Here is a 57,279-nt window from a genome sequence, read left to right as displayed (position 1 = left end):
TTCGTGCCCGGTCGCGCCGGTGAACAGCGCCAAGCACGCGTCCCCCTCGGCTTCCCCGATCCGCAGCGCCTCGCGATACAAGCGCGGCTTGATCCCGCGCGCGACGTCCGCGAAGATCGGCGGCATGTCGATCCCGGAACCGCCCGTCGCCCCTGCCCCCGAATGGCTGGCCCATCGGTACGATCCGGGGATCGACGCGTTTCAGTTCGTCTCCGCGCCCCGCGATGTACGGCAACGCGTCCCGTTCCTGACCGACGAACATCTCGGATCCTCAGGCGCGCCCGTCGTGATCCCGCGCGGTCGGTGCGATCGATCGGCGGCGACGGGGCGGATCAATTTCATCTTCCATTCCGCCTATTGCTGCTCGACCCTGCTCGCGAACGCGTACGACCGTCCGGGTCGGGCATTCAGCCTGAAGGAACCGATGCTGCTCAACGACCTGGTCGGCTGGCGGCATCGCGGGGGTGATCCGCGGCAGATCCTCGCGGTGCTCGGCGACGGTCTCGCGATGCTCGCCCGACCGTTCGCGGCGGGCGAAGTATGCGTGATCAAGCCGTCCAACATCGTCAACGGCCTCACCACCGCGATGCTGGCCGCGCGGCCCGAGGCGGGGGCCGTGTTGCTATACGCGCCGCTCGAACCCTATCTCGGGTCGATCGCGAGCAAGCGGCTGTGGGGGCGGTTGTGGGTGCGCGAGTTGCTCGCGAGCTTCCTCAAGGAAGGGCTGGTCGACATGGGACTCGACGCGGAGGCCATCTTCCGCCTGTCGGATCTCCAGGTTGCCGCGGTCGGATGGCTTGCGCAGCATGCGCTGTTCGCGAAGCTTGCACAGCGGTGGCCGGGGCGGGTGCGCACCCTCGACAGCGAAGTCCTGCTCGCGCGTCCCCACCCCGCGCTCGCGGCGATCGACGCGCTGTTCGGGCTGACCGCAACCGACGATGAGCGCGACGGGATCGTCCAGTCGGTGTTCCGGCAGCATGCCAAGTTCGGCGGTGCGTTCGATGCCGAGGCGCGCAAGGCGGACCAGCAGTCCGCGTCGGCGCTCCATGCCGAGGAAATCGCGATGGTGCTTGGCTGGGCCGCCAAGGTCGCGGAGGGTGCAGGGATCGCGCTGACGCTGCCGGGCGCGCTGCTCCCGCCATCGGCCTGACGCAAAAAAAGAGGCGACCCGAAGGCCGCCTCTCGAAGATACGAACCGGGCGGACGCGCCGCCCGGGATCGGTCAGAACCGGAACCGCACCGCCGCGCTGAACGCACGACCCAGCGGATCGTAGGTCGACGGGAAGGTGTTGCCGCTGTTGGCGGCGGTCGTCCCCGCCTGACCGCCGACGACGGGCGGCTGGGCGTTGAGCAGGTTCTGCACGCCGATCGTCAGCTGATATTGTTTGGCGACATCGAACTGCAGCGTCAGGTCCAGATAATTATACGCCGGGATGCGGTTGAAGTTACGCGTCTGGCCCGCGAGCGCCGAGCTCACGCCTGCGCCGTTGCGGATGACGCCCGAGTAGAGCGCGGGCAGGCCCGGCTCGTACCGCACCTTGTTGATGTGCCGCCACAACAGCGACGCGGTCGCGCCATACGCACCCAGTGTGGTGCGCTGCTGCCACGAGAACTTCGGCATGATCTGCCCAAGGCTCGGGCCGCAGTTCGCGCTGTAATAGCCGACGCAATCGCGGTTGGGCGAGCTTGGGGACGCCTGGAATCGCAGGTGATCGGTCCAGTTGCCGACGAAGTTGAGGTCGAGGGCGAGATCCCCGAACTTGCGGTTGTAGTTGACGGTCAGGTCGATCCCGTCCGTCGCATAGCGCCCGTTGTTGGTCAGCGGCGTCGGCAAACCAAAGGTCGTCGAGGTCGGGCCGCTGAGACGCCCGTTCGCCGGGTTGCGCCGGATGATGGTGCACGCGGACGATGCCGCCGACGCTGCGGTAATGTTGGCGAAACATGCGTCCATCACGTCGCTCGGCAGCGCCGAGGTGATCGCGTCGTTGATCTTGATGTCGTAATAATCGACCGACACCGTCAGGTTGGGAATGATCCCGCGCGGAACGATGACGAGCCCGGCCGTGAACGTATCCGCCTTCTCGGGCCGGATGTTGGGATTGCCGCCGCCGGTTTGGTTCGCCTGCCCTGCCGATGGGTTCTGGATCGAACCGATCGAGGCAGCGGGCGCGCCCTGGGCGATACACACCGCCCGCAAATTGGCGTTGCTCGTGACCGCCGCGCCGGCGCACGGATCGGTGCCGAGCGAGGTCAGCCCGGTGACGGTCGGCGCGAACAGCTCGCCGATGTTGGGCGCGCGGACGGCACGCTGATAGGTACCGCGCAGGCGGATACCGTCGACCGGCTCCCACGTCGCGCCACCCTTGTAGGTGGTGGTGTCAAAGCTCGGGTTGCTCGGCGCATCGATGTTATACGACGAGTAGCGCACGCCGGCCTCGAGCGTCAGCTGCTTGAAGAACGCCTTGTCCGCGACGAGCGGGACGAGCAATTCGCCGAACGCTTCCTTGACGTCGTAGCCGCCCGAGAAGGGAAGGATAGCGCCGCCAGCCCCGCCCAGCGCGGACGGATCCTGCGCAAAGGCGTCAGGGATGCGGTCATACTTGTACTTGCGATATTCGGCACCGATCGCATAGCTGATCGCCTTGTCCGACGTCGGCAGGAAGGTGCCCACGTCGCCCGTCAGCAGCGCGCGCGCCTGGTACAGTTCGGTGTTGATGCGGACCGTGCTCTGCGCCTGCAGGAAGGCCACCTGCGCCGGCGAGATGCTGCCCGCCTGGCCGAACAGATTGACGGGTACGCAACCACCGGTCGTCACGGTGCAGGTCGTCGTGTTGGTCGCGTTGAGCGCCTGCTGCACGCGCTGCGTGATGACATAGCCCGACTGCGTCAGCGACTGTTCGGCGCGGCCGTACGATCCCGAGATGTCGAGCTGGGTCGATTTCGCGATGTCGACCTTTAGGCCCGCGCGGACGTCATAGACCGTGTTTTCCCAGTTGCTGATGCGCGGCCCGAGTTCGACGAGGCGACGATAGACGCCGGGGAGCGGCAATGCTGCGTTGGTGTTGCAGGTTGCTCCAAGCGCGATCCCGTTCGCGGTGCAGATCTGGTCGCGGATCGTCGTGTTGAGATACGGGTTGTTCGCCGGGATCGTCAGTTCGTTCCCGAACACGCCCGACGGTGCGATGATCTGCTCGATCGTGTTCTGCGTGAACATGCCGCGGGCATAGAATTCGACCCCGTCCGCGACGTCGTAATGCGTCGCCGCATAGACGCTCTTGCGGATCATCGGCGTCTGGAAAATATTGTACGGGTTGAAGTTGAACCCTTGATATTGCGGCACCAGCGATGCGCCCGACTGCGAGACCTGCAGATCGGACGTCGGGAAGGAGATCGTCGTCGGCACCGACGTGAAGGACGAACCCGAGGCCACGCCACCGCTCGCGTTGTTGGTGCTGGTGATGCCGAACAGTGAGAAGGGCTGGGTCTGATAGACCGGGTCGATCTTGGTATAACCGAAGCTCAGCACCGCGTTGCCGCGATCGTCGGCGAAGTTCGAACCGACCGTGATGTCACCGCGGAACGAATAGCCGTCGCCGGACTGCAGGATCTTGTTCTGGAAGTTGACTTCGAGGCCGGTGAAATCGCGCTTGGTGATGAAGTTGACGACACCCGACACCGCGTCCGCGCCATAGGTCGTGGACGCGCCGCCGGTCAGCACCTCGGCGCGTGCGACGAGTGCGAGTGGGATGTTGTTGAGATCGGTCGCTCCATTGGCGAGCGCCGGAACGACGCGCGCGCCGTCGAGCAGCACCAGGTTGCGCTGCACGCCGAGACCGCGAAGGTCGACCGTGTTGGTGCCGTTCGCACCGTTGTTGACCTGGCTGCCGATGCCCGGCGAAACGCCGGGAAGCGCACGGAGGAGTTCCTCGACCGTGTTCGGTGCGCGCTTCGTGATTTCGGCATCGCTGATGACCGAGACGGGCGATGCGGACGTCAGGTTGGGATTGCGGATCAGCGTGCCGGTGACGATGATATCCGAACTCGTCGGTTCGACGGCGGCTGCGTCAGTCACGCCGGGTTCGATCGGGGCCGTTTGTGCCGTTGCAGCAGGAGCAAAGCTCGCAATCGCAATAACCGACAAGGCCGATCCGATTCCGAGCTTACGCGCAAACCTATTGTTCTTCATGAAAGTTTCCCCTTTATTACCGTCACATACGAAATGTGCGGAAATGTACGTCATTCAAAAGAATGACGTCCGATCAGCATCTTTTGTGTGCTTGGGGAAAAGATGCAGTTACATCGGGCTACTGTAAAGTGGCCGCCGTGGACCTTTTTGTGTTTTTGCTGCGATGTAGCAATTTTGCAACAACGTTACGGGAAGGCAATCATTCGTTCGAAGTACGGCCGATCAGGTCCCGTCGGAACGCCGCGTGAAACTGGCATCACCCCAACGCAAACGAGGCGGAAATTGCTTTCCGCCTCGCTCTGGTAGGTCATGATCCCCGGGTGAACCCGGCCGGATCGTTCAGAACTTGAACGATGCCCCGGCGCGGAACGTCCGCCCGATGACGCCGGCATAATGCCAGGTCGGCAGGTAGTTGATCCCCGAGTAGGATGCCGGTGCGATCGGTGCCTTCTCGTTGGTGAAGTTGCCCACGTTGACGCTGAACGTGAACTTGTCGTTGACCTGCACCGCCAGGTTGAGATCCGCGTAGATGAAGCGACGGATGTAGCAGAAGTTGTTCCCCTCACCGGTCGGCGAGGAATACAGGTTGTTCGCGCACGACAGGTCGATGTTACCATTATCGTCCGGTGCGATTTCGTCGGCAGCGACCGACTTGATCCGCGAGACGTAATAGGTCGTCGCCGACAGCGAGACCGGGCCCATTTCCAGCGTGTTCTGCCAGTTGCCGCGGATCCGCGGGGTGCCTGCACCCGACGACAGCTCATATGGCCCAAGCGTCCCGACGAACTTTTGGATCACGCCGTCGCCGTTGTCCTGATTGTATTTCAGGATCGCGGTGACATCGAGCCGGCTCGAGAAGCGCGCCCCGCCGCCGAGCGGGATGGAAGCCTGCGCACCGAAGTCGAGACCCTCGGTCGCGATGTTGGCCGCGTTGACGTACGGCACGTTGATCACGAGCACGCGTGGCAGCGCGTTCGGGAACAGCGGGTCGACCGCGTCGACCGCCGAGACGGTGTAGCCGGCCGGAAGCGGCAGGCCAGCGAAGTAGTTGTTCCGCGCGGTCGACGCCTGCGGGCCGGTCACGATCACGTCGCTCTTCTTGACGTTGTAATAATCGACCGTGAAGCTGACCTGCGGGATCGGCTGGATCACCGTACCTGCGGTGAAGCTGCGCGACTTCTCGGGCTTCAGATTGGGGTTGCCGGTGCTGCCGCCGCCAACGCTGTACGAGTTGTTGTACGGGTTGCCGCCGCCGGTGCACGACGAAAGCGTGCCGGTGCCGCCATGCGCCAGGACGAAGTTGCACGGCGGGTTGAAGGACACGAAGCCGGCGAAGCTGCTGCGCGGGTTGCTCTCGGCGAAGGTCGGGGCGCGGAAGCCCTGCGAATAGGTCCCGCGGATCGCGATCTGCTTGATCGGGGTGAACTTGGCGCCGATCTTGGGCGAGAAGCGTCCGAACCCTTCGGAATAGTGATCGTAGCGGCCCGAAGCGTTGATTTCGAGCGTATCGAGCACCGGTGCCTGGATTTCGACGTAGCCGGCCGAAACGGTATGTTGGCCGAACGCCGCCGAAGTGTTGCCGTAATTCTCGAGGTTCGGGTTGAGGCTGTTGTTGTTGGCAACCTCACGACGGACCTGCCCGCCGACCGCGACCTGCAACGGACCACCCGGCAGTTCGAACAGCGACTTGCTGACCGACGCGTCGAGCGACACCATCGAGGTGTAGGACGGTACGCTGAGCGTCGGCGAGATCAACTGGCGGACCGCGGCGCTGTTCAACTCGGGGTTGACGAAGTTGTACGCCCCCGTGTTCACCGCCTGGCGCAAGCCCGCGATGTTGATCGTGCCGTTCGACACAATGTTGAAATTGTCGCGCGCGCCGACTGCATCGACTCGCCAATCGAACCCGCCGCCGAAGCTGCCGTGCAGGCCTGCGGCCCCGCGGATGACTTCGTTGGTGCGGTTGGTCGATGCTGGGATGTCGCCGAACAGATAGTAGATGCGCGCTGCGCCGTTGGCGGGATCGCCAGCGAAGGCAGCGGCATAAGGGTTGTTCGGGTTGAGGCGACGATCTGCCGCGATCGAGCAGTTGGTGCCCGCTGCGCAGACATAGACCGGGAGCACGATACCGGGTGCGCTCGATGCCTGGGTCGGCGCGGCGCCATAAGGCTGGCGCTGACGGATGGCGGGTGCCGCGGTGCGGATCAGCACCTGGCTGTGCGAGTAGCTGCCGGTGATATAGCCTTCGACATTGTCGCTGACGCGCAGGCTCAACCGGCCCGTGAACGAGTAACGGGTCTGCTGCGGCTGGATCTGCGAATATTCGTAGGTGTTGTTATGCTTGCAGCCGACGCCGCCGGCTGCACCGGCGACCGTGTAGGTGCCACCCGCGCAATTGGTCAGGTTCAGCGTGGTGTACTGGCCCGTTGCGACAGTGCCGCCGGTGAACGGATCGTTGAGGTTGGTCTGGTTCGTGCGACGAACGACGGCGTTGACTGTCGCAGTCGTCAGCGCGCTATCCGCGGTGTTGAGATCGCTTCCGCCGATCGAGCTCAGATCGGTGGTGTTGAACGGAAAGCCGCGGTCCTGCACCGAAATTGCGCTGTCGCGCTGATATTCGCCGTTGACGTAGAAGTTGAAGCCCTGGCGTTCGTAATCGCCGATACCGGCAGTCAGATTGGCACGATAGCGCGATCCGTCGCCCTTCTCGGAAACGCCGCCCTCTGCAGTCCCGCTGACGCCGACGACGTTCTTCTTCATGATGATGTTGACGACGCCGCCGATCGCATCCGCGCCGTACGTCGACGAAGCGCCGTCCTTGAGGACTTCGACGCGGTCGACCGCGCTGAACGGGATCGAGTTAAGATCGACATAGGCGTTATGGCCGTCATCGTTGAGCGGGAAGTTGGTCGAGCGCAGACCGTCGATCAGCACCAGCGTCGACGAAACGCCGAGGCCACGCAGCGAAACCGCCGCGCCGCCAGCGGAGAAGCCACCCTGGAAGCCGGTCGAGATCGAGCCGGCGCCATCGGCCGAGACCGAGCGGATCGCGTCGTTGATGTTGGTGATGCCGGCGCGTGCCAGCGATTCACTGGTGATGACGGTGACGGGCGAAGGCGTTTCGGTATTGGTGCGACGGAACAGCGACCCGGTGACGACGATGTCCTGGTCGGGTGCGGCGGTTTCCGGGCTGGTCGGCAACGGTGCCTGCACCGATGCAGGTGCGGTCTGCTCGGACGGCGTCGTCGCCGGGGCGGTTTGCGCCCAGACAGGCGCGGCCGCAAATGCCATGGCGAGCGCCACCGGCGCCGCGCTCTGACGCAGACGAGACAGAGTCATGCTGTTCGTTGGATTCATGTTCGATATTCCCCCTGATGCACCCCCCTGGCGCACCGTTAAGATCCGGCCTTTCGGCCTGACCTGATGAAGCGAGACTGTATCCTGCCCCTTATGATGTAAACGGGCACATCCAAATAACTGTATACTGTTACAATCGTGCAACAGACCAATCACATACCCATTGGTCGCGTATTATTATTGCGCAGGCATCGGCCCAGCAACCAGCAACGGATCGATCTTGGCATCCCGCCAGCGCAGGCTCCAGTGCAGATGCGGCCCCGTCGCACGCCCGGTCGCACCCGACAGCGCGATCGGCTGGCCACGCCGGACATGGTCGCCGACATGCACTTGGATTGCCGACAGATGCAGGAACGCGCTGTTCAGCCCCATGCCGTGATCGATCATCAGCAGATTCCCCTCGAGCGTGAAGGGATGGTCCGCCGCGAGGATCACCACCCCGTCGGCGGGGGCGACGATCACCGACCCGGTCGGCTTGGCGACGTCGAGCCCGGAGTGATAGGACCCCGCCTCGCCGTTGCGGTAGATCCGCTGCGATCCGAATAGCGTCGAGATCCGCCCGGTCGTCGGCCAGAGAAACGCCTGCCGCCACCCCTGCGCATCGGTCTGGATTCGCCGCGCGGCGACGATCTGCGCGAGTTCGGCGGGACGGACTGCGTCGAACTCGGGTTGCGGCAGCGGGATCTTGGGGAGCGTCGACAGCCGCGAGATATCCCAGGCGCGCGGCGCGATACTGAGCGTATCGCGGATCACCACGCCATCGTCGCGCGTCGCCGCCAGCGTCGCGCTCGGCCCGGCATCGCGGTCGAACGCGATGACGAACCGACCGTCCGCCGCCACGGGGACGGCAACGCCATTGAACAGCAACTGCCGCGTGTGATCGGGTGCGGTGCCCAGCAGCAACCCGCCCTGCATCCGGCTCCCCGCATAGTCGAAGCCGGTGCGTTCCGGCGCGCGAGCTGGCTGCGGGAGCGCCGGGCGTACCGTCGTGGGAGCGCCCACCGGAGGAGTGCGGTCGCCCTGCGGTGCCGAGGGCACGACCGCGCAGCCGCCGAGCAGGACGACAAGAAGCCCCGTCGCAACGCCCCGAACCGGGCCAGCGCCCGGGGTCGGCTTATGCGGCAGCGTCGCCGCCCATCGCCTGCGTCGCGAGCGCGGCGGTCGCATAGGCTTCCTGCCGTGCGACGCTCCAGTAGCGCAGGTCATCGAGCGCGATCCGCGACCCCGACACCGCGCAGACGACGTGATCCCCCGGATTCAGCACGCGAAAGCCGTTCGCCATGAAGTGGAGGCGTGCCGCGCGATCGCTGTTGGACATAAGCATCGACTGGGGGCTTTCGGGCAAGAGCGGTTACAACAGGGTCGGCTGGTCGCCGGGTTTGCCAGCATAGGCCTTGCCGCCGCCGCGCTCAACCTTGGCGTCGACCTCGCCGTCGCGGAAGTGGAGCGTCACGGCCCCGGCGGTGCGCGCCGCCGCCGCAGAACCGACAACCTCCCCGCCTGCAGCGGCCCTGGTCGAGACGAACGCATAGCCACGGTCGAGGATGCTGTTGGGCCCCAGCGACTGGACCAGCCGCCACGCCCCCGCGGTGCGATCGCGCGCGCGTTCCAGCTGGCGTTCGAGCGTCGACAGCCGCAGCGCCCCCGCCGAACGATCGAGCTGCCCGCGCGCCACCGTCACGCGGCGTTCAAGCCCGCGATCGAGCCGTGCGCCGACGTCGTCCGCGCGCTGGCGTTGCGGCCCTAGCAACGCGTCGCGCTTGGGCAGGACGCGGACCAAGGCCGTGAGTTGCTCGCGTCCGCGGTCGTGGTAACGCCGCGCGCATTTGCCGGTGCGCTGGCCATAGCCCGCGATCGTCAGGCGCAGGTCTTCCAGCACCGGCACTGCGATCTCGGCGGCGGCGGTCGGCGTCGGTGCGCGCCGGTCGGCCGCGAAATCGGCGAGCGTGGTGTCGGTCTCATGCCCGATCGCGGAGATCGTCGGGATGGTGCACGCCGCGAGCGCACGGACGACGACTTCCTCGTTGAACGCCCACAGATCCTCGATCGACCCGCCGCCGCGCGCGACGATGACGAGGTCGGGGCGCGTCTCGGGCGGCATCGCGTCGAACCCGCGGATCGCCTTTGCGACTTCCTCCGCCGCGCCAGCGCCCTGCACCTTGACCGGCCACACCAGCACATGCGTCGGGCAGCGATCCTCGAGCCGGTGGAGGATATCGCGGATCACCGCACCCGTGGGCGAGGTCACGACGCCAATCGTCCGCGGCATGAACGGCAGCAATTGCTTGCGGTCGGCGGAGAACAACCCTTCGGCGGCGAGCTTCGCCTTCAGCTTCTCGAGCAGCGCCATCAACGCGCCCTCACCCGCCAGTTCCATCCGGTCGATGATGATCTGATATTTGGACCGGCCCGGATAGGTCGTGATCCGGCCCGAGACGATCACCTCCGCGCCGTCCTGCGGCTGGAACCCGAGGGCGGCGACCTGGCCCTTCCAGATCACCCCATCGAGCACCGCGCTGTCGTCCTTGAGGCTGAGATAGGCATGGCCCGACGCCACGCGCTTATAGCCCGAGATTTCGCCGCGCAGCCGCACGCTGCCGAACTCGCTTTCGACCGTACGCTTCAGCTTGCCCGCGAATTCGCCGACGCTCATCACCGAATTGCCCGGTGCTCCCGCCGATGCGGGGCCGTTGTCGGCAGGACCGTCCCCGGCTAGGAGGCGGGCCGCGGCGTCAAAAAGAGGGTCCGACATGAATATCCTACTGATCGGATCGGGTGGGCGCGAACACGCGCTGGCGTGGAAGCTCGCGCAGTCGCCGCTGTGCGATACGCTGTTTGCCGCGCCGGGCAACCCGGGGATTGCGGAACATGCGACGCTCGTGGCGCTCGACGTGCGCGATCATGCGGCGACCGTTGCCTTTTGCACGACCAACGCGATCGAACTGATTGTGATCGGGCCGGAAGCGCCGCTGGTCGACGGGCTCGGCGATTCGCTGCGCAGCGCTGGGTTCGCGGTGTTCGGACCGGACAAGGCGGCGGCCCAGCTCGAGGGATCGAAGGCGTTCACCAAGGCGCTGTGCGACCAGGCGCAGATCCCGACCGCGCGCTACGCGCATGTAACGTCGCTCGACGCCGGGCTCGGCGCGCTCGCGCGCTTCGGCGTGCCGGTGGTGGTCAAGGCGGACGGCCTCGCCGCGGGCAAGGGCGTGACGGTCGCGACCACACACGACGAGGCCGAAGCCGCGCTGCGCGACCTGTTCACGGACGCCGGCGGCGAGGCGGTGATCGAGGAATTCCTAGAGGGCGAGGAAGCCAGCCTGTTCGTGCTGACCGACGGCAAAGCGATCCTGCCGTTCGGTTCGGCGCAGGACCACAAGCGCGTCGGCGAAGGCGACACCGGCCCCAACACCGGTGGGATGGGTGCGTACAGCCCGGCCCGCGTGCTGACCCCCGAACTGGAGCGCCGCGCGCTCGACGAGATCGTCCGCCCGACCGTGGCGGCGATGGCGGCGGCGGGGACGCCGTTCTCGGGCGTGCTCTATGCCGGGCTGATGCTGACCGCAGACGGCCCCAAGCTGATCGAATATAATGCGCGCTTCGGTGATCCCGAATGCCAGGTGCTGATGGCGCGGCTCGAATCGGACCTGGTGCCGATCCTGCTCGCGGTCGCGGGCGGCACGCTGGCCGATCATGGCGCGGCGCAGTGGCGCGATGCGGTCGCGCTGACGGTGGTGCTCGCGGCGAACGGCTATCCGGGCACACCCGAGGCGGGCGGCGCGATCGACGGGATCTCCGACGCTGAGGCGACCGGCGCGATCGTGTTCCAGGCGGGCACGCGCGCGACCGATAGCGGGATCGTCGCAGCGGGCGGACGCGTGCTTGCGGTGACTGGCCTCGGCGACACGATCGGCACCGCGCGCGATGCGGCGTATCGCGGCGTCGATGCAATCGCCTTCCCCACCGGCTTCTGCCGACGCGACATCGGCTGGCGCGAAATCGCGCGCGCGGGCGACTGAGCAGGCGTTTTCGCGCGACGGCGGCGGATAGCGTGCGCTAGGACAACCCGACTTATGTAGGAGTATCCGATGGCCGCCTCGCCCGAAAACCCCAACCAGGCGATCGACTTCATGATGCCGATCACGACAGTCCACGTCGCGTTGATGGTCGTGCTGGCCGTGCTGGCCGTGGCGACGATCGTGTGGGGCAGCACGCTCGCGCGACGCCGCAGGAACGCCGCGAAACAGGTCGAACGCAATTTCGAGATCGCCGAGGCAAACGGCGCGACCCAGGAGCCGAGCGTCTCCCCGGACGGTACCCAGGTCGCGACCCCGTCGGAGGACGTGCCCGAACGGCCCGCGCCCGCGCCCGCGCCCGCACCGGCGCCCGCCGAGCGCACGGCGGCACCTGCCCCCGCGCCGACACCACCCCACACGATGTCCCCGGTAGCAGCCCGGATCCCTGTCCCGAGTCCCGCGCCCATGCCTGCGCCGGCCCCGGCTAGCGATGCGGCACCGACCCCTGCGCCGGTGCCCCAGCCGACCACCGCTGCTCCGGCCGCAAGCGGGCTCACGCAGATCAAGGGTCTCGGCCCCAAGCTCGCCACGACGCTCGCCGATTTCGGGATCACGCAGGTCGACCAGATCGCCGCGCTCAGTCCGGCCGATGCCGAAGCGCTCGACGCCAAGCTCGGGGTGTTTCGCGGGCGGATGGCACGCGACCGGTGGATCGAACAGGCCAGGCTGCTCAGCGCAGGCGACCGCGCAGGGTATGAGGCGCAGTTCGGAAAACTGGGCGGGTAGACGCGCCGCCTGGAACCGATGAAGCCGACGCACTCCTGACATGCCCTTCCCCGGCGAAGGCCGGGGCCCAAGCGCGACGTCCAGCGTCATCGAGCACACCGCGCCGTTACCATCGTTCCGCGACTGGGCCCCGGCCTCCGCCGGGGAAGCGGAAGGGCGCGTGGCGTATCGCGCTTTACCCGACTTCGCTGACCAGCAGCTTGTCGATCCGGCGGCCGTCGAGATCGACCACCTCGAACTTCCAGCCCTGCTCGACGAAGCTCTCGCCCTCGCCCGGCAAATGGCGGAATACCGAAAGCGCCAGCCCCGCGACCGTCGCATAATCGCGATCCTCGGGCAGATCGATCCCCAGCCGCTCCGCCAGCGCATCCGCCGCCATCTGTCCGGCGACCAGCAACGACCCGTCGTCGCGCGTGACGACCGAAGGGGCTTCCTCGGGGTCCGAATCGGACGCGAACTCGCCCGCGATCGCAGCGAGCAGGTCGGCAGGGGTCACGATCCCCTCGAAATGCCCGTATTCGTCGTGAATCAGCGCCATCGGCACTTCGGCCTGACGCAGCGCGTCGAGCGCATCCATCGCGTCGATCTGGTCGAGCACGACGGGCGCCTGCCGCATCAGCGCACGGACGTCGAGCGGCTGGCCCTTGAACAAGGCGACCGCGATGTCGCGCGCCTGGACGACGCCGATCACCGTATCGACCGACCCTTCGGTCACCGGCAGGCGGCTGTGCGATGCGGTCATCAGCGCGGCGCGGATGCCCATCTCGTCGAGCGTCGCGTCGATCCATTCGATGTCGGTGCGCGGCGTCATCACTTCGCGCACCGGGCGGTCCGCGAGGCGGACGACGCCCGAGATGATCGAGCGTTCATGTTCCTCGATCACCCCCGATTTGGAGGCCTCGGCGACGATCAGGTGGAGTTCCTCGGCGGTGACATGCTCTTCGGTCTCGCGCTTCATCCGCATCAGGCGAAACAACAGGCCCGAGGATGAATCGAGCAGCCACACCACCGGCGCGGTCGCCCAGGCGAGCCCCAGCAGCGGCCCCGCCATCACCGCGGCGATCGGCTCGGGGGCGCGGAGCGCGATCTGTTTGGGGACAAGTTCGCCGATCACCAGCGAGGCATAGGTCGTGATTCCAATGACGAGCGCGAAGCCGATCGTCTGCGTCAGCTCGGTGCCGAGCCCCAGGAACTGGAGCCGCGCGCCGACCGGGCCGCCGAGGCTCGCGCCCGAATAGGCACCCGACAGGATGCCGATCAGCGTAATCCCGATCTGCGTGGTCGAAAGGAACTTGCCGGGGTCCGCCGCCAGCGTCAGCGCAACGCGCGCGCCACGCTTTCCGCTGCGCGCCATCGCATCGAGCCGCGCCTTGCGCGCGGAAACGATGGCAAGTTCGGACATGGCGAAAACGCCGTTGAGCAGGATGAGCGCGAAGATGATCGCGACGTCGATCCAAGGAAAGGGGGGAAGTGGGTGCATGGCGCAAGACGTCCTTCGCGCGATTCGCCGGATTTCACAACAGTTCTGCTGCACCGCGCCGCGTTTCGCGACCCGTTGGCGCCGCGATCAGCGCCGGTTTGCGAAGAAACCGCGCAGCATTGCGGCAGATTCGGTTTCGCCGATGCCTGGGAAGATTTCGGGCCGGTGGTGGATCGTCGCCTGCGTGAAGATCCGCGGACCATGTTCGATCGCGCCGCCCTTGGGGTCGCTCGCGCCATAGTAGAGCCGGGCGATTCGGGCGTGCGCAATAGCGCCCGCACACATCGCGCACGGCTCGAGCGTCACCCACAGGTCGCACTCGTCGAGCCGGTCGTTCCCGATTGCGTGCGCCGCGGCACGAATCGCGAGGATCTCGGCATGGGCGGTCGGATCGTGCAGCGTGCGCGGCGCATTGGCGGCGGTGGCAATCACTTCGCCGCGCCGCATTACAACCGCGCCGACCGGTACCTCCCCCGCCGTCGCAGCGGACGCCGCGGCGTCGAGCGCGGCGCGCATCGCGGGAGGCAGCAGGAGCGCGGCGATCGACATCAGCGCGTCATGCCCGATGCGCTCGCCGCGATCCAGCGCGGACGGCGCTTACTGCCCAGCGCGGACAGCGCTTACTGCGTAGTGACGGTGTTGCCGTTCGCGTCGACCGGCTTGTTGACGCGCAGCGTGGGGACCGCGATCGTCTTGGTGGTCGTGCCGACCGTCGGTACTTCGACCGACTTGTTCGCGGTGCCGAATTCGACCGTCGCCATCTTCGCCTCGACCTCGGGCGCCTTGCCGCCGGCGACGCTGACCGATGGAAGCTGGCCGGCGAACCCGTCGATCTTCAACATGCCGAGCGACACCAATGCGACGACGACCAGCGCCGCAATCCCGACCAAAGCCAATAAAAAGCGCATCCCACTCTCCCCTGATACCGTCTGATCGAATCGTTACCGAAACCAAACGCCGTGTGTTTGCGGAAGGTTGCATCCGCACCGGCGCGTCCCGGCAATGCCACGTGCGGACAACGGATGTTACAGCAAAAAGGCTGAATCGGTTGACGCGCCCCGGCGTGTTCGGTAAGCGCGCCCCCTTCTAGGGGTTCGCCACGGGCCCCACCGGACATTCAGGAATTTACGATGTCGCGTATTTGCGAACTGACCGGCAAGGGCCGGATGGTGGGTAACAACGTTTCCCACGCCAACAACAAGACCAAGCGCACGTTCCTGCCGAACCTGCAGAACGTCACGCTCATGTCGGACGCGCTGGGCACCAGCGTGAAGCTTCGTGTCTCGGCACACGGCCTGCGTTCGGTCGAGCACGTCGGTGGTCTCGACAACTGGCTGGTTAAGACGACCAACGACAAGCTGTCGCTGCGCTGCCGTCGCCTCAAGCGCGACGTCTCCAAGAAGCTTGTCGCTGCACAGGCTCCTGCGGCGTAAGCCTCAGTTCCGGTCGCCTTGTGCGACCGGATCCAGTCTGAACTTCAGCAGCAGGCTGCGCTGCACCGGCAACTGGTTATCGTCCGAGACGAGCCAGATGACGGTGGCGCGGCCTTCTTGCGTTGCGGTCACACCCTCGAAATTGTCGTGGATCAGCGGTGCCTCCAGCGTCGCGATCTCGCGTCCGCGGACCTGTGCGCCCGGTTTGACCTCGGCGGGGTCGACGATCGTCAGCACGTTCGAGAAGCGGAACCATGCAAAGCGTCGGTTGAGAATCAGCCAGCGCCCGTCGGGCAGCAACGTCATGTCGCTCGGGCTGCTGTTCACAGGCGGGATATAGTCGAAGCGGAAGCCGCGCCGCGGGTCGACCGTCGGGTCGCCCGCGAAGACGATCCCTGCCCGCCCCTTGTGCCCGCGCCACGGCTTGACCTCGCCGATCGTCACCATCCCGCCCCGGGGAAGCAGCATCATCGCTTCCGGCCCCATGTTGACGGGCCACCCCTGCATCGCAGGCGGCGCGACGTGCGCCTCGGCACGGGCAAAGCTCGGATCGTAGCGCCAGAACGCATTGTAATTCTCGAACCCGACCCAGATCGCGCCGGTATTGGGGTCGACGCTCATCGATTCACTGTCGCGGTCGCGCTTTTCCCATCCGGTACTGGGGCCGTCGGGGAGTTCGGCGAAGCTCTGGTCGTGGACCTGCCACTGCGAATCGAGCCTGAAGCGGACGATGTCGCCGCTGTCGCTGAGCAGCGTGAAGCGATCCCCCACCAGCGTCAGCGCCGAAAATCCCCCGAATTGCGGATCGCGGCTCTTGAGCCGGACCCCGCCCAAATAGACGAGATCACCGACTCGCCGCCGTTGCGGGTCCCGCGGGTCGAGCGCCACGGGTTCGACCGTGAAGCTCGGATCAGGTCCGAGCAGCGGGATACGCGCTGGTCCGCTCCATTCGGGGACGAACAGCAGGAAGAGCAAGGTACAGATCATCAATCGCACCGATAGCCCCTGCGGGAGGGTCCCGCACGACGCAACCGGCTTTCGCGCATGAACGGTTGCTAACAACCGCATTCAGGCTCGTATCAGCGCGACTCGGTCATAACCGCAGCATCGGAACACACCACGCCGACAAGGGAGACGACGATGTTCAAGAAGCTCATGCTCGCCACGACGACGATCGCAATCGCCGTCTCCGGCCTTGCAGCCACCCCCGCCAGCGCGCAGCGTTATTATGATCGCGGTGGCGATGGCTACGCCTATGACCGCGCGTACAGCGACGGGTATAATCGCGACGATGGCTACCGCGGTGGCTACCGCGACGACCGGCGCGGCTATCGCGATGACCGGCGCGGCTATTACGACAATGGCTACAATGACCGGCGTTATTACAACACGTCGCGCAACCGCTGCCGTAGCGGCGACAGTGGCACGATCATCGGCGCGATCGCGGGTGGCTTGCTCGGCAACGTCGTTGCCGGACGCGGCGACCGGACGCTGGGCACGGTGCTCGGTGCGGGCGGCGGTGCACTGGCAGGACGCGCGATCGATCGCGACGGACGTCCAGGCTATTGCCGCTGATCCGCTGACGGTTTCACCAGTTTCCCCCGTGTAGCGTATCGGGGGATACGGGGCCGGCTCTGCCCTAGAGGGGCCGGCCCCGGACTTCTTTGATTTCCCTACTTGCTGCCCCCTCGTGCTGCGGCCGCCTGCTGTCTCCACTTCCTGCGCTTCCCCGGCGAAGGCCGGGGCCCAGTAGCGGGCCGGTCATAAGTGGGCGTTGCGCCCCGATACCATCGACCTTCGCTACTGGGCCCCGGCCTTCGCCGGGGAAGTGCGAAAGGAGTAGCGGCGCTATCGCCGATCCCCCCGCACCTTCGTTGCGCCGGAGCGTGAGCACCTCGACCCCGGTGGCGGTCACCGCGACGGAATGTTCGCATTGCGCGGACAGTTACCGGTCGCGGCAACCGTGCGCTTCCCCGGCGAAGGCCGGGGCCCAGTAGCGGGCCGGTCATCAGCAGGCGTTGCGCCCGGATAACATCGACCTTCGCTACTGGGCCCCGGCCTTCGCCGGGGAAGCGCAGACAGAAGGGAAGGCGCTAGCGCCGAACCCCCGCACCCTCGTCCCGCCGCAGCGTCAGCACCTCGACCCCGGTAGCCGTCACCGCAACGGTATGTTCGCTTTGCGCGGACAATTTGCCGTCGTCGGTCACGACAGTTCACCCGTCCTCCTCGGTCGAGACCTTGCGCGTCCCCTGGTTGAGCATCGGCTCGATCGTGAAGGTCATCCCCTCGCGCAACACCATGCCAGTGCCCGCGCGCCCGAAATGGAGGACGGTCGGCTCCTCGTGCATTTCGCGCCCGATCCCGTGGCCCGCATAATCGCGCACCACCGCATAGCCGTGCTTCTTGGCATGCCGCTCGATCGCAAAGCCGATATCGCCGAGCCGTGCGCCGGGGCGGACCGCGCCGATCCCCTTCCACATCGCCTCCTGCGTCACGCGCACCAGCCTCCGCGCGGCGGGGGATGCGGTTCCGACGATGTAGGTCTTGCTCGAATCCGCAATGAAGCCGTTCTTCTCGAGCGTAATGTCGAGATTGACGATGTCGCCGTCCGCGATGATGTCCTCAGCGCTCGGCACGCCGTGGCAGACGACATGGTTGATCGAGCTGTTGAGCACGTACTGGAAGCCATATTGCCCCTTGCTCGCGGGGCGCGCGGCGAGGTCGACGGTGATGAACCGCTCGACCAGATCGTTGACCTGCAACGTCGACAGGCCCGCGAGGTCCTGCGTGTCGAGCATTTCGAACACCGCCGCGAGCAATGTGCCCGACTGGCGCATCAGGGCGATTTCGTCCGAAGTCTTCACCATCTCAGGCGGACGCGTCGGCGGGGAAATGCACCTTGGCCGATGCAAGCTGCGCGGCGACGATGTCGTTGAACGAGAGCGTCGGATGCGCTTCCGCAAGCATCCCGATCTTCATCCAGAACTCGGCCTGCGCGTTGATCGAGCGGCACATCACCGTGCTCGCGCGGCGCGCCTCCTCGTGGAGCACGTCGTCGATCTTCACGATACCCATATGTGCGCTCCAGCCGCCCTGACCATATGGTTCGTATATGTTTCGTATAGCGACGCGTCAACGCGGACCGTTCCACGGGCCGCCGCGAACCATCACGCCATTCGCTCGTGCCGCGCCAGTTCGACCCGGACACGCAGTTCGACATCGCGTGCAATTTCGGCGGCTTGCGGATCATCCGGCGGCACGAACTGCTCCACCCAGTCGCTGAGTTCGGCGAGCACCGCGGGCGTAACCGGCCCGGTCGCGGATACCGCGTGCAACCGCTCGAGCAGGCCCAGCCCGCGGTCGACCTCCGCCACCGCGCGACGCCGCCGCTCGCGCGGGGGTTCGGTCGCGGCGAGCGCGACGAGCATCTGGACCGACGTCGCCGCCTGCAACGGGCGCGGCGGCGGGGGCAGCTCGGTCGCGGGCGCGGCGACGTCGCTCGCGCGAAACGCCCCGGTCGCGCGCGGCAGCGCCGCGAGCAACGCCTGTACCGGCAGGGATACGCCTTCGACTCGCAAAACCTCGCCTCCGCGGCGAACCGACGTCGCCTTCCCTTTCTATAAGAGAAGCGAACGGCCTTCGGTGGCCGGGGGGAAGGGAAATATGCGCATCGTCGCAAAGCTTCATGCAATCCTGTCGCCAGCGCTGTGCGCTGTGGTCGCACTGGCGATGGCGACCCCGGCGTGGGGCAGCGGCCGGATCAAGGACGTGGTCGACGTCGAGAACGTCCGCCCCAACCAGCTGGTCGGCTACGGCATCGTCGTCGGGCTCGCGGGCACCGGCGACCGTACCCGCAACGCGCCCTTCACCGAGGAATCGCTCCAGGCGATGCTCGAGCGGATGGGGGTCAACGTCCGCGGCTCCCCGCTCAAGACGCAGAACGTCGCCGCGGTCTCGATCACCGCGACGATGCCCCCGTTCGCGCGCGCTGGCTCGCGGATCGACGTCACCGTCTCCGCGATCGGCGATGCGACCAGCCTGCAGGGCGGCACGCTGATCGTCTCCTCGCTGCGCGCGCTCGACGGCGAGATCTATGCGGTCGCGCAGGGGCCGCTCGCGGTCTCCGGCTTCAAGGCGCAGGGGGCCGGCGCAAGCGTCAGCCGCGGCGTCGCCACCTCCGCGCGGATCGCGGACGGCGCGATCATCGAGCGCGAAGTGCCCTATGCGCTGCGCTCCGCGACGACGCTCAAGCTCGCGCTCAAGAACCCCGACTTCACCACCGCCAACACGATCGCGGCGGCGGTCAACGGCCGGTTCGCGGGCACCGCCACGGTGCTCGACCCCGCCACGGTCGAGCTCCATTCGGGCAGCGGCTTCGGCGGATCGATGGTCGACCTAATCGGCGCGATCGAGAATCTGCCGGTCAAGGTCGATCAGCCTGCGCGCGTCGTCATCAACGAGGCCTCGGGCACGGTGGTGATGGGCGCGGACGTGCGGATCAGCCCGGTCGCGATCGCGCAAGGCGGCCTGACGATCAGCGTCACCGAAAGCCCGGTCGTGTCGCAGCCAGCGCCCTTGTCGAACGGCCAGACGACGACCGTCCCGCGCACCGCGATCACCGTCAACGACGGCAACAACGCCTCGCTCGGGCTGGTCGGCGGCGAGCCGACGCTCGCCGCATTGGTCAGCGGGCTCAACACGCTCGGCGTCAGCCCGCGCGACCTGATCACGATCCTCCAGGCGGTAAAGAGCGCAGGCGCGCTCCAGGCCGATATCCAGGTGCAATGATGGACCCGATCCCTCCCGCCCGAGCTACGCCCCTCCCGACGATCACCCCGAAGGACCGCGCCACCGCGCAGTCGTTCGAGGCGGTGTTCCTTGGTCAGATGACGCAGCTGATGATGGAAAGCGTCGACACCGGGACCTTCTCCGGCGGCCACGGCGAGGAAGTGTTCCGCGGCGTGCTCGCGGAAAAGCTCGGTACCGCGATGGCGGCGCGCGGCGGACTCGGCCTCGCGCCCGCGGTGCTCGACCAGATCCTCCGGCTCAAGCAAGGAACCCCCGATGCGCAATGACCTGCTCGACCTCGTCCAGTCACTGCTGTCGCTGATCGAGGAGGAAAGCGCGCTGCTCGGCCAGCCCGGCGGCCATCGTCGGATCGGCGAACTGGCGACCGCCAAGGGTCGCGTCGTGGCGCAGCTCGAGACACGGCTGGCGCAATATGCGCGCGAGATGCCCGGATGGCAGGATCGGCTCGATCCCGCCGACCGCGCGGCGCTGGCGACGGCATCCGAAGCGTTGATGGAAGCGGCCCGCGCCAATGCCGCGGTGCTTGCGCGACAGATTTCGCTGTCGGACGAACTCCTCGCGGCGATCGCGCAGGAAGCACAACGCAAGACCGGCGCGACCGCCACCGCTTATGGCGCTGGTGGCCTGTTGTGGAGCACCGAACAAGCAGCACCGATCGCGATCAACGCGAGTTTGTAAGAAGCCCCACCCCGTTCGCCCTGAACGACGTCGAAGGGCCCGCGGTGTGCCGGGGGCTTCGACTGCGCTCAGCCCGAACGGGTGGAGCCTTCATCCGCCATGCTTGCCCAGCGCGGTCTGGAGCAGCGCCTGCTGCTTGCGGTAGATGTTGGTGACCGCGGCGAAATCGGCCTGGATCTGGCCCATCTTGAGCAATTGATCTTCTAGCGTCACGGTGTTGCCGTCGGGCTTGGTCTCGAACGTGTCGGGGTCCGTGACGACGCCGGGATTGACCCCAGTGCGAGCGCCCAAAGCGACCATCCCCGCGGTCGCAGCCACGCGCGGCGCGGTGATCCGCGTGGTGCCGGCGGATCCGAGCACATCGGCGAAATCGGGCGCGGTCACGTCCTGTGCCTTGAACCCCGGGGTCTCGCTATTGGCGATGTTCTGCGCCACGACGCGCTGGCGTTGGCTGAGGAAATGCATCTGCCGTGCGGCACCTGCCATCAGGTCTGTCATGTCCTGCGTTTCCATCCCCGTCGATTGCTGGGCCGCGTGCCCGAATGGCCGTGCCGCGCCTCTATAATAGACGGGTCGCGCGCCTCCCGGCCGCGTTAACGATGTCGCTGGAGCAGCCCCGCCATGCTGATGGCCCCCGTCGCCGAACCCGTCGAACTCAAGCGTTTCTCGCAACGCGAGCGCGCCGCCGCGCTGATGCTCGCGCTCGGGCAGGATTATGGCGCACCGATCTGGGAGCAACTGTCGGTCGAGGAAATGAAGGAATTATCTGCCGCCATGTCGCAGCTGGGCCGCGTGCCGGCGGCGGTGGTCGAGCATCTGCTGCTGCAATTCACCACCGAAATCTCAAGCCTTGCCTCGTGCCACGGCTCGTTCGAGACGACCGAGCGGCTGCTCGCGGGGATGATGCCGCCGGAAAAGGTCCGCGACATCATGGAGGACATCCGCGGCCCCTCCGGCAGGACGATGTGGGACAAACTGTCGAACGTCAGCGAAGGCGTGCTCGCAAGCTATCTCAAGAACGAATATCCGCAAACGATCGCGGTGATCCTGTCCAAGCTCAAGTCGGACCATGCCGCGCGCGTGCTCGCCGCACTGCCGCGCGATCTGGCGGTCGACGTGGTCCAGCGGATGCTGCGGATGGACACGGTGCAGAAGGAAGTGCTGGCGCAGGTCGAGGCGACGCTCAAGAACGAGTTCATGGCCAATTTCGCGCGGTCGCAACGGCGCGACCCGCATGAGGCGATGGCCGAGCTGTTCAACGCGATGGATCGCTCGACCGAGGAAGCGATGCTCGAGGCGCTCGACGCCAAGGCGCCCGAATCGGCGGAGCGGATCCGCGCGCTGATGTTCACCTTCGAGGACCTCGCCAATCTGCTCCCCGCCGCGATCGCGGTGATCGTCCGCCAGGCCGACAAGCGGCAGATGGCGCTCGCGCTCAAGGGTGCGCCGGAGGTGATCAAGCAGCTGTTCTTCTCGACCATGACCGAACGCTCGGCCAAGCTACTGCGCGAGGACATGGCCGGCATGGGCCCGATCCGCGCGCGCGACTGCGAAGAGGCGCAGAACGCGCTCGTCCGGCTCGCCAAATCGCTCGCCGAACAGGGGGAGATCGTGCTGGTCGACCCCAAGAGCGACGATACGATGATCCTGTGAGCGAGAGGTAGAATCGATGGACCTGTCGTTCCAGGCGCGCCCGTTCGCGTTCGACCGCATCTTCACCGCGCCCCCCGCGCCACGGCCAGGTTGCGCCCCCGAACGCGATGCGACGTCGCTCGCGATCGAGGTCGAGCTGCTACAAGGCGAGCTGGCGCGGCAGGCGGAGGCGCATCGGGCGGAACTCGTGCGCGCGCGCGCCGACGGGTTCGAGGCGGGGCTGGTCCATGCGCGCGCGGACCGCGAAACCGCGTTGCTCGCGGCGATCGATGCGCTCCACGACGGGGTCGAGGCGATCACCGAAACGGTCGATGAGACCCGCGCGCAGCTGGTGCAGGACGCCGCCGCGCTTGCGCGTTCCGCGGCCACGCATCTGGCCGCGCATACGCTCGCGCTCGATCCGGCCGCGCCGATCGACGCCGCCATCGGACGCGCGCTCGCGCAAGTGGCACGCGGGACCGAACTCGTCGTTCGGGTTCATCCCGATTTGCTTCCGGCAATCGAGCACCGCATCGCGAGCCGCCAGGCGCAGGATCGCCGAAAGCTGCGGCTGCATGTCGAAGCCGATCCGATGCTTGCGATCGGCGACGCGCGGATCGACTGGGACGAGGGCGGATCCTGCCTCGATCATGCAGCGCGCGAAGCCGTGGTCAGCAACGAATTCGCAACTTTATTGGCGCATTCATCGAGCTGTTCATAAGGGTTTGCAGGTCCATGAAAGGTGTCATCTTCAACCTCCTGGAGGATGCCGTCGCGATCGAGCACGGGCCGGACACATGGACCGACCTGATCGACGCGGCAGGAATCGACGGCGCGTTCACTTCACTTGGCAGCTACCCTGACGAGACACTGCTCGCCCTGGTCGACACGGCAGCCGTGGCGACCAATGCGACGCCCGCCGACGTGCTGCGCTGGTTCGGCACCGCCGCGATCCCGCTGCTGGCCGAGCGCTACGGCGTGTTCTTCGAGGGGCATCCCGGCGCGCGCAGCTTTATCCTCAGCGTCAACGAGATCATTCACCCCGAAGTCCGCAAACTCTATTCGGGCGCGGGCTGCCCGCATTTCCAGTTCAGCACCGCGCCAGAGGGTGATCTGATCATCGGCTATCAGTCCCCAAGGCGGCTGTGCGCGCTGGCGGAGGGCTTTATCCAGGGGGCTGCAACCTATTATGGGGAACGGGTGACGATCTCGCATCTTGCCTGCATGCTCGACGACAGCCCCCTGTGCCGCATCCGGGTGCGGTGGGACGGATGATACACGCCCTGGTGGCGGAACCACCATCGGTCGAGACGCGCCTCGCGCGCGCCGAACGCGCCGCACACCGCGAGCGCACCGCTCGGCTCGAAGCCGAACGGATCGCGGAGCATGGCCTGCGCACGCTGTACGACAGCAAGCAGCGGCTGCAATTGCTCCAGCACATCACCGGCGTCGCAAACCGTGCACGCACGATCCCCGAGGCGTTGGCGGCGGCGCTGGAGGCGATCTGCGAGCGGATGAACTGGACGATCGGCAACGTCCTGATGGTGTCGGAAGACCGCAGCTACGTCGAGGGCTGCGACATCTGGCGGGCGACCGACGCAAGCGGCGTCATGGCCTTCATCGAGGCGTCCCGCCGGGCGCGCTTCACGACCGGCGAGGGGCTGCCGGGTCGCGTCCTTGCAAAAGGCCGGTCGGAATGGATCGCCGATCTCGGTAACTCATCGATGTTCGTCCGCGCGGCGGAAGCGCTGCACTGCGACCTGGGGACAGGATGTGCGTTCCCCGTGCTGGCGGGGGATGAGGTCGTCGCCATCCTCGAATTCTACATGCGGCAAACGGTTACCGAGGATCCCGAGATCGTCGAGATCCTCGAACAGGCGGGCGTGCAACTGGGCCGTGTGTTTGAACGCGACCGTGCGCAACGCGCGCTGATCCACGATGCGCTCCACGATCCGCTGACCGGCCTGCCGAACCGTGCGCTGTTCAACGACCGGTTGCAGGAAAGCTTTGAGCGCCTCGCCCCCGCGCGCCGTCATGCGCTTGCGGTGCTGGTGCTCGATCTCGACGGGTTCAAGCTCGTCAACGATACGCTCGGTCATCATGCCGGAGACCGCGTCCTGATCCGCGTCGCGCGGGCGTTGCGCGACGCGCTGGCGCGGCTGGAAACGGCAGGGGGGTGTGGCCTTGGTGGCGTGCGCTTCTCCTCGGCGCGCATGGGGGGCGATGAATTCACGATCCTCGTCGAGGACCTCGCCGGCGAGGATCTCGCCACGCGCGGCGTGATCGACATGATCGCCACTGCGCTTCACCGCGCGCTCGACGAAAACCTCGGCTCGACCAGCGAATCCGCGCACGTCGGCGCGTCGATCGGCTATGCGATCGGCTCCGCCGCACACGTCAACGTCGACCAGTTGCTGCGGGACGCGGATCTCGCGATGTACGAGGCGAAGGCGGGCGGGCGTGGCCGGACCGTCGGATTCACCGACGCGCTCGGCGAAACGCTGCGGGATCGGGCGCGGCTGACCAACGAATTGCGCGACGCGATCCAACGCGAAGAGTTCGAACTCGATTACCAGCCGATCGTGACGCTCGATGCAACCGAGGCCGTTCGCGGGTTCGAAGCCTTGATTCGCTGGAACCATCCGCTTCGGGGTCGACTGCTACCAGCCGACTTCATCGACGTTGCGGAGAGCAGCGGACTGATCCTGTTCCTTGGCGATTGGGTGCTGCGCGAAGCATGCGCCACCGCCGCCAGCTGGCCAGCGACCGGTGGGCAAGCCCCGTTCATCAGCATCAACATCGCCGCCCGCCAGTTCGCGCAACCGGGGTTTGCGGCGCGAGTCCGCCAGATCGTCCTGGAAACGGGGGTCGAACCGACGCGGATCCGGCTGGAACTGACCGAAAGCACCGCGATCGTCGATATCGAGCATACGTGCGCGGTGATCCAGGAGATCCGCAAATGGGGCGTACAAACCAGCCTCGATGATTTCGGCACGGGCTTCTCGTCGCTGTCGTCGCTGCACCGGCTGCCGTTCGACGTGCTCAAGATCGATCGCAGCTTCGTCATGGCGATGGACGGCCAGGGCAAGGGGGACGGCATCGTCCGCGCGATCGTCGCGCTGGCGCGGACGATCGGGATGACGATCGTCGCGGAAGGGATCGAGACCCCGGCACAGGCGCAGTTGCTGATCGAACTGGGATGCGAGCTCGGCCAGGGTTATCATTTCGGCCGCCCCGCCCTCGCCAGCCACGCCGCGGCGCTGCTCGAACGCTGATCGCCCAGCCGGGCCCGACCCGGCAAGTTTTTCCCCCCGGCAAGACCTGCCGCCCTGCATCCTGCCTATAATTTGCCAAAGCGGGGCCACTGCCTCGTAAAGCAACGGGGTCGGGGTTGGAGCAGGTCCGCAATCTGATGGCCCAATTGGGGCCCAAACGCCTGATCATCATGGGCGTGGTCGCCGCGGCACTGCTCGCGGTGCTGGGCGCGGTCGCCCTGCGGGGCGAGGATCGCACGATGGCGTTCCTGTACACCGACCTCGACCCGTCCGCCGCCGCCGCGATCGGCGAGAAGCTGCGCGCGCAAAACATTCCGTTCCAATTGTCCGCCGACGGCAGCGCGGTGATGGCACCACAGGACAAGGTCGCGGCACTCCGCATGACGCTCGCCGGGGACCGGCTGGGCGGCAAGATCGGCTATGACGTGCTGGATGCCGAACAGCCGTTCGGCGTGTCCGCGTCGCGCGCCAAGATGGACGAGACCCGCGCGATCGAGGGCGAACTCGCGCGATCGATCCAGAGCATCGACGCAGTGACGCATGCGCGAGTCCATCTCGTCATGCCCGAGCGCCAGATGTTCGCCGCCGAGGCGCGGCGCGCGTCCGCTGCGGTCACGGTCAAGACGCGCGGTCGCCTGCCCGGCGAGACGATCCAGTCGATCCGCTATCTGGTCGCGTCCGCGGTTCCCGAACTGTCCCCCGAAGCGGTGTCGATCGTCGATCAGACCGGCGCGCTGCTCGCGCGGGCGGGCGAGGCGAACGCGGGGAGCGGCGCGGATGCCGACACTCGCCAAGCGCAGGTCGAGGCGAAACTGCGCGACCAGATCATCGCCTTGCTCGAGCCGATCGTCGGCCAGGGCAAGGTGCGCGCCGAAGTGTCGGCGCAGATCGAGCGCGACCAGACGCGCGAAGATTCGACCGTGTTCGATCCCGACAAGCAAGTCATCGCGCATCAGGTGACGGTCGACAGCGACAACCAGGATCGCGAGCTGCAGGGCACCGGCGCGGCGAGCGTCGCGACGCAGCTGCCCGAAGCGCAGGGGCAACCTCCGGCGACTGGCGGCAGCGACACGCGCCAGACCGCGCGCAAGGAAACATCCGAGGACACGACCTATTCGAACAGCGCGACGCACAGCGTGGTCGTCCGCGCGCCCGGCAAGGTCAACCGACTGTCGGTGGCGGTGATGGTCGACGGCGGGGCGAAGGGACTGCCCGCGCCGCAGATCCAGCGGCTGACCCGGCTGGTCGAAAATACGGTCGGGCTGGACGCGCAACGTGGCGACAGCGTGGTCATCGAAAGCATGGCGTTCGCCGCGGACGATGCGCTGGCCGACGGCAAGAGCGCATGGTGGTCGGTGGTGACGTCGGATCAGGTGATCGGGCTGATCAAGCTGCTGGTGATCGCCGGGGTCGGGCTGATCGCGCTACGCATGATCCGCGCCCGCCGCGAGCCGGTTCCGGCGGAGGACCCCGAAGCCGCGCAAGCCGCGCTCGCGGACCAGCAAGCCGAGATGCTCGCGATCGCCGAACAGGCGGCGGGGGGCGATCCCGAGGCGCTGCGCCAGCTCGAAGCCTTGCAGGCGTCGCAAAGCGACCAGCCGTTGCTCGACCATGAAATTACCGTCGCGCAAGTCGATGGCCGCGTGAAGGCGTCGGTTCTCAAGAAGATCGGGGACAGCGTGGCGGCAAGCCCGCCCGAAGCCGCAGCGGTGCTCAGGCAGTGGATGAACGCATGATGGGGATGAACGCATGATGGAGCAGAGCATGTCCGACCAGCCCTTTCCCGAAGGCGATCCGGTGTCGCACGATCTCGCGATGCTGGGCGGCGGCGGGGACGATGCGATGGCGTCGGTCTTCCAGGAGCTCGACGATCTCCCCGCGAGCCCGCATCACGCCGGACCGACCGGGCTGGAGGCGGTGCACGAAGTTCCGGTCAAGGTTCAGGCGGTGCTGGGCCGCGCGCAGATGCCCGTCGGGGATCTGCTCGGCCTGTCGACGGGCATGGTGTTCGAACTCGACCGGCGTGTCGGCGAACCGGTCGACGTGTTCGTCAACGACCGGCTGGTCGCGCGCGGCGAGGTCGTGCTGGTCGATCATGCGCTGGGCGTGACGCTGACCGAAATCGTCCGGGCGGGGCGCTGAGCGGGTGGCGGGATCGATCGTCCGGATGCTGCTCGTCGGCCCCGCCGATGGCGCGTTTCACGTCGCCGCCGGAATGGCGCGCGACGCAGGCGCCGAAGTCGCGACCGCGACCACGGTCGAGGCGGCGCTTGCGTGCCTGCGCGAACAGGGCGCCGCGCTGGTGATGATCGACATCGCGACCGACGTCTGCGGGTTCCTTGCGGATCTTGCCGCTGAGCGGTTTGCGGTTCCCGTCATCGCGTGCGGGATCGATGCGTCGGCGGCGCGCGCGGTTGCGGCGATCCGCGCGGGCGCGCGGGATTATGTGCCCCTGCCCCCCGATCGCGAGCTGATCGCCGCGGCGATCCGCGAGATCGCCGCGCTTCCGGTCGGCCCGCTGATCGGCGAGCATCCCGCCTTCCGGCGCGCGCTCGACTTTGCCCGCGCGATGGGCGCGAGCCACGCCCCGATTTTGCTGACCGGCGAGCGCGGCACCGGCAAGGAACGTGTTGCACAGGCGATTCATCAGGCCGGGCGCGGCGGCGGGACGTTCGTGACGATCGAATGCGCCGGGGTCGCCCCCGACATTCTCGAATACGAACTGTTCGGCCATGACGGCACCGCCTTCCCCACCGCCCGCGCACAACGGCGTGGCGCGATGACGACCGCGCGCGGCGGCACGGTGTTCCTGCGCGATATCGAGGTTTTGCCCGCCGCCTTGCAGGCACGCCTGCTGAGCGCGATCGACGAGCCTGGTGCCCCGCGCATGATCGCAAGCGCGCGCCGCGCGCTGGACACGCTGGTCGATGCCGGGCGGTTCCGCGCGGACCTGCTCGCGCGCTTTGCGCTGGCGACGATCGTGCTGCCGCCGCTGCGCGCGCGCGGCGGCGATATCGTGTTGCTCGCGCGCAGTTTTGCGTCGAGCTTCGCGGCATCGGAAGGCCATGCCGATCCGCTGCTGGCGGACCAGACCTGTCGCTTGCTCGGCGGCTATGACTGGCCGGGCAATGTCGCCGAACTCCAGGACGTGATGCATCGCGCTGTATTGCTGAGCACCGGACCCGAGATTCTGCCTAACGCCCTGGTCTTGGCGGACGGTTCCTGCATCGCCGCAAGCGCCGCGAGCGGGAACGGCCCGGCCGAGATGGGCGCGCTGGTCGGCCGCACGGTCGAGGACGTCGAACGCGACCTGATCCTGCTGACGCTGGAACGGTGCCGCGGCAACCGCACATCGGCGTCGCAGATCCTCGGCATCTCGGTGCGGACGATGCGCAACAAGTTGAAAACCTTCGTCGAGGCGGGAATCGCCGTGACCCCGGCGCTGTAAGCGATGCCCGCGCTCAACCAGATGCTCGCGCGGATCGGCGCGAACCGCGACATGGCGCTCGCGATCGGCGTGGTCGCGATCATCGCGATGCTCATCCTGCCGATGCCCGCGTGGATGCTCGACCTCGGCCTTGCGCTGTCGATCACGCTGTCGGTGATGATCCTGATGACCGCGCTGTTCATCGAAAAGCCGCTGCAATTGTCCGCTTTCCCGACGATCCTGCTGATCGCGACGATGCTGCGACTGGGGCTCAACCTCGCGTCGACGCGGTTGATCCTCGCGCACGGCCATGAAGGCGCACAGGCGGCAGGCGGGGTGATCGGCGCGTTCGGCGAATTCCTGATCGGCGGGGAGACCGTGATCGGGCTCACCATCTTCGCGATCCTCGTCGTCATCAACTTCGTCGTCATCACCAAGGGTGCGGGGCGCATCGCCGAAGTCGCTGCGCGGTTCAGCCTGGATGCGATGCCGGGCAAGCAGATGGCGATCGACGCCGATCTGTCCGCCGGCATGATCACCGAACAACAGGCGCGCGACCGCCGTGCCGAGGTCGAGGCCGAAAGCGGCTTCTACGGCGCGATGGACGGTGCCTCCAAGTTCGTGAAGGGCGATGCGATCGCCGCGTTGCTGATCACCGCGATCAACGTGGTGGTCGGGCTGATCATCGGCGTCGCGATCCACGGTGTGCCGTTCGGCGAAGCCTTCCACACCTATACGCTGCTGACGATCGGCGACGGGCTGGTCAGCCAGATCCCCGCGCTGATCGTGTCGATGGCGGCGGGGCTGCTCGTCTCCAAGGGCGGGATCGCGGGCAAGACCGGTGCCGCGCTCGGCGAACAGCTCGGGCGCTATCCCAAGGCGTTCGGCATGGTGTCCGCGCTGATGGGCGCGCTCGCGCTGCTCCCGGGCTTGCCGTTCGTGCCGTTCGCATTGTTCTCCGGATTGGCGGGCTATGCCGCCTGGTCGCTGTCGCGCGCCGCCACCGTCAATGCCGCGCGCGCCGCCGCCGCCAGCGCGGCGGCCGAGGCGGCGGAGTCCGCGAGCGCCGAGGAACCGATCTCGCGCACGCTCGCGATCGACGCGGTGCGGATCGAGATCGGCTACGGCCTGCTCCCGATCATCAACGATGCCGCGCGCGAGCCGCGGCTCGACGATCAGGTCCGCGCGCTTCGGCGGCAGATGGCGACCGAGTTCGGCTTCGTGCTGCCCGCGGTGCGGATCATCGACAATCTCGCGCTCAAGCCCGACGAATATCTCGTCACGATCAAGGAAACCGAGGCTGCGCGCGGCGAGATCCGGCTCGACCGGCTGCTCGTCATCAATCCCGGCGGGGGCCAGGTCGGCATCCCGGGCGAAGCGACGCGCGAACCCGTCTTCAACCTGCCCGCCTTGTGGATCGACCGCGACTTGCGCGAGGAAGCGGGGTTCCGCGGACTGACCGTGGTCGATGCCGGCACGATCATCACCACGCACCTGACCGAACTCGTGAAGGGCAGCATCGCCGATCTGCTGAGTTACACCGAAGTGCAGAAGCTGCTCGGCGAAATCCATCCGGATTCGGCCAAGCTGGTCGCGGAGATCGTGCCGTCGCGGATCTCGGTCTCGGGGGTGCAACGCATCCTGCAGAATCTGCTGAGCGAAGGCGTGTCGATCCGCGACATCCCGACGATCCTCGAGGGCATCGCCGAGGCCGCGCCGATCACCGCCAATCTGACGCAGATGACCGAACACGTCCGTGCCCGCCTCGCGCGGCAGATTTCGGCGCAGCAGGCGATGGATGGCGCGATCCCGATCGTCACTTTGTCCCCCGACTGGGACATGGCCTTCGCCGAAAGCATCATCGGCCAGGGCGACGAGCGCCAGCTGGCGATGGCCCCCTCCGCACTCCAGGGGTTCATCGCCGCGGTGCGCGAGACGTTCGACCGGTTGGCGGGCGAGGGCGAGATCCCGTGCCTGCTCACCAACCCCTCGATCCGCCCGTTCGTCCGCTCGGTGATCGAGCGTGTCCGCCCGGCGACCGTGGTCCTGTCGCAGAACGAAATCCACGCGCGGGCGCGGGTGCGCGCGCTCGGGAGTATCGGCTGATTGAAGCGCGCCCGAAACGGCGCTGCCGCGTGGTAGAGAAGATCGATCACGTGAAGATATCGTCCCATCATTGCAACGTCTTGTTGCCATGTCGTTGCAGCGCGCGCGTTGAAGGTTCAGAAGCCGGGAATGACACCACCCCAGCCAGCCATCCCGACCGAAGGAACAACCGCCAACCTCAGCACGGCGGGACGCGCGCGCGCGATCGTTGCCGGATCGATGGGCAATCTGATCGAATGGTATGACTTCTACGTCTATGCCTTCACTGCGCTGTATTTCTCGAGCGAGTTTTTCCCGAGTGGCGATCGTACCGCGCAGTTGCTTGGAACATCCGGCATTTTCGCGGTCGGCTTCCTGCTGCGTCCGCTTGGCGGATGGTATTTCGGGCGATTTGCCGACCAGCATGGACGCCGTCGTGCGATGGTCGTGTCGATCCTGCTGATGGGGGTCGGTTCCGCACTGATCGCCTCCCTGCCGACCTACGCCACGATCGGCGCGTTCGCGCCTGCGCTGCTGTTGCTCGGCCGCATGATCCAGGGCTTCTCGACCGGCGGGCAATATGGCACCGCGGCGACCTATCTCAGCGAAATCGCCTTTACCGGGCGGCGCGGCTTCTTCGCATCCTTCCAATATGTCACGCTGATCGGCGGACAGTTGCTTGCGCTGGCGGTGATCCTGATCCTGCAACAAGTGCTCGACGTCGAGCAGATGAAGGCGTTCGGCTGGCGTATCCCCTTCGCGATCGGCGCGGTCGCCGCGCTGACGATTCTTCTCTTCCGGCACGTGCTGCATGAGACGACCAATACCGACGCCAAGCACCCCGATGCAGGGACACTGCGCGGGCTGCTGCCGCACTGGCGCGCGTTCCTCACCGTGCTCGGGCTGACCGCCGGCGGATCGCTGATGTTCTATGTCTTCTCGACCTACATGCAGAAATATCTGGTCAATACGGCGCAGATGGACGCGAAGACCGCCAATTGGGTGATGACCGCGGTGCTCATCCCGTTCGCGCTGCTCCAGCCGGTGTTCGGCATCCTGTCGGACAAGATTGGGCGACGCACCAACATGCTGCTGTTCGGCGCGCTGGGCACGCTGGCCACCGTCCCGCTGCTGTCGCTACTCGCCAACGTGCAAAGCGCGAGCGCTGCGTTCGCGCTTGTGCTGGCGGGTCTGGCGATCAACAGCCTGTACACGTCGATCAGCGGGCTGTTCAAAGCCGAGCTGTTCCCGGTCCATGTCCGCGCGCTGGGGGTGAGCCTGGCGTACGGCATCGGCAACGCGCTGTTCGGAGGCTCGGCGGAATATGTCGCCTTGTCGTTCAAGAAGGCAGGAAACGAGTCGGGCTTTTACTGGTACGTCACGGCGATTTGCGCGGTGGCATTCGTGACCGCGCTGTTGATGCGCAATACGCGCGACACGGACCCGCTGGACGATGCCCGATGACACGGCGAAGTCCGCGGGCGCGATCGGTTTCCCGTCGGATTTTGCGCGAACGGGCGACTATGATACGTTTGATCGCAATTCCTGACCCAGTCGGAACCCAAGGGTGAACGCGAGGTTTAACGATCATGTTGTGCGACCGATATATGGACGAACTGATCGATGCCTTCGAGGCGGGATTTGGTGCCGTGAACGCGACACCTGCCGCCTGCCCGTTCGATCGGGCCGATGGCGTCCGGCATACTGCCTGGGTCGACGGAACGCAGTACCGCACCGCGACCTTCGCGCAGCACCTGCATTGCCGCGAATCGATCGCGCCGACGGTGCCCTATGTCGCGCTGGTGTCGCACTTTCGGCACGACCATCCTTTTGTACGAACCGCCGTTTCTTTTAATAGCGCGAGCAAGTAGTGGCGTCGCGTTAACCTTACAAACAGCACGTTTGACCGACCACATCGTTCAAAAGCCTAGCGTTTGTTAACCCCGTTGGGCAATTCCGGATCGTCTGGATAGGCGATCCGTAAACAGTATCTTATGGACCCAGCCCCCAGATCGATCGGCATGCGTGCTGAATTTTGGGGGTTTGCGATGTCTGTGCAACCAGAGGCGTTTTTTTCGACGAGAGCGATGGGCTCGCTAGGGTCACGATCAACGGATCGTGGCACGACCGTGCAGCGGGCCCGACTTGCCGCCGGCGCATTCGACACCGCGATCGATATCGAGCTTGCGGATACGACCGATCGCCGGGAAGATGCCTGCTCGCTGATCAACCGCCGCTACGCGTGGCGGGGATATGGCAGCCATCACACGCTCCCCGCGCACCGCGCGAGCGCGACCTTCACCGCATCCGACGCAGCGCGCGTGCTGGGGACCGTGACCCTGGTGGTGGATTCGGATGCCGGGCTCGCCGCGGACAAGATCTTCGCCGACGAACTCAACCCGTTCCGCGAAACCCCGGGGCGCAAGATCTGCGAACTCAGCCGCCTCGCGTTCGAAACGGGTCTTCCGTCCAAGCCGCTGCTGGCGGCGCTGTTCCACATCGTGTTCATCTACGGCTATCACCACCATCGCTGCACCGACCTGTTCATCGAGGTCAATCCGCGGCATCGCCGGTTCTACGAGGCGATGCTGGGGTTCAAGCCGATCGGTGCGCCGCGCACCAACGCCAGCGTCGGTGCGCCGTCGCAACTGATGTGGCTGGAAATCTCGAGCATTCGCCGGCGGATCGACGCCGCGATGGGCGATCTGTCGTCCGATGCGACGCCGCGATCGCTATATGCGCTGTTCTTCTCGCGCGACGATGCGCTGGAACTGGCGGACGAGCTGACGTCGGAAGGTTCGGTGCATCGTGCCCGGAACGGCAACGCGCTGGTGAAGGTCTTCCTGCCCGATCTTTGACGGACAAAAAAAGGCCGCCGGTTTTCACCGGCGGCCTTTCCTAGCTTAGCGCGATTAGGCGAAAGCGACGGTCGAGCTGCGACGACGATAGCGCAGGCCCGCACCCATCATGCCGAAGCCGGCGAGCATCATCATCCACGTTGCGGTCTCGGGAACTGCCGACGGAATGAAGGTCAGGTTGCCGCCGTACGAAGCGCCGCCCTGCGACGTGCCCGAAACGAGCAGCGTGTTCAGCTGGCCAGCGACAACCGGGAGAGCGTCGCCACCAGCGAACACCAGGTTGCCGTTCGAACCGATTGCGAGGTCGATACCGTTGAACTTCACCGACGAGAAGGTCAGCGAGGTAACGCCGTTCATCAGGACGGTCGAGCTGATCACCGAACCGCTACCGAAGCCGGAGGTCGGCAGCGTGAACGTGAACGTGTCGCTGAACGTGCCAGCGCCGATGGCGATACGCGAGATTGCGCCGTTGTACGTGCCGTTCGGGCCTTCTGCTGCCTGGAACGAACCAACGCCCGGGGTAACGGTGCCGACGGGGAACACTGCTGCCGAAGCCGGTGCAACGTTTGCGATCGCGACAACTGCGACGGCGGCGACGGCGGAAAGGAACTTGGTACGCATTAACATCACTCCAACTGATTGACGAAACCTTACTCGCAAAGACCGTGCCAATGCCGGTTTTGTGGGAAACGCCGATAAACCCTTAGAGCGATGTGTAAAAATTGCTGACAGGGGGGTCAGTCGCCCCCACTTTTACCCTCTGACGCGACACGCTTGAGCACGCTTTTCGATCCGTCGCGGTGAGAATATTTATCGATGCCCGCTCGTCGAGAACGGGCGCTCCGAAGGAGCGCTCGCCCAGCGCTTGTTCGGCGTGGCCTGCATCCGGAAGCGCAATTCGCCACCCGCAAGGATCTGGTCGTGGCGCAGATACGCCTTGGTCACGGGTTTCCCGTCCAGCGTCACGCCGCCGACATAGGGGTGCGCCGGGTCGAGGCCCTCAGCGATGATCGTCAACCGCTTGCCGCCCGGCAGCGCGAGCACCGCGCGATCGACGAACGGACGCCCGATGACATATTCGAGGCTGCCCGGAGTCACCGGATAAAAGCCCAGTGCGGTGAAGACGAGCCACGCCGACATCTGCCCGAGGTCGTCATTCCCGGCCAAGCCGTCGGGGGTCGGGTGGTACTGGCTCTCGACGATCTGCTTGAGCCGCGCCTGAGTCCGCCACGGTGCGCCGGCGTAGCTGTAAAGATAGGCGACATGGTGGCTCGGTTCGTTGCCGTGGATGTACTGGCCGATCAGCCCGGCAATGTCCTCGGCATGGCTGTAGTCCAGTTTCGAATTGTCGTAGTCGAACATCGCGTCGAGCTTGGTGACGGTGGCTTTGTCGCCGCCGAGCGCGCTGACCAGCGCGGCCTGATCCTGAGGCACGAACCAGCTATATTGCCACGCATTGCCTTCGGTATAATCCGATCCGTAGTTGATCGCGGTCGGATCGAAGGGGACACGGAACGCGCCGTCGCTCTTGCGCGCGCGAACGAACCCACTCTTGGGATCGAAGCTGTTGCGCCAATTCCCGGCGCGTCTGGCGAAGGTCGCCGCGACGTCCTTGCGCCCCATCGCTGCGGCCATGCGCGATATCGTCCAGTCGTCGAACGCATATTCGACGGTCTTGGACGCCGCCTCGGGTTCGCGGTCGATCGGGACGTAGCCGAGCTTCCTATAGTCGCCGAGCCCGCCGTACGCGTCGTAGGAAGCGCTGGCGACCATCGCGTCGAGCGCGGCGTTGGCGTCGAAGCCGCGAATGCCCTTGAGATAGGCGTCGGCAATCACCGGGACCGCATGATAGCCGATCATCGTCCACGTCTCGCGCCCCTGAAATTGCCAGACGGGGAGAATCCCATCGGGACTGTCCATGCGGCTGGCGATCAGCGACTGGACGATTTCGCTCGTCGTCGTCGCGGGCTGGACCAGCGTCAGCAACGGATGCTCGGCGCGGAACGTATCCCACAAGGAGAAGGTCGAGCGAAAAGTATAGCCCTTCGCCAGATGGACTTGGTTATCGGGCCCGCGATACCTGCCATCGGCATCTCCGGCGACCGACGGCGCGATCAGGCTGTGGTACAGCGCAGTCGCAACATTGCGCTGCATCGGTGCGGGTGCCTGCAGTGTGAGGACGTCGAGCGCCTTGTGCCACGCCGCCACCGTCCGGGCGCGGACCGTATCGAAATCGCCTGGCTCGCTCGCGAGATTGGCGATCGCTCCCGCCTCGTCGACCGACGAGATCGCAACCCGGACTTCGAGCGGTCGCGTCAGTTGCCCGAAGTCGAGCCGCGCGACCAGCGCCCGCCCGGTCCGTTCCGCCAGCGCATCGCTCCCGCGCCCCGGCCCCTGGAAGCCTTTGTAGGGCACGTCGCGCTCGGTGCTCACGAACGCATGATCGGTCAGTGGTGCGGAGAAGCGCATCGCGAAGAACAAGTGCCGATCGGGCGCCCAGCCCCGCGTCTGGCGCGCGCCGACGATGGTCCCGTCGGGCAGCAGGCGGACCGACGACCACAGGACCTTGCCGGGATAGGTATAGAGCGAACTGCGCAGGTCGAGCACGAGATGCGCCGCCTTGCCCGTGGGAAAGGCATAGCGATGCACCCCGACCCGCGTTCCCGCGGTCATTTCGGCGCGCACCCCCGCGTCGCGGAGCGTCACCGCATAATAGCCGGGTGCCGCGACCTCACTGCGATGGTCGAACCGCGAGCGATAACCCGATCCCGGCTTGGCCGCGTCACCGGGTTCGAGCGACACCGTATCGCCCGCAACCGGCATCACCAGGAAATCCCCGAGGTCGGAATGGCCCGCGCCCGAGAAATGCGTGTGTGAGAAGCCCTGGATCGTCGGATCGTCATAGCGATAGCCCGCCGCCCATTTGTAGCTGTCGCGCACGACATGGGTGGTGTCGGTATCGGGGCTGAGCTGGACCATCCCGAACGGGGCGACCGCACCGGGGAAGGTATGCCCTTCCCCGCCCGTGCCGATCATCGGATCCACCTGATCGTAGGTCGATTGCGCCGCGAGCGGAGCGGCAATGGCGACCGCGGACGACAGGGCGAGTGCGGTGAGACTGCGGGCAATGGTCATGGAAACGGTAGAGCAAACGGTAGCGCTGTTGGAAAGGGGGTCGGTTCGCTGTTGCGTTTGACTCGTTTCGTCCCCTAAATCCTTCAGATGGGCGACGAATCAAATGAATGGTTGCTTGAAAGCCGCCAAGGTCTGCCTGCCACGATCGCGTATTTGCGCGAGGCCTATCCTGCACCGCAGTGGCGGGATCACCACAATTTCGGCGAACTCGCCGACTTCTGGCTGCAGGTTCATGCCAGTTTGCGCCAGCAGGGCGACCAGTTGCAGCAGATCACGCAGTCATTTCGGGAAGGTGGACTCGACGCGAATGCCTTCCAGCAGGCGTTCGTGCCGCGGTTCAATCATTTCCTGCAGCATCTCGAGGGGCACCATCAGATCGAGGATGCGGTCTATTTCCCCAAGTTCCGCCAGCTTGATCCGCGGATGCAGCAAGGGTTCGACCTGCTCGAAAACGATCACGAACTGATCCACAGTGCCCTGGTGACATCGCTCGACGCCGCGCGCCAGCTGGTCGTCGCACTGCCGCGCGGTGCGCGTGCGGCGCAGACCGCGAACGACGGATATGCCGATGCGACCGATCGGTTGATCCAGCTGCTCGCGCGCCATCTGGCGGACGAGGAAGACCTGGTCATCCCGGCAATGCTCGAACACGGTGAACGCAGCGTCGGCTAGCCCGGGCGCTTCAACGGCCCCAGTTCGATCCCGAGCCGTTTGACGCGGTAGTAAAAGGTCTTGCGCGGAATGCCGAGACGGTCGATCGCCGCACCGACCTCGCCGCTCGCCGCCGCCATCGCCGCGACGATCGTGGCCCGCTCGAAGGCATCGAGTTGTTCGGGCAAGCTGGCCGGACGCACCTCGGCGACATCCGCGACCGTGTCGAGCCCAAGCACGAAACGCTCGGCATAATGCGCGAGTTCGCGAACGTTGCCGGGCCAGTCGTGCGTCGCGAGATGATGTTGCGCCGCCGCCGTCATCGCCGGCACCGCCTGTCCGATCCGTCGCGCCGCCTCCGCCACGAAATGCGCGAACAACGGAACCACATCCTCGCGGCGTTCGCGCAGCGGCGGCACCCTGAGGCGGACCCCGGCGACGCGGTACAACAAGGCTGGGGCGATCGCATCCTCGGCACGCGCGCCCGGTTCGTCCGCAGTGGCGATCACGCGCAGGTCGATCGGCACCGCATCGCGCGCGCCCGGCGTGACCAGTGCGCGCGCCTCGACCAGGGCGGTCAGCCGCGCCTGCAACGCACGCGACGCCTGATCGAGATCGTCGAGCAGCAGAGTCCCGCGGCTCGCCGCCACCACGCTGCCCGTACCGACGCGCGCGAACAGATCGGTGTCGAGCAACGCGTCGGGATAGGCCGCACACGCAACGCCGAGCAGCCTGTGTCGCCGCCGCTTTCCCGCCGCATGGATCCGGCGTGCGAGCAGCGCCTTGCCCGTCCCCGTCTCCCCCTCGATCAGCAAGTCGATATCCGCGTCGGCCAGCATCGGGATCATCGCGCGAAGCCGTTCGATCGCGGGGGAGCGTCCGATCAGGCCATCGCCGGCATCGTCCTCCGACGCGCCCGCCGCCGCCGCCCGCAACCGCCGATTGTCGAGTTCCAGCGTCCGCGCGGTCGACGCGCGCGCGACCGCGGCGAGGAGCACGTCGGGATCGAACGGCTTGGTCAGGAAGTCCCACGCCCCCGCCTTCAGCGCGGATACCGCCATCGCCACGTCGCCATGCCCGGTGATCAGGATGACCGGCAGGCTCGGATCGCGCGCGCGCAACAGTTCGAACACCTCGGTGCCCGAAATGTGCGGCAGCCGCACGTCAGTGACGACGACGCCCGCGAAATCGGGCTGGATCGCCTCGAGCGCAGGGGCTGCGTCCGAATAGGCGTCGACCGCAAAGCCGGCGAGCGACAGCAATTGCGTGGTCGACACACGAAGATCCGGATCATCCTCGATCAACGCGACGCGGGGTGGTGCGGCGGTCATGACGCCCTCTGCAACACGATCTCGAAACACGCGCCCCCTGGCCCCGGAACAAGTCGCAAGGTGCCGCCGAGATCCTCCATGATGTCCTTGGCAATCACCAGCCCGAGCCCGAGCCCTGCGGTCCGGCTCGTCGCGAACGGGGTGAACAGCCGCTGGGATATGTCGGGAGCGATGCCGGGGCCGTTGTCGCGGATGCGCACCGCGACGCGTTCGGATTGCGAGTCGACCGTCACCACGATCGCGCCGTCCCGCTGGGTAAGAAGCGCCTCGGTCGCATTCTGCAGCACGTTGACGAACACCTGCTCGAGCCGGATCCGCCCCGCGATCACGCGTAGGTCCGCGGCGACCGCGGGCCAGTCGACATATATGCGCGATAGCGGTTCGCGCAGGATGAGTTGCGCGCCCTCGATCACTTCGCTGAGCGGCACCGGGCCGATTTCACCGCTCGCCTTGCGCGAGAAGCCCCGCAGTTGCGCGGTCACCGCGCCGATCCGTTCGGTCAGGCGCGCGATCGCCCGCAGATTCGCACGAACGTCCTCGGTCGCGCCGCGATCGAGCAGTGTCTCGCCGGTCGCGGCATAAGTGCGGATCGCGGCGACCGGCTGCGCGGTTTCATGTGCGACGCTCGCGGTGATCTGCCCGAGCGTCGCCAGCCGGTTGGCCTGGCGCAAGGCCTCGCGAAGCGTGGCCGCGCGCGTTTCAAGCTGGGTGCGTTCCTCGATCTCGTGGCGAAGCGCGGCGGTGCGCTCGGCGACCGCCTGTTCGAGCCGGCTGGTCCGGTCGGCGCGACGGCGCGCCATCGACCGGGCGGCATTGGCCAGCCACAGCAGCACGAACGCCAGCAGCCCGGCGACGATGCCACCCGCGCGGGCGACGTCGTCCACTGCCGCGCGCGTCGGCTGCGCGAGCGTGACGCGCCACCCGGCGGGATCGGCTGCGGTCCGCGCGACGAGCAAGGTGCCTTTCTCGCCCGGTACGCGGATCCGATCGGCATTCGTGGTTTGGAAAGGCACCGGCAGCAGCGCCGCCGCACCACTGACTCGCAAGGCGCTGGCACGTTCGGCGGGGGACAAGGGGCGTGTCATCGCGAAACGCCACGTCTGGCGGCTCGCGATGAGGATCAGTCCGGCGGGGTCGGTGACATAGGTGATGCCGCCAGCCGCCGCCCACTGGCGCTCGATCGACGCGAAGTCGAGCTTAACGACGACGACGCCCCCCGCCGCCGTACGGCGTGCGAAATAGAGGCCGGGGCGGTTGCTGACCGTGCCAAGCGCGAACTGGCGCGCCTCGCCGCCGCGACGTGCCTGCTGGAAATACGGCCGGAAACGATAATCGCTCCCGACGAAGCTCCTGGTCGTATTCCAGTTGCTTGCCGCGATCGCATGGCCGTCGGGCGCGATGACGTACATCGCGTCGGCACCGGTCTCGGCGGCAAGATGTTCGAGCTTGCGATCGAGGGCCGCAGTCGCGCCCTTCTGTTTGGCCAGCGCCGCGACGACATCGCGATCGTCCGCGAGCGCAAGCGGCAGCAAGCGGAACCGCGCAACCTCGCTCGCGAGCAGCGACGCGCGCAACCGGGCGTCTGCCGCGACCGATGTCGCCAGGCGCTCCCGTGCAGCGTGCGCGATCACGCTACCGACCGCCCAGCCGACCGCCAGCGCGATCAGCGCGGCCACGACCGCCAGACCGACTCGTCGAATAAGAAAGGCAGGAGCCATGGCCGCTCTTAGCAAGTCGACGATCATGTGCAACTTTCGGCACATGATGGATTTTGGAAATGCAGCTATTGGCGCTCATTTCGTCACCAATTGCGCCCAAAAGCCCGCAAACGCGCGTTTTTCCCGTGTTTGTCGAAAGTACGTCTAGCCGCACGTCCGACAGGGCGATACTCCCCCCAACAGGTATCGCCGCAGAGCAGAACCTCGTGTTCAGAGGATGAAGGCCCCATGACCATTTCGATTCCCGCCGCAAGCGAACAGCCGCCGGCCGCCCCCAAGCGGTGGTACGCGCAACTCTATTTCCAGGTGCTCCTCGCGATCGTCGCGGGTGTGCTGCTCGGCCATTTCGCCCCCCAGACGGGCGAAGCGATGAAGCCGATCGGCGATGCCTTCATCAAGGCGGTGAAGATGGTGATCGCACCGGTCATCTTCCTGACGATCGTGACCGGCATCGCCGGAATGCGCGATCTCGCCTCGGTCGGCCGCGTCGCGGGCAAGGCGTTCGCCTATTTCCTGTTCTTCTCCACACTCGCGCTGATCATCGGGATGATCGTCGCCAACGTCGTGCGGCCGGGCGCGGGGCTCAACATCGACCCCGCCTCGCTCGATACGTCCAAGATCAGCGAATATGCCGAAAAGGCGCATGAGACGACGCTGACCGGCTTCCTGACCGGCATCATTCCCGACACCTTCCTGTCGGCGATGACGCAGGGGAACATCCTCCAGGTCCTCTTCATCTCGATCCTGTTCGGGATCGCGCTCGCGCTGATCGGCGATCGCGGCACCAAGGTGCTCGACCTGCTCAACGACGTGTCGATCGCCTTCTTCAAGCTGGTCGGCATCGTGATGCGCGCTGCCCCGATCGGTGCGTTCGGCGCGATGGCGTTCACGATCGGCAAATATGGCGTCGGCACGCTCGCCAATCTGGCGACGCTGGTCGGGACCTTCTACGCGACGTCGCTGCTGTTCGTGCTGGTCGTGCTCGGCCTGGTCGCGAAGCTGACCGGCTTCTCGATCATCAAGCTGATCCTCTACCTCAAGGCCGAACTGCTGCTGGTGCTCGGCACCTCGTCGTCGGAAAGCGCGCTGCCCTCGCTGATCGAGAAGATGGAGCGCGCAGGCTGCCCCAAGTCGATCGTCGGGCTGGTCGTGCCGACCGGCTACAGCTTCAACCTCGACGGCACCAACATCTACATGACGCTGGCCGCATTGTTCATTGCGCAGGCGTGCAACGTCGACCTGACGCTGGGGCAGCAATTGCTGCTGCTGAGCGTCGCGATGCTGTCGTCCAAGGGTGCTGCAGGCGTGACCGGCGCGGGGTTCATCACCCTCGCCGCAACGCTGTCGATCGTGCCGTCGGTGCCGGTTGCGGGGATGGCGCTGATCCTCGGGGTCGATCGCTTCATGTCGGAGTGCCGCAGCCTGACCAACTTCATCGGCAATGCGGTCGCGACGGTCGTCGTGTCGAAGTGGGAAGGCAAGCTCGATGTCGAGCAGCTCAACGCCGCCCTCTCCGGCAAGACGACCGTTGCCTCGCCCGGGCCGACCAGCCCGGCTGCCGTGACGCTCGGCGTCGCGAACTGACTTTCAAGGGACGTTTGCCATGATGATGGGTTCGCGACTGCGTGTCGCCACGGCGTTGATCGCGCCATATGCCGCCCTCGCCGCCTCCGGCGCGCACGCGCAGGTAAGTGCCGGCGAAAAGGCCCCGGCGACGGAAATTGCCACCAGCTACCCCGCCGCCGGCGGGGGCGAAGGCGCCAACACCAACGGCTATAACCTGTCGCGCTGGGCCGAGGACTGGCGCGGGATGGCCGATCCCGCGAAGCGCAACGATCCGCTCGACCGGCTCAAGTTCCTGCCGCTCGATTCCAACGGTGACGTCTATTTGACGCTGTCGGGCGAGTTGCGGCTGCGGATGAACCACACGACCAACCCCAATCTGCGCGAGAGCAAGGCGCAGCGGCAGGACATCACCCGCATCGTCGGCGGTGCGGACCTGCATGTCGGGCCGCATCTGCGCGGCTATGTTGAACTGGCGCACGGCGGCATTTCGGGTGTGGAACTCGGCGTCCCTGCGACCAACCTGCGCAATGACTTGGTCGTCCAACAGGCGTTCGTCGAAGGTGACGTCAACGTCGGCTCGGTCCAGCTCGGTGCGCGCTATGGGCGTCAGGAATTCACCGACGGGCCCAACCTGCTCGTGTCGCAACGCGACAACAACACGATCCGCTATACGCTCAACGGCATCCGGCTGTGGGCCAAGGGCAAGACCGTCCGCGCCGACCTGTTCGATCTCAAGCCCACGGCGTACGGCGATCTCGGCACCGACGACGATGTGACCGATCCGGCGCGGCGTTTCTCAGGCGTGTCGCTTGGTTTTGCGGTGCCCAAGACCGCGTTCGGCGGGTCGAGCCTGTTCGTCGATCCGTTCTTCTGGCGGCGAAAGAATTCGGTCGGCGCGTGGGGCGGGCGGATCGGGCCGGCGGAACGCTTCTTCGCGGGCGTTCATGCTTACGGCGACGCGGGCCCGGTGACGATCGACTGGACCGCCAACCACCAGTTCGGCACCTATATCGACCAGCGGATCGATGCCTGGCAGTTCTTCGTGGCGCAGACCTACCGCGTCGGAAAGGCCAAGACCGCGCCGCGCGTCGGCGTCCATTTCGACTATTCGAGCGGCGGCGGCGGCTATGGCGGTCGGACATTGGCCAACGCCTATGCGCCGTTCGGAAACAACATCTATTACAGCTATCAATTGTTCCTGACGCCGTCGAACCTCGTCACGGTCGCCCCCAACGTGACCGTGGCTCCGGCCAAGTCGCTACGCGTGACCGCGGAATATGCGCTCAACTGGCGCGCCAACGTCACCGACGCAGTGTACCGCGCGAGCGGTGCGCCGTTTGCGGGAACGCAGAACTTCCGCGCCGCGCGGATCGCCAACGTCTCGCGCTTGCAGGCGGTCTGGGCGGTGACGCCGCGCGTGTCGCTGACCGGGCGCTACGAGCATCTCGACGCCGGCCCTGCGCTGCACGACGCGGGCTACAAGAGCTCGGACTTCCTCGCGGGCTGGATCAGCCTGCGCTTCTGAAAGGACCCTTCTCATCGCTCCCGCCTACTACGCCGCCGCGCGCGCGCTGCTCGCCGATCCGCTGACCAACAAGGGGACGGCGTTTACCGAGACCGAGCGCGACACGTTCGGGCTGCATGGCTTGCTCCCGCCGCATATCGGCACGCTCGACAGCCAGATCGAACGGCGGATGCGCGCGCTCGACGGGATGGCGGACGATTTCCATCGCTACGCCTTCCTGCGCGAGTTGCAGGATTCGAACGAGATCCTGTTCCACGCGCTCGTCCAGCGCGACCTGCCGCGAATGCTGCCACTGATCTACACCCCGACCGTCGGCGAAGGGTGCGAGCGGTTCAGCGAGATCTGGCACCGACCGCGCGGGCTGTTCCTGAGCTATCCCAATCAGGACCGGATTGCGGACATTCTGGCGGACCCGGCGTTCGACCGGGTCAAGGTTATCGTCGTCAGCGACGGCGAGCGCATCCTCGGGCTCGGCGACCAGGGCGCAGGCGGCATGGGCATCCCGATCGGCAAGCTCGCGCTCTACACCGCCTGTGCAGGGCTGCACCCGGCGGAGGTGTTGCCGATCCTGCTCGATGTGGGCACGGACAATGCCGCCAGGCGCGATGATCCGCTGTACGTCGGCTGGCGGCATGCCCGCGTGCGGGGTGAAGACTATGACGGCTTCCTCGAAAGCTTCGTCACCGCTGTCGCCGAGCGCTGGCCCGGCGTGTTGCTCCAGTGGGAGGATTTCGCGGGCCACAATGCGCATCGCCTGCTCGATCGCTATCGCGACCGGCTGCTGAGCTTCAACGACGATATCCAGGGGACCGCGGCGACCGCGCTCGGCACGTTGCTTTCCGCGATCCGGCGGACCGGCGGCGCGCTTGCGGACCAGCGGATCGTGCTGTTCGGCGCGGGCGCGGCGGGTTGCGGGATCGGCGAACTGCTCGTCCGCGCGATGGTTGCGGACGGCTTGAGCGATGCCGAGGCGCGTACGCGGATCTGGGCGGTCGACCGCGACGGGCTGATCGTCGACGACATGCCGGGGCTGACCGAATCGCAGATGGCGCTTGCCCGCCACGACAGCCCGCGCGACCTGTTCAACCCGCACGGGCATGACTTGCTCGCCACCATCGAGCTGGTTGCGCCGACAGTGCTGGTCGGCACGTCGGGACAAAGTGGTGGGTTCAGCGAAGCCGCGGTGCGCGCAATGGCGGCGCGTGTCGAACACCCGATCATCTTCCCGCTTTCCAACCCGATCTCGCGCGCGGAAGCGCATCCGACCGACCTGTTCGACTGGACCGGCGGCCGCGCGATCGTCGGCACCGGCAGCCCGTTCGGGGTCGCGGGCGTGACGCAGGTCAATAACGTCTTCATCTTCCCCGGCGTCGGGCTCGGCGCGCTGTCGGTCGGCGCGCGCTGCGTGACCGAGGGCATGTTCATGGCCGCCGCCCGCGAGCTTGCGACGATGGACGGCGAAGGCGGCACGTTGCTCCCCCCGATCACGCATCTACGCGACATCGCGCTCAGGATCGCGACCGCGGTTGCGCGGCAGGCGATCGCCGAGGGCGTTGCGCAAGCCGAATGCCGGGTCGTCCAGGAAAACGATATCGGCGGCGCGATGTGGGCGGCACGCTACGATTGATCGTGGGAGACCAGCGCAGCCAAAGCGCCTGTTTCCGCGTTGGCTGCGCTGATGGTTGTATCGATCGCTCTTCGCTGGCTCCGCCGGATCGTCGTGCTCGTGCTCTGTGCCGCGGTGGCGCTGGTCGTGTTCGCGCTGTTTCGCCCTGCCCCGCAGGACCTGCCGTGGACGCCACTACGGCTGGACCAGCCGCCGGGGGTGTTCACCGGGCGCAAGATCGCTGCGCTCGGGCGTGATCCTGCGGCGTGCGCTACGCTGCTGAAGACTGCCGGGCTGCGTTTCACGGCAATCCCCGCACGCGGCCCGACGCAATGTCGCGCGCCCGACAGCATCCGCACCGCTGCGCGCCAGGACATGCTAGCGCTAAGCCCCGTGGTGACGACCGCCTGCTCCGTCACGGCCGGGCTGGTCGCGTGGCAGGCGCATGTCATACAACCCGCCGCGCAACGCCTGTTCGGCACCACGGTCGCGCGGATCGAGCATTTCGGCAGCTATTCGTGTCGCCGCATGTACGGGCGCGAGGAAGGGAGCTGGAGCGAACATTCGACCGGCAACGCGATCGACGTCAGCGCCTTCGTCCTGACCGATGGCCGCCGCATCTCGGTACTCCGCGACTGGTCGCGCGACGATCCGCGCGGGCGTTTCCTCCATGCGGCGCGCGACGGGGGATGCGGCATGTTCGCGACCGTCCTGTCCCCCGATTACAACGCCGCGCACCGCGATCACCTGCATCTCGACCAAGCGGATCGTGGCGACATGGGGTGGCGCGCCTGCCGCTGATCGGGCGTGGCGGACCCGGCCCTATCACCGTCGCCGATGCCCGCGCCCCCTTGCGCCATGTGGCACACAGGTTAAGTCCGGCACCGTTGAACACCGCCGCGGGCCTTATTGTGAACACAGGTCGGAAGCAGGAGATCTGATGCTTTTCAGAGCGATGCCGAAATCCGTACTGCGCCGCGCGCGATCGTTACCGCTCGTTCTGGCGGTCTCGATGGCGGCCCTGTGCGCCACGTCGCCAACGCTGGGCGCGTCCTCGTCGTTCGATCTGGTCGGGCCCAACGTCGTCGTCACGGTCAAGCACGGCGACATCACGCTTCCGCTCGAGTCCGTCCCAAACCTCGTCGAAGGCGACGTGGTGTCGATCAAGCTCGACCTGCCCGCGAACCAGACCGAGGGCTTCCGGATCGTCGCGGGGTTCCTGCGCGGTGCGATCGACCGGCCGTCGAAGGACTGGTTCCATGAAGCACGCAGCTGGAAGGGCAAGGGCGCGGACTTCTCGCTGACCGTCCCCAAGGGCGCGCAGCAAATGGCGCTGCTCGTCATCCCCGAAAGCGGCGGTGGCGCGAATGCGGTGATCAGCACGGTCCGCAAGCGTCCGGGCGCATTCGTTCGCGCGGTTCAGGAACTCAACCAGGCGACGCTCGATCGGGCGCGGCTCGATGCGTTCCTGCGCGAAACGTTGAAGGTCGAGCGCGAGAATCCCGAAGCCGTCTCTGCCGCATCGCAGAATTTGACGCGCAGCCTGTCGATCAAACTCAAGGCTGAGTGCCTCCAGCAGCCCGCCGAATTGCAGGCGGCATGCCTCACCGGTGACCGCGAGACGCTGCTCCTCGCGGATACACACAGTTCGCAGCTGGCATCGACGCTCGCGGGCGCGCCGACCGATCTCGCGTTCCAGCTGAGCGCGACGCCGGCGGGCGGCTATGGTTCGTACAGCTCCTACATCGGCGTGGTGCGCGACATGTTCCGCTTGCTCGGCGCGTTCCAGTCGACGCAGTTGCAGTTCATTCCGGCGCTGTCGCAGATCAGCAACGGCCGAACGACCTTGCTGCTCAACACGCCCCTGTCCTTCTCCAAGCCGACGTCGGTGATGGTCGTCGCGATGCCCGCTGTGGAAGCGGCCAAGCCCCCCCCGCTGCGGGCGTCCACGCCCGATATCGCATTGTGCGCATCGCCCGGCATGACCCTACCGGTCGAAGGCGCGCCGCTGATCTATGCGACGCAATATGCGCGCGAAATGGCCTTGCGATTGAAACGCCCGGACGGGACGCTGGTCGACGTGCCGATCCACGCCGATGCGCGGCGCGGCGGCTATGTCCTCGACAAGGCGATCCCGGAGGGGCCGTTCGGCGGCGCGATCCCGGCGCAGATCCACGGACTATGGGGCTTCACCCCGTTCGAGGGACCGAGCTTCGCGCTGTCCAACCCGCAGCAGAACAATTGGAAGACCGCTGACGGCACCTCGCTGGTGGTTGGCCGCGCCAATGACGTGCAGGTGCTCGGCGGCGGCGCAGGCTGTGTGACGCAGGTTTCGCTCCGCCGTGGCGACGGTGCCGCCAAGCCCGTTACGTGGAAGCAGGCGGGCACGCGCGGGATCGTTGCGACGCTACCGCTCGACAAGATGGCACCGGGACCGGTGTCGATCGTGATCGAGGGCGCATCGGGCACCACCCCCGCGGTCGTGACGCTGGCCGCGTTGCAAGAAGCGGGCAGCGTCGACGACCTGATCTTCCATGCCGGCGACAGCGAGGCGATCCTGACGGGCGCGCGGCTCGACCAGGTGAAGGGCATGACGCTGGGGCAATTGTCGTTCCACCCTGGCGGATTGACGCGCGTCGATAACCAGGACCGGCTGACGCTGCTCGCGGACGATCCGACCAAGGCGCAGACGATCGGGGCGGGAACCAGCCTGAGCGCGGAAGTGGCGTTCAGCGGCGGGCGCAAGAAGACCGTACCCGTGACGATCGCGGGCCGACGCACGGGCGCGACGCTGGTCCACATCGCCGGACAGGTGCCGACGCACGAAGGCATGGTGCCGGTGGTGATGCGCAGCGACGACGTCTTCGCACAGGACGCGCGGATCAGCTTCGCCTTCCACAAGGATGCGATGGAAACGCTCGACGGTCAGGAATCGATCGAGATCGCGACCGCCGACGGGCGCGCATCGGGGATCATCAAGGCCGGCAAGGGCTATGACCTGCAGGACGCGAGCACCGGCATCGTCGCCTTCTCGCCGATCGAGGCACTTGGCGCGCTCGCTTATGGTCCGGTCCGGTTCCGCGTGATCGAGGGCGACGGCGCCTCCAACTGGACCTCGCTCGCGACGATCGTGCGGCTGCCCGACGTTCGATCGGTCAGTTGCCCGGCGCGCGACAAATGCCAGATCGCGGGGGATCGGCTGTTCCTCGTCAAGGCAGCGGGCGCGAGCGAACAGCCCGATGCGATGCAGCAGATTCCGGACGGGTTCGTCGCGCCGAAGATTACCACGACCGCCAGCCGCGACGGACGGATCTTCCTGCAATTGCGCGATGCCCCGCAGGCATTCGCGACGGTCGCAACGTCATCGCGATAAACCGTTCGGGCAAAGCGCGTTCCGGTCTGGACAGCCGGGACGCGCCGCCGGTATCGCCGCGCAGATGAGCATTACCGCAACGATCATGAACACGGCCACCGGCCAGCCCATCCAGAAAATGGTTTTCGGCCGGATGCCCAAGCCGTGGGTATCCTTCAATCTTGAGACGGGCGAGCTCGTCACCGCCGACCGCGTCGAAGTCGGCAAGCCCGCGCCGGGCAAGTTCGCGGTGCCGGTCGCGGTGTGGGTCACGCCCAAGGGCTGATTCCCCCGTCCAAGTCATGGCATCAGGACGCATCTCGCGGTAAGGGCCGGCGATGTTGCGCATTACCGAACTGGCCCTTCCGCTCCATCATCCCGATGAGGCGATCCCCGCTGCGATCTGCAAGCGGCTCAAGATCAGCCCACGCGACCTGATCCGCTTCAAGATCGCGCGCCGCGCGCATGATGCGCGCGACAAGATGGCGATCCTTTTGGTCTATTCGCTCGACGTCGCGGTGAAGAACGAAGCGACCGTGCTCGCCAAGTTCCGCAAGGACCGCAACGTCGGCACCACCCCCGACACGCGCTACAAATTCACCGCACAGCCCCCCGCCGTGCAGAGCGAGATCCGCCCGGTCGTGATCGGCGCGGGGCCGTGCGGGCTGTTCGCCGGGCTGATCCTCGCGCAGATGGGGTTCCGCCCGATCATCCTCGATCGCGGCAAGGTCGTGCGCGAACGGACCAAGGACACCTGGGGGCTGTGGCGCAAGAGCGTGCTCAACCCCGAATCGAACGTTCAGTTCGGCGAGGGCGGCGCGGGCACCTTCTCCGACGGCAAGCTCTACAGCCGGATCAAGGACCCGCGCCACCTCGACCGCAAGGTGCTGACCGAGTTCGTGAAAGCTGGCGCACCCGAGGAGATCCTGACCGAAGCGCATCCGCACATCGGCACGTTCCGGCTCGTCACGATGGTCGAGAGCATGCGCGAGAGCGTCGAGGCGCTCGGCGGCGAATATCGCTTCCAGCAGCGGGTCGAGGGGATCGACATCGAGACGCGCGGCGACGGCACACGCCACGTCCGCGGACTCCATATCCACGACGGCAGCTATCTGCGCGCGGATCATGTCGTGCTCGCGATCGGGCACAGCGCGCGCGATACCTTCGCGATGCTTCACGAGGCTGGCGTCTATGTCGAGGCCAAGCCCTTCTCGCTGGGCGTGCGGATCGAGCATCCGCAGTCGTGGATCGACACCGCGCGCTTCGGGCCGAGTGCTGGCAACCCGATCCTCGGCGCGGCCGACTACAGCCTGTCGCATCACTGCAAGAACGGGCGGACGGTGTACAGCTTCTGCATGTGCCCGGGCGGCACCGTCGTCGCCGCGACATCGGAGGAAGGCCACGTCGCCACCAACGGCATGAGCCAATATTCGCGCAACGAGCGCAACGCCAATTCGGGGCTGGTCGTGGGTATCGACCCCGAGCGCGACTATCCGGGCGATCCGCTTGCGGGGATCGCGTTCCAACGGCACTGGGAATTGCTCGCTTATGTCGCAGGCGGGTCGAGCTACAAGGCGCCCGCGCAACGGCTGGGCGATCTGCTCGAGGGCAAGCCGTCTTCCGCGCTGGGGCAAGTCGTGCCGTCCTATCGCCCCGGCGTGACGATGGGTGACCTGTCCGAATGCCTTCCCGAATTCGCGATCACCGCGATGCGCGAGGCGCTCCCGGTGTTCGGGCGGCAGATCCCGGGGTACGACCACCCCGACGTGCTGTTGACCGGAGTCGAGACGCGCACCTCCTCGCCGGTCCGCTTCAAGCGTGGCGACGACCTGCAGAGCCTCAACACGCGCGGGTTGTATCCGGCGGGCGAAGGCGCTGGCTATGCGGGGGGCATTCTTTCGGCGGCGGTGGATGGGATCAAGGTCGCCGAAGCGGTCGCCGCGAGCCTGACGCGCACCGCGATGCCGCTGCCGGAGTGAACCGAACGGTCCAGCCTTTGTTGTGCACTGCAACACAAAGGGAGATTTGCTTATGGCCAGCACGGCCAAACCCCTCACCGCCGAGCGCGCGATCCTGCTGCTCGGCTGGGTCGCCACAGCGACCGCGGTGATGATGTACGTGTCGTACATCTCGCAGATTCAGCTCAACATCGCCGGGCACAAGGGCTCGGTGATCCAGCCGCTCGCGACCGCGGTGAACTGTACCTTGTGGGTGGCCTACGGGCTGCTCAAGCCGCAGCGCGACTGGCCGGTGGCGCTGGCGAATGCGCCGGGGGTGGTGCTCGGCGCGATTACCTTCGCGACGGCGTTGTAAGCACTTAGCCCCTCCCGTTCAGGGGAGGGGTTGGGGTGGGGAAGTCCAGCAGAGCGCGCTCTCTGCGAGGCACGGCCCCACCCCCGGCCCCTCCCCTGAAGGGGAGGGGTGAGTTTCCGTTCTACGCCAGCGTCATCAAACTCGCATTCCCGCCCGCCGCCGTGGTGTTGATCGAAACCGAAACCTCCTCGCACAGCAGATCGAGCGGATAGGCATCCGCCCGCGCCACCACATCCGCGCTCGATGCGCCATGCAGCGAAACGATCGCCCCATCCCGCGCCGCCAGCGCCCGCGACGCAGCGGCAACGTCCGCCGCACCCCCCTCGACCAGCGCCCCCGCGAGCGCATCGACCTCGGCCAGCCCCCGCGTCGGCCAGACGATTCGCGCCGCAACGGATGCGGGCAACCCCGCCGGTGCCACCGCGAGCGGCCCGCCCGGGATCACCACCGCATGGTTCCCCGTCGCCAGCACCGCGCCGATCTGCCGCCACAGCCCGTGCGCAGTCCGCGCGATCACCGCGATCCGTCCGCGTGGATGGAGCGCGTAGCGATTGATCTCGCCGACCGGACCCGCCAGCTCGACTTCATAGCCAAGCCGCGATCGGTCCGCGATCGCGCCGACCGCCGCCGCCATCTCGGGCTCGCCCTGCGCCCCGAGCCACGTCGCCAGCACCCTAGCGACCGGATCACCGCCCGTCGCCGAAACCACCGCCGTTTGCGCGGCATGGACCAGCCGCGTCAGATACATCGGCCCGCCCGCCTTGGGCCCGGTGCCCGAAAGCCCACGCCCGCCGAACGGCTGGACGCCGACGACTGCGCCGATCGTGTTGCGATTGACGTACACATTCCCCGCGCCGATCGCGTGCGTGACGCGATCGATCGTCGCGTCGAGCCGGGTGTGGAGCCCGAAGGTCAGCCCATAGCCGGTCGCGTTGATCGACTCGACCAGCGCATCCATTGCCCCGCTGCGGAACCGCAGCACGTGCAGCACCGGCCCGAACACCTCGCGTTCGATCTGCGCGATGTCGTCGATCTCGATGATCGTAGGCGGAACGAACGTGCCGTACCCCGTCGCGGCGGGCAAAGCGGCCTGCTCGACCCGGTGCCCCGCCGCCCGCATCCGCGCGATATGCGCGTCGATCCCGTCGCGCGCTTGCGCAGTGATCACCGGGCCGACGTCGATCGCGAGCCGGTCGGTGCGGCCAATCGTCAGTTCGGCCACCGCGCCGCGCAGCATCGCGAGCGTACGGTCCGCAACCTCTTCCTGCAGGCACAGCACGCGCAGCGCCGAACACCGCTGCCCCGCGCTATCGAACGCAGACGCCAGCACGTCGCCCACGACCTGTTCGGCCAGCGCGGACGAATCGACGATCATCGCATTCTGCCCGCCGGTCTCGGCGATCAGCGGGATCGGCTTGCCCTCGGCGGTCAAACGCCCGGCGAGCTGGCGCTGGATCGTCCGCGCAACCCCGGTCGATCCGGTGAAGATCACCCCCGCCGTCGCCGCCGCGCCGACCAGCGCCGCGCCGACCGCGCCGTCACCCAGCACCAGTTGCACGACATCCTCGGGAACGCCCGCGCGGTGCAAGACACGCACCGCTTCCGCCGCGATCAGCGGGGTCGGTTGCGCGGGCTTCGCAACGACCGGATTACCCGCTACCAATGCAGCAGCGATCTGTCCCGCGAAGATCGCTAGCGGGAAATTCCACGGGCTGATGCACACCACCGGCCCGAGCGGCGTCGTGCCGTCGAGCGTGGCACGCGCCTGCGCCGCATAATAACGCAGGAAATCGACCGCTTCGCGCACTTCGGCGATTGCATTGGCGGCGGACTTGCCCGCTTCGCGCATGATCAGCCCAAGCAGCGTCGGCATCGCCGCTTCGAGCATGTCGCCCGCACGATCGAGACAGTCCGCACGCTCCGCGACCGGCGTCGCCGCCCACCGCGCCGCCGCCCCGACCGCGCGATCGACCGCCGCTTGCGCCGCGGCTTCGTCCGCTTCGAAGACATGGCCGACGATGTCGCGGTGGTCCGCCGGGTTGCGGATCACGACCGCGGGCCGCGCGCCCGTGTCCACGCCGCCGGTCCATTCGGACGCGGCACTCGCCACCAGCGTTTGCGACAGCATCGCAAGCGTCGCTTCATCGCTGAGGTTGAGCCCCTGCGAATTGCGCCGCGCGCCATAGATCGCCGCGGGCAGCGCGATCTCGTCATGCGGTGCGCCGGGGACCGGCATCGCGCGGACGATCTCGACCGGGTCGGCGATCAGATCCTCGATCGGCACTGCGGGATCGCCGATCCGGTTGACGAACGACGAGTTCGCCCCGTTCTCGAGCAAGCGGCGGACGAGATACGCCAGCAACGTCTCGTGCGTGCCGACCGGGGCATAGACCCGACATGGGCGCGCAAGGCCGTTCGCGCCGACGACCTGATCGTAGAGCGGCTCGCCCATGCCGTGGAGGCACTGGAACTCGTAATCGCCGACGACGAAATCCTCGCCCGCCAGCTGGTAGATCGTCGACAATGTCTGCGCATTGTGCGTGGCGAATTGCGGGAACACCGCGTCGCGCGCCGCCAGCAGCTTCCGCGCGCAGGCGATGTACGCGACGTCGGTGTAGATCTTGCGCGTATAGACCGGGTATCCGGAAAGCCCGTCGACCTGCGCGCGCTTGATCTCGGCATCCCAATAGGCGCCCTTGACCAGCCGGATCATGATCCGCCGCCCGGTCCGCCGCGCGAGCGCGATGACGAAATCGATCACCAGCGGGCAGCGCTTGCCGTAAGCCTGGATAACGAAACCAAGCCCCTTCCAGCCGTCGAGCTCGGGATCCTCGGCGAGCGACTGGAGCAAATCGAGCGACAGTTCGAGCCGGTCGGCTTCCTCGGCATCGATGTTGAAACCGATGTCATAGCCCTTGGCGAGCAACGCCAGCCCGCGCACCACTGGCAACAGCTCGCCCATCACCCGCCCCGCTTGCGCGCGGCTGTAGCGCGGGTGAAGCGCGGACAGCTTGATCGAGATACCTGGCCCGCCATAAACGCCGCGCCCGTCGGACGCCTTGCCGATCGCGTGGATCGCCTGCTCGTAATCCTTGAGATAGCGCGCCGCATCCGCCGCGGTCGTCGCCGCCTCGCCCAGCATGTCGTACGAAAAGCCATAGCCCCGCGCCTCGCGGTCCTTCGCGTGCCGCAGCGCCTCATCGATCGTCTGGCCGGTGACGAACTGTTCGCCCATCATCCGCATCGCCAGATCGACCCCGCGCCGGATCACCGGCTCCCCGACCCGCGCGACCAGCCGCGTCAGCGCGGTCGCGAGACCCCGGTCGTCCGCACTCGCCGCGAGCTTGCCGGTAACGACCAGCCCCCAGGTCGCCGCGTTGACGAACAGCGAGCGCCCGTCCCCGATATGCGCCGCCCAGTCACCGCCCGCGATCTTGTCGCGGATCAGCGCGTCGCGCGTCGCGGTGTCGGGAATGCGCAGCAGCGCTTCGGCGAGGCACATCAAAGCGACGCCTTCCTGACTCGACAGCGCATATTCCTGCACCAGCGCCTGCACCCCGCCCCGCGCCTTCGACCCGCGCAACCCTTCGATCAGCGCGCGCGCGGTCCCTGCAGCAGCGCGGCGAACGGTGTCGGGAACGGTTGCCGCCTCGACCAATGGCGGCACGCAGATCGGCTCGGGCGTCCGCATCGCCGCGGTGATTGCCGCCCGCATCGGATCGGGCGTGCGCACCGTCGGAGCAAAGCACGCAAATGGCATGGACGATTCGGTGGTCATGGCGATCCTCTGAGTAGATCTTCGCCATACGCCCCTATCCCGGAGGGAATCTTCCCGTTCAAACTTGACGAGCACTCGGTCTCGACCGCATTTCGGGGCCATGAAAGACAAATCGCCTGCTCAACCGCCGTCAGACAGCGAATTGGACCGGTTCGACCGCGCGATCATCGATCTGTTGGCGCAGGATGGGCGGATGACCGTGACCGACCTAGCCGCGCAGATCGGGCTGTCCAAGACGCCGACGCAGGTGCGGCTCAAGCGGCTGGTCGACCAGGGCTATATCCTCGGCTTCCGCGCGGTGACCAATCTCGCCAAGCTGGGTCTCGACCATGTCGCCTTCACCGAGGTGAAACTGTCCGACACGCGCGAGAATGCGCTGCGCGATTTCAACGCCGCGGTGCGCCGTATTCCCGAAGTCGAGGAATGCCACCTGATCGCGAGCAGCTTCGATTACCTGCTCAAGGTCCGCACCACCGACATCCGCCGCTACCGCTATGTGCTGGGCGAAAAGATCTCCAGCCTGCCGCATGTCGCGAGCACGTCGACCTTCGTCGCGATGGAGACGATCCTTGACCACGATCGCTGACCGGGTCGAGCACCAGCGCGCTTACTTGGGCGGCGCCATCGTCACCGCATTCGGCGTCTGTACGACCGGGCGCATCGTCCCGTCCTTGTTATATGTCAGCGGATAGACCGTCACCGCACGCCGTCCGATTGCCCCGCGCTGGTCGTCGATCGCGAGATCGGCATTGTGGAGGAACAGATACGATTGCCCCCGGAACTCGGCGATCCCCGGATGGATCGTGAAGCTGTACTTGCCCGATCCGGTCAGCAGCCCGTGCGGTGTCCATGGCCCGCGCGGCGACGATGCGGTTGCATAGGAGACGTGCTCGTCGCGCTGCGTCTTTCGATCCAGCGAGGCATAGGTCAGGTAATAGGTCTTGCCGCGCTTGTGCAGCCACGGGCCTTCCTCGAAATGCGGCGGCGTGATCTCGGTGATCGGGCCGTCGAGCTCGATCATGTTGGGCTTGAGCTTGGCGATATAGCATTGCCGATTGCCCCACGCGATCCAGGTGGTGCCGTCGTCATCCGTCATCACGGTGGGATCAATGTCCTCCCAGCTGTGCGTGCCCTTGGGCGTCATTTCGTTGGTGATCAGCGCGGAACCCTTGGCATCGCGGAACGGCCCGGTGGGCGTGTCCGCAACGGCCACCGCAATTGCCTTGCCGGGGTGCGTGGCATCGTGCTCGACCGCGGCATAGAACCAGACCTTGCCGTTCTTCTGGATCGCCTGCGAGGCCCAGGCGTCCTGCTTCGCCCATTTGAAATCGGCGACGTTCATGATCGGCCCGTGATCGGTCCAGCGCTTCATGTCCTTGGTTGAATAGACCATCCATTCGCGCATGTTGAACATCTCGTCGCGCTGCGCAACGTCATGACCGACGTAGAGGTACAGCGTATCCCCCACGACCATCGGCGCAGGATCGGCGGTGAACTTGTCCCGGATGATCGGGTTGGAAATCTTCGGCGCGGGATCTGCCGCGCCGACCGACACTGCGGTTGCGGCGAGCACCATTCCGCCAATTGCCAATGCACCGAAAATCCGCATCCCACTCTCCCCGCCTGTCTTTCGCAACGCGCAAGGCGGAGGATACGGGGCGATGCTAACGCTAACAAGCGATCAATTGTCGGACTGATGGCCTAAAACACGACCCGGCTCAAAGCGCGGGATCATCGATGGGAAATGGTGGGCGATGACGGGCTCGAACCGCCGACATTCTCGGTGTAAACGAGACGCTCTACCAACTGAGCTAATCGCCCGCGCGAGCGCTTTGGGAAGCGCGATCGGCGTGGGGCGCGCAATGCCACCGCTCGCCGCGCAGGGCAAGCCCGAACGTGCTTATCCGATCGTGGCGCCTACGTGCCGCGCCGCCGCGACGTAGTTGCGCATCCCGAGACTTGCATGCGATGACAGCGCCATGAAGGCGCGTCGGCGATCGAACGGGTCGGGATGCCGTTCGAACAATCCCGCGTCGGTCATCCGGGCGATCCAGCGCAATGCCGTAGTCGGAGCGACCGCAGCCGCAATGCACAGACTCGATACCGACACCTGTACGCGCTCCAGTTCAGCCGCGAACAGGTCGAGCAGCATGTCCCACGCCGGATCCTCGAACAGGCCGGGGCCGAAGAACTGGTCGCGCAGCCGCCGCGCGCGGATCGCGTTGCGCACGTCGCGCACGCGAATGTCCGGGCGTTCGAGCAATGGTCCCGCGCGATAGGTCAGT

At 66.6% G+C, this 57,279-nt stretch carries 48 protein-coding genes, 1 tRNA gene and 1 pseudogene (1 of these 50 running past the window's edge); 29 read left to right on the top strand and 21 right to left on the bottom strand.

Going from position 1 to position 57,279, the window contains the following annotated elements:
• The first annotated feature begins 124 nt into the window (after positions 1-124).
• On the top strand, positions 125-1,150 hold the full coding sequence (locus ABIC17_RS03510) for a hypothetical protein (RefSeq protein ID WP_354279247.1): 1,026 nt from the start codon (positions 125-127) through the stop codon (positions 1,148-1,150).
• Between the two features lie 72 nt (positions 1,151-1,222).
• On the opposite strand, the gene ABIC17_RS03505 is transcribed toward ABIC17_RS03510, so the two are convergent.
• The 5 genes from ABIC17_RS03505 to xseA form a co-directional block, all read right to left on the bottom strand.
• The gene (locus tag ABIC17_RS03505) at positions 1,223-4,186 is read right to left on the bottom strand and encodes a TonB-dependent receptor domain-containing protein (RefSeq protein WP_354279246.1); all 2,964 of its coding nucleotides are present in this window, start codon (positions 4,184-4,186) and stop codon (positions 1,223-1,225) included.
• Between the two features lie 339 nt (positions 4,187-4,525).
• Positions 4,526-7,525 carry a TonB-dependent receptor plug domain-containing protein gene (locus ABIC17_RS03500; RefSeq protein WP_354279245.1) on the bottom strand — a complete coding sequence of 1,000 codons (3,000 nt, stop codon included), beginning with the start codon at positions 7,523-7,525 and terminating at the stop codon, positions 4,526-4,528.
• Positions 7,526-7,720: 195 nt separating this feature from the next.
• Positions 7,721-8,545, bottom strand: coding sequence for a M23 family metallopeptidase (locus ABIC17_RS03495; RefSeq protein ID WP_502958399.1), 825 nt, complete (start codon positions 8,543-8,545; stop codon positions 7,721-7,723).
• A 112-nt stretch (positions 8,546-8,657) separates the two neighbouring features.
• Positions 8,658-8,867 (bottom strand): DUF2093 domain-containing protein, encoded by a 210-nt coding sequence (locus ABIC17_RS03490; RefSeq protein WP_354279244.1) that lies wholly within the window; start codon positions 8,865-8,867, stop codon positions 8,658-8,660.
• Positions 8,868-8,894: 27 nt separating this feature from the next.
• Positions 8,895-10,295, bottom strand: coding sequence for an exodeoxyribonuclease VII large subunit (gene xseA, locus ABIC17_RS03485; RefSeq protein ID WP_354279243.1), 1,401 nt, complete (start codon positions 10,293-10,295; stop codon positions 8,895-8,897).
• Between xseA and purD the strand changes: the two genes are divergently transcribed.
• Both purD and ABIC17_RS03475 read left to right on the top strand, forming a co-directional pair.
• The gene (gene purD, locus ABIC17_RS03480; RefSeq protein ID WP_354279242.1) at positions 10,294-11,559 is read left to right on the top strand and encodes a phosphoribosylamine--glycine ligase; all 1,266 of its coding nucleotides are present in this window, start codon (positions 10,294-10,296) and stop codon (positions 11,557-11,559) included. The two genes, xseA and purD, sit on opposite strands and share 2 nt — an antisense overlap.
• A 69-nt stretch (positions 11,560-11,628) precedes the next feature.
• Positions 11,629-12,342 (top strand): helix-hairpin-helix domain-containing protein, encoded by a 714-nt coding sequence (locus ABIC17_RS03475; RefSeq protein ID WP_354279241.1) that lies wholly within the window; start codon positions 11,629-11,631, stop codon positions 12,340-12,342.
• Positions 12,343-12,517: 175 nt separating this feature from the next.
• Here ABIC17_RS03475 and ABIC17_RS03470 read toward each other — a convergent pair whose 3' ends face one another.
• The 3 genes from ABIC17_RS03470 to ABIC17_RS03460 form a co-directional block, all read right to left on the bottom strand.
• Positions 12,518-13,822, bottom strand: a complete 1,305-nt coding sequence (locus ABIC17_RS03470) for a hemolysin family protein (RefSeq protein ID WP_354279240.1) — start codon at positions 13,820-13,822, stop codon at positions 12,518-12,520.
• Positions 13,823-13,909: 87 nt separating this feature from the next.
• Positions 13,910-14,338: a nucleoside deaminase gene (locus ABIC17_RS03465; protein ID WP_354279474.1), complete on the bottom strand. Its 429-nt coding sequence runs from the start codon at positions 14,336-14,338 to the stop codon at positions 13,910-13,912.
• Positions 14,339-14,442: 104 nt separating this feature from the next.
• Positions 14,443-14,730 carry a hypothetical protein gene (locus tag ABIC17_RS03460; protein WP_354279239.1) on the bottom strand — a complete coding sequence of 96 codons (288 nt, stop codon included), beginning with the start codon at positions 14,728-14,730 and terminating at the stop codon, positions 14,443-14,445.
• Between the two features lie 222 nt (positions 14,731-14,952).
• Between ABIC17_RS03460 and rpmB the strand changes: the two genes are divergently transcribed.
• Positions 14,953-15,255: a 50S ribosomal protein L28 gene (gene rpmB / locus ABIC17_RS03455; protein ID WP_131526490.1), complete on the top strand. Its 303-nt coding sequence runs from the start codon at positions 14,953-14,955 to the stop codon at positions 15,253-15,255.
• Positions 15,256-15,258: 3 nt separating this feature from the next.
• On the opposite strand, the gene ABIC17_RS03450 is transcribed toward rpmB, so the two are convergent.
• Positions 15,259-16,242, bottom strand: a complete 984-nt coding sequence (locus ABIC17_RS03450; protein WP_354279472.1) for an esterase-like activity of phytase family protein — start codon at positions 16,240-16,242, stop codon at positions 15,259-15,261.
• Between the two features lie 153 nt (positions 16,243-16,395).
• Here ABIC17_RS03450 and ABIC17_RS03445 point away from each other — a divergent pair, with 153 nt between their 5' ends.
• Positions 16,396-16,830 (top strand): glycine zipper 2TM domain-containing protein, encoded by a 435-nt coding sequence (locus ABIC17_RS03445; RefSeq protein WP_354279238.1) that lies wholly within the window; start codon positions 16,396-16,398, stop codon positions 16,828-16,830.
• A gap of 518 nt (positions 16,831-17,348) precedes the next feature.
• Here the strand turns inward: ABIC17_RS03445 and map are convergent.
• The 3 genes and pseudogenes from map to ABIC17_RS03425 form a co-directional block, all read right to left on the bottom strand.
• A pseudogene (map, locus tag ABIC17_RS03435) lies at positions 17,349-18,122 on the bottom strand (type I methionyl aminopeptidase).
• Between the two features lies 1 nt (position 18,123).
• Positions 18,124-18,330 (bottom strand): ParD-like family protein, encoded by a 207-nt coding sequence (locus tag ABIC17_RS03430; RefSeq protein ID WP_354279237.1) that lies wholly within the window; start codon positions 18,328-18,330, stop codon positions 18,124-18,126.
• Positions 18,331-18,422: 92 nt separating this feature from the next.
• On the bottom strand, positions 18,423-18,833 hold the full coding sequence (locus ABIC17_RS03425) for a flagellar assembly protein FliX (protein WP_354279236.1): 411 nt from the start codon (positions 18,831-18,833) through the stop codon (positions 18,423-18,425).
• 85 nt (positions 18,834-18,918) lie between these two features.
• Between ABIC17_RS03425 and ABIC17_RS03420 the strand changes: the two genes are divergently transcribed.
• The 3 genes from ABIC17_RS03420 to ABIC17_RS03410 are packed head-to-tail and all read left to right on the top strand — an operon-like array spanning position 18,919 to position 20,742.
• Complete coding sequence (locus ABIC17_RS03420; protein ID WP_354279235.1) at positions 18,919-20,043, top strand: flagellar basal body P-ring protein FlgI; 1,125 nt, start codon at positions 18,919-18,921, stop codon at positions 20,041-20,043.
• On the top strand, positions 20,040-20,330 hold the full coding sequence (locus ABIC17_RS03415; protein ID WP_502958398.1) for a rod-binding protein: 291 nt from the start codon (positions 20,040-20,042) through the stop codon (positions 20,328-20,330). The genes ABIC17_RS03420 and ABIC17_RS03415 overlap by 4 nt, the downstream gene beginning before the upstream one ends.
• Positions 20,320-20,742: a hypothetical protein gene (locus ABIC17_RS03410; protein WP_354279233.1), complete on the top strand. Its 423-nt coding sequence runs from the start codon at positions 20,320-20,322 to the stop codon at positions 20,740-20,742. The genes ABIC17_RS03415 and ABIC17_RS03410 overlap by 11 nt, the downstream gene beginning before the upstream one ends.
• 90 nt (positions 20,743-20,832) lie before the next feature.
• On the opposite strand, the gene ABIC17_RS03405 is transcribed toward ABIC17_RS03410, so the two are convergent.
• Positions 20,833-21,240 carry a flagellar basal body protein gene (locus tag ABIC17_RS03405; protein WP_354279232.1) on the bottom strand — a complete coding sequence of 136 codons (408 nt, stop codon included), beginning with the start codon at positions 21,238-21,240 and terminating at the stop codon, positions 20,833-20,835.
• A 123-nt stretch (positions 21,241-21,363) separates the two neighbouring features.
• Between ABIC17_RS03405 and ABIC17_RS03400 the strand changes: the two genes are divergently transcribed.
• From ABIC17_RS03400 to ABIC17_RS03350, 11 genes are all read left to right on the top strand, one after another.
• Complete coding sequence (locus tag ABIC17_RS03400) at positions 21,364-22,395, top strand: flagellar motor switch protein FliG (protein WP_354279231.1); 1,032 nt, start codon at positions 21,364-21,366, stop codon at positions 22,393-22,395.
• 16 nt (positions 22,396-22,411) lie between these two features.
• Positions 22,412-23,095, top strand: coding sequence for a FliH/SctL family protein (locus tag ABIC17_RS03395; RefSeq protein ID WP_354279230.1), 684 nt, complete (start codon positions 22,412-22,414; stop codon positions 23,093-23,095).
• Positions 23,096-23,109: 14 nt separating this feature from the next.
• Positions 23,110-23,649 (top strand): heme NO-binding domain-containing protein, encoded by a 540-nt coding sequence (locus ABIC17_RS03390; RefSeq protein WP_354279229.1) that lies wholly within the window; start codon positions 23,110-23,112, stop codon positions 23,647-23,649.
• On the top strand, positions 23,646-25,649 hold the full coding sequence (locus ABIC17_RS03385; RefSeq protein ID WP_354279228.1) for a putative bifunctional diguanylate cyclase/phosphodiesterase: 2,004 nt from the start codon (positions 23,646-23,648) through the stop codon (positions 25,647-25,649). Before ABIC17_RS03390 ends, ABIC17_RS03385 begins: the two co-directional genes overlap by 4 nt.
• Positions 25,650-25,786: 137 nt before the next feature.
• The gene (gene fliF, locus ABIC17_RS03380) at positions 25,787-27,385 is read left to right on the top strand and encodes a flagellar basal-body MS-ring/collar protein FliF (RefSeq protein ID WP_354279227.1); all 1,599 of its coding nucleotides are present in this window, start codon (positions 25,787-25,789) and stop codon (positions 27,383-27,385) included.
• 106 nt (positions 27,386-27,491) lie between these two features.
• Positions 27,492-27,791, top strand: a complete 300-nt coding sequence (fliN, locus tag ABIC17_RS03375; RefSeq protein ID WP_492726138.1) for a flagellar motor switch protein FliN — start codon at positions 27,492-27,494, stop codon at positions 27,789-27,791.
• A gap of 4 nt (positions 27,792-27,795) precedes the next feature.
• On the top strand, positions 27,796-29,097 hold the full coding sequence (locus ABIC17_RS03370) for a sigma-54-dependent transcriptional regulator (protein WP_354279225.1): 1,302 nt from the start codon (positions 27,796-27,798) through the stop codon (positions 29,095-29,097).
• Between the two features lie 3 nt (positions 29,098-29,100).
• Positions 29,101-31,182 (top strand): flagellar biosynthesis protein FlhA, encoded by a 2,082-nt coding sequence (flhA, locus tag ABIC17_RS03365; RefSeq protein WP_354279224.1) that lies wholly within the window; start codon positions 29,101-29,103, stop codon positions 31,180-31,182.
• Between the two features lie 129 nt (positions 31,183-31,311).
• Positions 31,312-32,625, top strand: a complete 1,314-nt coding sequence (locus ABIC17_RS03360) for an MFS family transporter (RefSeq protein WP_354279223.1) — start codon at positions 31,312-31,314, stop codon at positions 32,623-32,625.
• A gap of 143 nt (positions 32,626-32,768) precedes the next feature.
• Positions 32,769-33,032, top strand: a complete 264-nt coding sequence (locus tag ABIC17_RS03355) for a hypothetical protein (protein ID WP_354279222.1) — start codon at positions 32,769-32,771, stop codon at positions 33,030-33,032.
• 258 nt (positions 33,033-33,290) lie between these two features.
• A complete protein-coding gene (locus ABIC17_RS03350) occupies positions 33,291-34,019 on the top strand; it encodes an N-acyl amino acid synthase FeeM domain-containing protein (RefSeq protein ID WP_354279221.1) in 729 nt (242 codons plus the stop codon).
• A gap of 54 nt (positions 34,020-34,073) precedes the next feature.
• On the opposite strand, the gene ABIC17_RS03345 is transcribed toward ABIC17_RS03350, so the two are convergent.
• The gene (locus tag ABIC17_RS03345; protein ID WP_354279220.1) at positions 34,074-34,640 is read right to left on the bottom strand and encodes an FxDxF family PEP-CTERM protein; all 567 of its coding nucleotides are present in this window, start codon (positions 34,638-34,640) and stop codon (positions 34,074-34,076) included.
• Positions 34,641-34,829: 189 nt separating this feature from the next.
• Positions 34,830-37,154, bottom strand: a complete 2,325-nt coding sequence (locus ABIC17_RS03340; RefSeq protein WP_354279219.1) for a GH92 family glycosyl hydrolase — start codon at positions 37,152-37,154, stop codon at positions 34,830-34,832.
• Between the two features lie 87 nt (positions 37,155-37,241).
• On the opposite strand from ABIC17_RS03340, the gene ABIC17_RS03335 reads away from it, so the two are divergent.
• Positions 37,242-37,826, top strand: a complete 585-nt coding sequence (locus ABIC17_RS03335) for a hemerythrin domain-containing protein (RefSeq protein WP_354279218.1) — start codon at positions 37,242-37,244, stop codon at positions 37,824-37,826.
• On the opposite strand, the gene ABIC17_RS03330 is transcribed toward ABIC17_RS03335, so the two are convergent.
• Positions 37,823-39,136, bottom strand: a complete 1,314-nt coding sequence (locus ABIC17_RS03330; protein ID WP_354279217.1) for a sigma-54-dependent transcriptional regulator — start codon at positions 39,134-39,136, stop codon at positions 37,823-37,825. The genes ABIC17_RS03335 and ABIC17_RS03330 overlap by 4 nt on opposite strands.
• Positions 39,133-40,854, bottom strand: coding sequence for a sensor histidine kinase (locus ABIC17_RS03325; protein WP_354279216.1), 1,722 nt, complete (start codon positions 40,852-40,854; stop codon positions 39,133-39,135). The genes ABIC17_RS03330 and ABIC17_RS03325 overlap by 4 nt, the downstream gene beginning before the upstream one ends.
• Before the next feature lie 228 nt (positions 40,855-41,082).
• Here ABIC17_RS03325 and ABIC17_RS03320 point away from each other — a divergent pair, with 228 nt between their 5' ends.
• From ABIC17_RS03320 to ABIC17_RS03285, 8 genes are all read left to right on the top strand, one after another.
• A complete protein-coding gene (locus tag ABIC17_RS03320; protein WP_354279215.1) occupies positions 41,083-42,438 on the top strand; it encodes a dicarboxylate/amino acid:cation symporter in 1,356 nt (451 codons plus the stop codon).
• A 19-nt stretch (positions 42,439-42,457) separates the two neighbouring features.
• Positions 42,458-43,945: an alginate export family protein gene (locus ABIC17_RS03315; protein WP_354279214.1), complete on the top strand. Its 1,488-nt coding sequence runs from the start codon at positions 42,458-42,460 to the stop codon at positions 43,943-43,945.
• Positions 43,863-45,572 carry an NAD-dependent malic enzyme gene (locus ABIC17_RS03310; protein ID WP_354279470.1) on the top strand — a complete coding sequence of 570 codons (1,710 nt, stop codon included), beginning with the start codon at positions 43,863-43,865 and terminating at the stop codon, positions 45,570-45,572. The genes ABIC17_RS03315 and ABIC17_RS03310 overlap by 83 nt, the downstream gene beginning before the upstream one ends.
• A gap of 51 nt (positions 45,573-45,623) precedes the next feature.
• Positions 45,624-46,352 (top strand): extensin-like domain-containing protein, encoded by a 729-nt coding sequence (locus ABIC17_RS03305; RefSeq protein WP_354279213.1) that lies wholly within the window; start codon positions 45,624-45,626, stop codon positions 46,350-46,352.
• A gap of 154 nt (positions 46,353-46,506) precedes the next feature.
• Positions 46,507-48,924: a hypothetical protein gene (locus tag ABIC17_RS03300; protein ID WP_354279212.1), complete on the top strand. Its 2,418-nt coding sequence runs from the start codon at positions 46,507-46,509 to the stop codon at positions 48,922-48,924.
• 64 nt (positions 48,925-48,988) lie between these two features.
• Complete coding sequence (locus ABIC17_RS03295) at positions 48,989-49,189, top strand: hypothetical protein (protein WP_010214848.1); 201 nt, start codon at positions 48,989-48,991, stop codon at positions 49,187-49,189.
• Between the two features lie 52 nt (positions 49,190-49,241).
• Positions 49,242-50,882, top strand: a complete 1,641-nt coding sequence (locus ABIC17_RS03290) for an NAD(P)/FAD-dependent oxidoreductase (RefSeq protein ID WP_354279211.1) — start codon at positions 49,242-49,244, stop codon at positions 50,880-50,882.
• Positions 50,883-50,934: 52 nt separating this feature from the next.
• Positions 50,935-51,216: a SemiSWEET family transporter gene (locus ABIC17_RS03285; protein WP_354279210.1), complete on the top strand. Its 282-nt coding sequence runs from the start codon at positions 50,935-50,937 to the stop codon at positions 51,214-51,216.
• A 121-nt stretch (positions 51,217-51,337) separates the two neighbouring features.
• On the opposite strand, the gene putA is transcribed toward ABIC17_RS03285, so the two are convergent.
• Positions 51,338-55,000 (bottom strand): trifunctional transcriptional regulator/proline dehydrogenase/L-glutamate gamma-semialdehyde dehydrogenase, encoded by a 3,663-nt coding sequence (putA, locus tag ABIC17_RS03280; RefSeq protein WP_354279469.1) that lies wholly within the window; start codon positions 54,998-55,000, stop codon positions 51,338-51,340.
• Between the two features lie 94 nt (positions 55,001-55,094).
• On the opposite strand from putA, the gene ABIC17_RS03275 reads away from it, so the two are divergent.
• Positions 55,095-55,580 (top strand): Lrp/AsnC family transcriptional regulator, encoded by a 486-nt coding sequence (locus ABIC17_RS03275; protein ID WP_354279209.1) that lies wholly within the window; start codon positions 55,095-55,097, stop codon positions 55,578-55,580.
• A gap of 21 nt (positions 55,581-55,601) precedes the next feature.
• On the opposite strand, the gene ABIC17_RS03270 is transcribed toward ABIC17_RS03275, so the two are convergent.
• From ABIC17_RS03270 to ABIC17_RS03260, 3 genes are all read right to left on the bottom strand, one after another.
• Positions 55,602-56,603: a glycoside hydrolase family 43 protein gene (locus ABIC17_RS03270; RefSeq protein ID WP_354279208.1), complete on the bottom strand. Its 1,002-nt coding sequence runs from the start codon at positions 56,601-56,603 to the stop codon at positions 55,602-55,604.
• Between the two features lie 136 nt (positions 56,604-56,739).
• Positions 56,740-56,815: transfer RNA gene (locus ABIC17_RS03265), tRNA-Val, on the bottom strand.
• A gap of 79 nt (positions 56,816-56,894) precedes the next feature.
• Positions 56,895-57,279, bottom strand: partial view of a hypothetical protein gene (locus ABIC17_RS03260; RefSeq protein ID WP_354279207.1) — the 3' portion only. Its footprint extends 572 nt past the window's final position; 385 of the gene's 957 nt are visible here — the last part of the coding sequence; the start codon falls outside the window, past its right edge — the gene reads right to left on this strand; its stop codon occupies positions 56,895-56,897.

The organism is Sphingomonas sp. PvP056 (assembly GCF_040549155.1).
Classification (GTDB): domain Bacteria; phylum Pseudomonadota; class Alphaproteobacteria; order Sphingomonadales; family Sphingomonadaceae; genus Sphingomonas.
This window is presented reverse-complemented; position numbering and strand designations above follow the sequence as displayed.

What these genes read in the sequence shown, in the direction of transcription:
- ABIC17_RS03510 (WP_354279247.1), top strand. Translation starts at nt 125, where the DNA reads ATGTCGATCCCGGAACCGCCCGTCGCCCCTGCCCCCGAATGGCTGGCC.
- ABIC17_RS03505 (WP_354279246.1), bottom strand. Translation starts at nt 4,186, where the DNA reads ATGAAGAACAATAGGTTTGCGCGTAAGCTCGGAATCGGATCGGCCTTG.
- ABIC17_RS03500 (WP_354279245.1), bottom strand. Translation starts at nt 7,525, where the DNA reads ATGACTCTGTCTCGTCTGCGTCAGAGCGCGGCGCCGGTGGCGCTCGCC.
- ABIC17_RS03490 (WP_354279244.1), bottom strand. Translation starts at nt 8,867, where the DNA reads ATGCTTATGTCCAACAGCGATCGCGCGGCACGCCTCCACTTCATGGCG.
- purD (WP_354279242.1), top strand. Translation starts at nt 10,294, where the DNA reads ATGAATATCCTACTGATCGGATCGGGTGGGCGCGAACACGCGCTGGCG.
- xseA (WP_354279243.1), bottom strand. Translation starts at nt 10,295, where the DNA reads ATGTCGGACCCTCTTTTTGACGCCGCGGCCCGCCTCCTAGCCGGGGAC.
- ABIC17_RS03475 (WP_354279241.1), top strand. Translation starts at nt 11,629, where the DNA reads ATGGCCGCCTCGCCCGAAAACCCCAACCAGGCGATCGACTTCATGATG.
- ABIC17_RS03470 (WP_354279240.1), bottom strand. Translation starts at nt 13,822, where the DNA reads ATGCACCCACTTCCCCCCTTTCCTTGGATCGACGTCGCGATCATCTTC.
- ABIC17_RS03465 (WP_354279474.1), bottom strand. Translation starts at nt 14,338, where the DNA reads ATGCGCGCCGCGCTCGACGCCGCGGCGTCCGCTGCGACGGCGGGGGAG.
- ABIC17_RS03460 (WP_354279239.1), bottom strand. Translation starts at nt 14,730, where the DNA reads ATGCGCTTTTTATTGGCTTTGGTCGGGATTGCGGCGCTGGTCGTCGTC.
- rpmB (WP_131526490.1), top strand. Translation starts at nt 14,953, where the DNA reads ATGTCGCGTATTTGCGAACTGACCGGCAAGGGCCGGATGGTGGGTAAC.
- ABIC17_RS03450 (WP_354279472.1), bottom strand. Translation starts at nt 16,242, where the DNA reads ATGATCTGTACCTTGCTCTTCCTGCTGTTCGTCCCCGAATGGAGCGGA.
- ABIC17_RS03445 (WP_354279238.1), top strand. Translation starts at nt 16,396, where the DNA reads ATGTTCAAGAAGCTCATGCTCGCCACGACGACGATCGCAATCGCCGTC.
- ABIC17_RS03430 (WP_354279237.1), bottom strand. Translation starts at nt 18,330, where the DNA reads ATGGGTATCGTGAAGATCGACGACGTGCTCCACGAGGAGGCGCGCCGC.
- ABIC17_RS03420 (WP_354279235.1), top strand. Translation starts at nt 18,919, where the DNA reads ATGCGCATCGTCGCAAAGCTTCATGCAATCCTGTCGCCAGCGCTGTGC.
- ABIC17_RS03415 (WP_502958398.1), top strand. Translation starts at nt 20,040, where the DNA reads ATGATGGACCCGATCCCTCCCGCCCGAGCTACGCCCCTCCCGACGATC.
- ABIC17_RS03410 (WP_354279233.1), top strand. Translation starts at nt 20,320, where the DNA reads ATGCGCAATGACCTGCTCGACCTCGTCCAGTCACTGCTGTCGCTGATC.
- ABIC17_RS03405 (WP_354279232.1), bottom strand. Translation starts at nt 21,240, where the DNA reads ATGACAGACCTGATGGCAGGTGCCGCACGGCAGATGCATTTCCTCAGC.
- ABIC17_RS03400 (WP_354279231.1), top strand. Translation starts at nt 21,364, where the DNA reads ATGCTGATGGCCCCCGTCGCCGAACCCGTCGAACTCAAGCGTTTCTCG.
- ABIC17_RS03395 (WP_354279230.1), top strand. Translation starts at nt 22,412, where the DNA reads ATGGACCTGTCGTTCCAGGCGCGCCCGTTCGCGTTCGACCGCATCTTC.
- ABIC17_RS03390 (WP_354279229.1), top strand. Translation starts at nt 23,110, where the DNA reads ATGAAAGGTGTCATCTTCAACCTCCTGGAGGATGCCGTCGCGATCGAG.
- ABIC17_RS03385 (WP_354279228.1), top strand. Translation starts at nt 23,646, where the DNA reads ATGATACACGCCCTGGTGGCGGAACCACCATCGGTCGAGACGCGCCTC.
- fliF (WP_354279227.1), top strand. Translation starts at nt 25,787, where the DNA reads ATGGCCCAATTGGGGCCCAAACGCCTGATCATCATGGGCGTGGTCGCC.
- fliN (WP_492726138.1), top strand. Translation starts at nt 27,492, where the DNA reads ATGGCGTCGGTCTTCCAGGAGCTCGACGATCTCCCCGCGAGCCCGCAT.
- flhA (WP_354279224.1), top strand. Translation starts at nt 29,101, where the DNA reads ATGCCCGCGCTCAACCAGATGCTCGCGCGGATCGGCGCGAACCGCGAC.
- ABIC17_RS03360 (WP_354279223.1), top strand. Translation starts at nt 31,312, where the DNA reads ATGACACCACCCCAGCCAGCCATCCCGACCGAAGGAACAACCGCCAAC.
- ABIC17_RS03355 (WP_354279222.1), top strand. Translation starts at nt 32,769, where the DNA reads ATGGACGAACTGATCGATGCCTTCGAGGCGGGATTTGGTGCCGTGAAC.
- ABIC17_RS03345 (WP_354279220.1), bottom strand. Translation starts at nt 34,640, where the DNA reads ATGCGTACCAAGTTCCTTTCCGCCGTCGCCGCCGTCGCAGTTGTCGCG.
- ABIC17_RS03340 (WP_354279219.1), bottom strand. Translation starts at nt 37,154, where the DNA reads ATGACCATTGCCCGCAGTCTCACCGCACTCGCCCTGTCGTCCGCGGTC.
- ABIC17_RS03335 (WP_354279218.1), top strand. Translation starts at nt 37,242, where the DNA reads ATGGGCGACGAATCAAATGAATGGTTGCTTGAAAGCCGCCAAGGTCTG.
- ABIC17_RS03330 (WP_354279217.1), bottom strand. Translation starts at nt 39,136, where the DNA reads ATGACCGCCGCACCACCCCGCGTCGCGTTGATCGAGGATGATCCGGAT.
- ABIC17_RS03325 (WP_354279216.1), bottom strand. Translation starts at nt 40,854, where the DNA reads ATGGCTCCTGCCTTTCTTATTCGACGAGTCGGTCTGGCGGTCGTGGCC.
- ABIC17_RS03320 (WP_354279215.1), top strand. Translation starts at nt 41,083, where the DNA reads ATGACCATTTCGATTCCCGCCGCAAGCGAACAGCCGCCGGCCGCCCCC.
- ABIC17_RS03315 (WP_354279214.1), top strand. Translation starts at nt 42,458, where the DNA reads ATGATGATGGGTTCGCGACTGCGTGTCGCCACGGCGTTGATCGCGCCA.
- ABIC17_RS03305 (WP_354279213.1), top strand. Translation starts at nt 45,624, where the DNA reads ATGGTTGTATCGATCGCTCTTCGCTGGCTCCGCCGGATCGTCGTGCTC.
- ABIC17_RS03300 (WP_354279212.1), top strand. Translation starts at nt 46,507, where the DNA reads ATGCCGAAATCCGTACTGCGCCGCGCGCGATCGTTACCGCTCGTTCTG.
- ABIC17_RS03295 (WP_010214848.1), top strand. Translation starts at nt 48,989, where the DNA reads ATGAGCATTACCGCAACGATCATGAACACGGCCACCGGCCAGCCCATC.
- ABIC17_RS03290 (WP_354279211.1), top strand. Translation starts at nt 49,242, where the DNA reads ATGTTGCGCATTACCGAACTGGCCCTTCCGCTCCATCATCCCGATGAG.
- ABIC17_RS03285 (WP_354279210.1), top strand. Translation starts at nt 50,935, where the DNA reads ATGGCCAGCACGGCCAAACCCCTCACCGCCGAGCGCGCGATCCTGCTG.
- ABIC17_RS03275 (WP_354279209.1), top strand. Translation starts at nt 55,095, where the DNA reads ATGAAAGACAAATCGCCTGCTCAACCGCCGTCAGACAGCGAATTGGAC.
- ABIC17_RS03270 (WP_354279208.1), bottom strand. Translation starts at nt 56,603, where the DNA reads ATGCGGATTTTCGGTGCATTGGCAATTGGCGGAATGGTGCTCGCCGCA.